Origin of the sequence: Cereibacter azotoformans (assembly GCF_021391315.1) — a bacterium.
Lineage (GTDB): Bacteria > Pseudomonadota > Alphaproteobacteria > Rhodobacterales > Rhodobacteraceae > Cereibacter_A > Cereibacter_A azotoformans.
The window spans coordinates 2,491,318-2,547,336 of record NZ_CP090021.1 but is presented as its reverse complement, the minus strand read 5'-3'; the positions used below and the strand labels follow the sequence as shown (position 1 = coordinate 2,547,336).

General features: G+C 69.1%; 51 protein-coding genes and 3 pseudogenes (2 of these 54 cut by a window edge). 19 read left to right on the top strand and 35 right to left on the bottom strand.

Annotated elements, in window-relative coordinates:
* Positions 1–1,869: the 3' portion of a circularly permuted type 2 ATP-grasp protein gene (locus LV780_RS12775; protein ID WP_108221352.1), read on the top strand. Its footprint begins 516 nt before the window's first position; 1,869 of the gene's 2,385 nt are visible here — the last part of the coding sequence; its start codon lies beyond the left edge, outside the window; the stop codon is at positions 1,867–1,869.
* A complete protein-coding gene (locus tag LV780_RS12770; protein WP_108221353.1) occupies positions 1,870–2,751 on the top strand; it encodes a transglutaminase family protein in 882 nt (293 codons plus the stop codon).
* A 126-nt stretch (positions 2,752–2,877) separates the two neighbouring features.
* Here the strand turns inward: LV780_RS12770 and LV780_RS12765 are convergent, their stop codons facing one another.
* The 10 genes from LV780_RS12765 to hemP form a co-directional block, all read right to left on the bottom strand.
* The gene (locus LV780_RS12765) at positions 2,878–3,972 is read right to left on the bottom strand and encodes a lipocalin-like domain-containing protein (RefSeq protein WP_108221354.1); all 1,095 of its coding nucleotides are present in this window, start codon (positions 3,970–3,972) and stop codon (positions 2,878–2,880) included.
* A complete protein-coding gene (locus tag LV780_RS12760) occupies positions 3,962–6,349 on the bottom strand; it encodes an ABC transporter permease (protein WP_108221355.1) in 2,388 nt (795 codons plus the stop codon). Before LV780_RS12760 ends, LV780_RS12765 begins: the two co-directional genes overlap by 11 nt.
* The gene (locus LV780_RS12755; RefSeq protein WP_108221356.1) at positions 6,346–7,035 is read right to left on the bottom strand and encodes an ABC transporter ATP-binding protein; all 690 of its coding nucleotides are present in this window, start codon (positions 7,033–7,035) and stop codon (positions 6,346–6,348) included. Before LV780_RS12755 ends, LV780_RS12760 begins: the two co-directional genes overlap by 4 nt.
* Before the next feature lie 101 nt (positions 7,036–7,136).
* Entirely contained in the window at positions 7,137–8,195 is a 1,059-nt protein-coding gene (locus tag LV780_RS12750; protein ID WP_108221357.1) for a DUF1513 domain-containing protein, read from the bottom strand.
* Position 8,196: 1 nt separating this feature from the next.
* Positions 8,197–9,195 (bottom strand): imelysin family protein, encoded by a 999-nt coding sequence (locus tag LV780_RS12745; protein WP_108221358.1) that lies wholly within the window; start codon positions 9,193–9,195, stop codon positions 8,197–8,199.
* Positions 9,195–10,703 (bottom strand): di-heme oxidoreductase family protein, encoded by a 1,509-nt coding sequence (locus tag LV780_RS12740; RefSeq protein ID WP_108221359.1) that lies wholly within the window; start codon positions 10,701–10,703, stop codon positions 9,195–9,197. The genes LV780_RS12745 and LV780_RS12740 overlap by 1 nt, the downstream gene beginning before the upstream one ends.
* 95 nt (positions 10,704–10,798) lie before the next feature.
* Positions 10,799–11,284, bottom strand: a complete 486-nt coding sequence (gene bfr / locus LV780_RS12735) for a bacterioferritin (RefSeq protein ID WP_011909969.1) — start codon at positions 11,282–11,284, stop codon at positions 10,799–10,801.
* Positions 11,274–11,528 carry a (2Fe-2S)-binding protein gene (locus tag LV780_RS12730; protein WP_011909970.1) on the bottom strand — a complete coding sequence of 85 codons (255 nt, stop codon included), beginning with the start codon at positions 11,526–11,528 and terminating at the stop codon, positions 11,274–11,276. Before LV780_RS12730 ends, bfr begins: the two co-directional genes overlap by 11 nt.
* Positions 11,529–11,606: 78 nt before the next feature.
* Entirely contained in the window at positions 11,607–12,875 is a 1,269-nt protein-coding gene (locus LV780_RS12725) for an imelysin family protein (RefSeq protein ID WP_108221360.1), read from the bottom strand.
* Positions 12,876–12,928: 53 nt separating this feature from the next.
* A complete protein-coding gene (hemP, locus tag LV780_RS12720) occupies positions 12,929–13,090 on the bottom strand; it encodes a hemin uptake protein HemP (RefSeq protein ID WP_011909972.1) in 162 nt (53 codons plus the stop codon).
* A gap of 353 nt (positions 13,091–13,443) precedes the next feature.
* Between hemP and LV780_RS12715 the strand changes: the two genes are divergently transcribed.
* On the top strand, positions 13,444–14,124 hold the full coding sequence (locus tag LV780_RS12715) for a DUF533 domain-containing protein (protein ID WP_108221361.1): 681 nt from the start codon (positions 13,444–13,446) through the stop codon (positions 14,122–14,124).
* A 13-nt stretch (positions 14,125–14,137) separates the two neighbouring features.
* Here the strand turns inward: LV780_RS12715 and bhcR are convergent, their stop codons facing one another.
* Positions 14,138–14,968 carry an HTH-type transcriptional regulator BhcR gene (gene bhcR, locus LV780_RS12710; RefSeq protein ID WP_101341404.1) on the bottom strand — a complete coding sequence of 277 codons (831 nt, stop codon included), beginning with the start codon at positions 14,966–14,968 and terminating at the stop codon, positions 14,138–14,140.
* A gap of 282 nt (positions 14,969–15,250) precedes the next feature.
* Between bhcR and LV780_RS12705 the strand changes: the two genes are divergently transcribed.
* On the top strand, positions 15,251–15,631 hold the full coding sequence (locus LV780_RS12705) for a VOC family protein (protein WP_011909975.1): 381 nt from the start codon (positions 15,251–15,253) through the stop codon (positions 15,629–15,631).
* A 117-nt stretch (positions 15,632–15,748) separates the two neighbouring features.
* Here LV780_RS12705 and LV780_RS12700 read toward each other — a convergent pair whose 3' ends face one another.
* The 3 genes from LV780_RS12700 to puuE all read right to left on the bottom strand — a co-directional run bounded on the left by LV780_RS12700 (position 15,749) and on the right by puuE (position 18,590).
* Positions 15,749–16,243 (bottom strand): ureidoglycolate lyase, encoded by a 495-nt coding sequence (locus LV780_RS12700; protein WP_011909976.1) that lies wholly within the window; start codon positions 16,241–16,243, stop codon positions 15,749–15,751.
* Positions 16,244–16,341: 98 nt separating this feature from the next.
* The gene (locus LV780_RS12695) at positions 16,342–17,178 is read right to left on the bottom strand and encodes a bifunctional allantoicase/(S)-ureidoglycine aminohydrolase (RefSeq protein ID WP_011909977.1); all 837 of its coding nucleotides are present in this window, start codon (positions 17,176–17,178) and stop codon (positions 16,342–16,344) included.
* A complete protein-coding gene (gene puuE / locus LV780_RS12690; RefSeq protein ID WP_108221362.1) occupies positions 17,175–18,590 on the bottom strand; it encodes an allantoinase PuuE in 1,416 nt (471 codons plus the stop codon). The genes LV780_RS12695 and puuE overlap by 4 nt, the downstream gene beginning before the upstream one ends.
* Before the next feature lie 178 nt (positions 18,591–18,768).
* On the opposite strand from puuE, the gene uraH reads away from it, so the two are divergent.
* The 4 genes from uraH (at position 18,769) to LV780_RS12670 (ending at position 21,683) form a co-directional block, all read left to right on the top strand.
* Positions 18,769–19,122, top strand: a complete 354-nt coding sequence (uraH, locus tag LV780_RS12685) for a hydroxyisourate hydrolase (RefSeq protein WP_108221363.1) — start codon at positions 18,769–18,771, stop codon at positions 19,120–19,122.
* 244 nt (positions 19,123–19,366) lie between these two features.
* Positions 19,367–19,522, top strand: coding sequence for a light-harvesting antenna LH1, beta subunit (pufB, locus tag LV780_RS12680; protein ID WP_011909980.1), 156 nt, complete (start codon positions 19,367–19,369; stop codon positions 19,520–19,522).
* A gap of 13 nt (positions 19,523–19,535) precedes the next feature.
* On the top strand, positions 19,536–20,297 hold the full coding sequence (locus tag LV780_RS12675; RefSeq protein WP_108221364.1) for a light-harvesting protein: 762 nt from the start codon (positions 19,536–19,538) through the stop codon (positions 20,295–20,297).
* Positions 20,298–20,468: 171 nt separating this feature from the next.
* Positions 20,469–21,683 carry an NADP-dependent isocitrate dehydrogenase gene (locus LV780_RS12670; RefSeq protein ID WP_108222811.1) on the top strand — a complete coding sequence of 405 codons (1,215 nt, stop codon included), beginning with the start codon at positions 20,469–20,471 and terminating at the stop codon, positions 21,681–21,683.
* Positions 21,684–21,860: 177 nt separating this feature from the next.
* Here LV780_RS12670 and LV780_RS12665 read toward each other — a convergent pair whose 3' ends face one another.
* The 6 genes from LV780_RS12665 to LV780_RS12640 form a co-directional block, all read right to left on the bottom strand.
* Positions 21,861–22,835: a 2-dehydropantoate 2-reductase gene (locus LV780_RS12665; RefSeq protein ID WP_180325197.1), complete on the bottom strand. Its 975-nt coding sequence runs from the start codon at positions 22,833–22,835 to the stop codon at positions 21,861–21,863.
* Positions 22,832–24,367 (bottom strand): acyl--CoA ligase, encoded by a 1,536-nt coding sequence (locus tag LV780_RS12660; RefSeq protein WP_108222622.1) that lies wholly within the window; start codon positions 24,365–24,367, stop codon positions 22,832–22,834. Before LV780_RS12660 ends, LV780_RS12665 begins: the two co-directional genes overlap by 4 nt.
* A gap of 165 nt (positions 24,368–24,532) precedes the next feature.
* Positions 24,533–25,219 carry a fumarylacetoacetate hydrolase family protein gene (locus tag LV780_RS12655; RefSeq protein ID WP_108222623.1) on the bottom strand — a complete coding sequence of 229 codons (687 nt, stop codon included), beginning with the start codon at positions 25,217–25,219 and terminating at the stop codon, positions 24,533–24,535.
* Between the two features lie 65 nt (positions 25,220–25,284).
* On the bottom strand, positions 25,285–26,268 hold the full coding sequence (locus tag LV780_RS12650; RefSeq protein WP_108222624.1) for an LLM class flavin-dependent oxidoreductase: 984 nt from the start codon (positions 26,266–26,268) through the stop codon (positions 25,285–25,287).
* Between the two features lie 100 nt (positions 26,269–26,368).
* Positions 26,369–27,565, bottom strand: a complete 1,197-nt coding sequence (locus LV780_RS12645) for an AI-2E family transporter (RefSeq protein WP_011909987.1) — start codon at positions 27,563–27,565, stop codon at positions 26,369–26,371.
* Between the two features lie 114 nt (positions 27,566–27,679).
* A complete protein-coding gene (locus LV780_RS12640; protein ID WP_101341605.1) occupies positions 27,680–29,026 on the bottom strand; it encodes a BLUF domain-containing protein in 1,347 nt (448 codons plus the stop codon).
* 465 nt (positions 29,027–29,491) lie between these two features.
* Between LV780_RS12640 and LV780_RS12635 the strand changes: the two genes are divergently transcribed.
* Positions 29,492–30,193: a CbiX/SirB N-terminal domain-containing protein gene (locus tag LV780_RS12635; protein WP_101341604.1), complete on the top strand. Its 702-nt coding sequence runs from the start codon at positions 29,492–29,494 to the stop codon at positions 30,191–30,193.
* Here LV780_RS12635 and LV780_RS12630 read toward each other — a convergent pair.
* From LV780_RS12630 to LV780_RS12605, 6 genes are all read right to left on the bottom strand, one after another.
* Complete coding sequence (locus tag LV780_RS12630) at positions 30,190–32,736, bottom strand: hybrid sensor histidine kinase/response regulator (protein WP_108222626.1); 2,547 nt, start codon at positions 32,734–32,736, stop codon at positions 30,190–30,192. The genes LV780_RS12635 and LV780_RS12630 overlap by 4 nt on opposite strands.
* Before the next feature lie 94 nt (positions 32,737–32,830).
* Positions 32,831–34,225, bottom strand: coding sequence for a glutamine synthetase family protein (locus LV780_RS12625; RefSeq protein WP_108222627.1), 1,395 nt, complete (start codon positions 34,223–34,225; stop codon positions 32,831–32,833).
* Positions 34,226–34,233: 8 nt separating this feature from the next.
* Positions 34,234–35,607: an aspartate aminotransferase family protein gene (locus LV780_RS12620; protein WP_108222628.1), complete on the bottom strand. Its 1,374-nt coding sequence runs from the start codon at positions 35,605–35,607 to the stop codon at positions 34,234–34,236.
* The gene (locus tag LV780_RS12615) at positions 35,604–36,686 is read right to left on the bottom strand and encodes a 5-(carboxyamino)imidazole ribonucleotide synthase (protein WP_011909994.1); all 1,083 of its coding nucleotides are present in this window, start codon (positions 36,684–36,686) and stop codon (positions 35,604–35,606) included. The genes LV780_RS12620 and LV780_RS12615 overlap by 4 nt, the downstream gene beginning before the upstream one ends.
* On the bottom strand, positions 36,679–37,164 hold the full coding sequence (gene purE / locus LV780_RS12610) for a 5-(carboxyamino)imidazole ribonucleotide mutase (RefSeq protein ID WP_011909995.1): 486 nt from the start codon (positions 37,162–37,164) through the stop codon (positions 36,679–36,681). Before purE ends, LV780_RS12615 begins: the two co-directional genes overlap by 8 nt.
* A gap of 228 nt (positions 37,165–37,392) precedes the next feature.
* On the bottom strand, positions 37,393–37,611 hold the full coding sequence (locus LV780_RS12605; RefSeq protein ID WP_011909996.1) for a YdcH family protein: 219 nt from the start codon (positions 37,609–37,611) through the stop codon (positions 37,393–37,395).
* Between the two features lie 301 nt (positions 37,612–37,912).
* Here LV780_RS12605 and LV780_RS12600 point away from each other — a divergent pair, with 301 nt between their 5' ends.
* Together LV780_RS12600 and LV780_RS12595 are read left to right on the top strand one after the other, a co-directional pair.
* Entirely contained in the window at positions 37,913–38,380 is a 468-nt protein-coding gene (locus LV780_RS12600) for an Hsp20 family protein (RefSeq protein WP_011909997.1), read from the top strand.
* Complete coding sequence (locus LV780_RS12595; protein ID WP_108222629.1) at positions 38,377–38,601, top strand: DUF1150 family protein; 225 nt, start codon at positions 38,377–38,379, stop codon at positions 38,599–38,601. Before LV780_RS12600 ends, LV780_RS12595 begins: the two co-directional genes overlap by 4 nt.
* Before the next feature lie 168 nt (positions 38,602–38,769).
* Here LV780_RS12595 and LV780_RS12590 read toward each other — a convergent pair whose 3' ends face one another.
* The 3 genes from LV780_RS12590 to LV780_RS12580 form a co-directional block, all read right to left on the bottom strand.
* Entirely contained in the window at positions 38,770–40,299 is a 1,530-nt protein-coding gene (locus tag LV780_RS12590) for a YifB family Mg chelatase-like AAA ATPase (protein WP_101341600.1), read from the bottom strand.
* Between the two features lie 108 nt (positions 40,300–40,407).
* Positions 40,408–40,905 carry a YciE/YciF ferroxidase family protein gene (locus tag LV780_RS12585; RefSeq protein ID WP_233863818.1) on the bottom strand — a complete coding sequence of 166 codons (498 nt, stop codon included), beginning with the start codon at positions 40,903–40,905 and terminating at the stop codon, positions 40,408–40,410.
* Positions 40,906–41,046: 141 nt separating this feature from the next.
* Positions 41,047–43,356 carry an FdhF/YdeP family oxidoreductase gene (locus tag LV780_RS12580; RefSeq protein WP_108222630.1) on the bottom strand — a complete coding sequence of 770 codons (2,310 nt, stop codon included), beginning with the start codon at positions 43,354–43,356 and terminating at the stop codon, positions 41,047–41,049.
* 209 nt (positions 43,357–43,565) lie between these two features.
* Here LV780_RS12580 and nadE point away from each other — a divergent pair, with 209 nt between their 5' ends.
* A complete protein-coding gene (nadE, locus tag LV780_RS12575) occupies positions 43,566–45,110 on the top strand; it encodes an NAD(+) synthase (protein ID WP_108222631.1) in 1,545 nt (514 codons plus the stop codon).
* Here nadE and mog read toward each other — a convergent pair whose 3' ends face one another.
* Entirely contained in the window at positions 45,111–45,659 is a 549-nt protein-coding gene (mog, locus tag LV780_RS12570) for a molybdopterin adenylyltransferase (protein WP_108222632.1), read from the bottom strand. It abuts the gene before it with no gap.
* 151 nt (positions 45,660–45,810) lie between these two features.
* Between mog and LV780_RS12565 the strand changes: the two genes are divergently transcribed.
* Together LV780_RS12565 and LV780_RS12560 are read left to right on the top strand one after the other, a co-directional pair.
* Positions 45,811–46,935 carry a zinc-binding dehydrogenase gene (locus LV780_RS12565; RefSeq protein ID WP_011910004.1) on the top strand — a complete coding sequence of 375 codons (1,125 nt, stop codon included), beginning with the start codon at positions 45,811–45,813 and terminating at the stop codon, positions 46,933–46,935.
* Between the two features lie 278 nt (positions 46,936–47,213).
* Positions 47,214–48,329: pseudogene (locus LV780_RS12560) on the top strand (transposase).
* A gap of 15 nt (positions 48,330–48,344) precedes the next feature.
* Here the strand turns inward: LV780_RS12560 and LV780_RS12555 are convergent.
* Both LV780_RS12555 and LV780_RS22000 read right to left on the bottom strand, forming a co-directional pair.
* A pseudogene (locus tag LV780_RS12555) lies at positions 48,345–48,533 on the bottom strand (hypothetical protein); the annotation flags it as partial.
* A gap of 3 nt (positions 48,534–48,536) precedes the next feature.
* Positions 48,537–48,629: pseudogene (locus LV780_RS22000) on the bottom strand (peptidoglycan-binding domain-containing protein); the annotation flags it as partial.
* A 229-nt stretch (positions 48,630–48,858) separates the two neighbouring features.
* Between LV780_RS22000 and LV780_RS12550 the strand changes: the two are divergent.
* The 5 genes from LV780_RS12550 (at position 48,859) to LV780_RS12535 (ending at position 52,837) form a co-directional block, all read left to right on the top strand.
* The gene (locus LV780_RS12550; RefSeq protein WP_108221521.1) at positions 48,859–49,041 is read left to right on the top strand and encodes a hypothetical protein; all 183 of its coding nucleotides are present in this window, start codon (positions 48,859–48,861) and stop codon (positions 49,039–49,041) included.
* 5 nt (positions 49,042–49,046) lie between these two features.
* Positions 49,047–49,568, top strand: coding sequence for a hypothetical protein (locus LV780_RS12545; protein WP_233863815.1), 522 nt, complete (start codon positions 49,047–49,049; stop codon positions 49,566–49,568).
* A gap of 430 nt (positions 49,569–49,998) precedes the next feature.
* Entirely contained in the window at positions 49,999–50,130 is a 132-nt protein-coding gene (locus tag LV780_RS21960) for a hypothetical protein (RefSeq protein ID WP_267964952.1), read from the top strand.
* A gap of 791 nt (positions 50,131–50,921) precedes the next feature.
* Positions 50,922–52,124: an IS256 family transposase gene (locus LV780_RS12540; RefSeq protein WP_117345032.1), complete on the top strand. Its 1,203-nt coding sequence runs from the start codon at positions 50,922–50,924 to the stop codon at positions 52,122–52,124.
* Between the two features lie 425 nt (positions 52,125–52,549).
* Entirely contained in the window at positions 52,550–52,837 is a 288-nt protein-coding gene (locus LV780_RS12535) for a hypothetical protein (protein WP_146172308.1), read from the top strand.
* A gap of 204 nt (positions 52,838–53,041) precedes the next feature.
* On the opposite strand, the gene LV780_RS12530 is transcribed toward LV780_RS12535, so the two are convergent.
* The 3 genes from LV780_RS12530 to LV780_RS12520 all read right to left on the bottom strand — a co-directional run.
* Entirely contained in the window at positions 53,042–54,712 is a 1,671-nt protein-coding gene (locus LV780_RS12530) for a reverse transcriptase domain-containing protein (RefSeq protein ID WP_181318521.1), read from the bottom strand.
* Positions 54,713–54,948: 236 nt separating this feature from the next.
* Positions 54,949–55,455 carry a hypothetical protein gene (locus tag LV780_RS12525; RefSeq protein ID WP_108221519.1) on the bottom strand — a complete coding sequence of 169 codons (507 nt, stop codon included), beginning with the start codon at positions 55,453–55,455 and terminating at the stop codon, positions 54,949–54,951.
* 12 nt (positions 55,456–55,467) lie between these two features.
* Positions 55,468–56,019 carry the 3' portion of a M15 family metallopeptidase gene (locus LV780_RS12520; RefSeq protein ID WP_108221517.1) on the bottom strand. It continues 258 nt past the right edge of the window, so 552 of the gene's 810 nt are visible here — the last part of the coding sequence; its start codon lies off the right edge, out of view — the gene reads right to left on this strand; its stop codon occupies positions 55,468–55,470.

Genomic DNA, 56,019 nt, shown 5'->3' with positions numbered 1-56,019 from the left:
TGGTGGGTGCTGGGCGACCGGGCGCAGGCGCCCTCGGGCGCGGGCTTCGCGCTCGAGAACCGGGTGGCCACCTCGCGCGCCTTCTCGGATTTCTATGCCGAGGCCCATGTCCACCGTCTCGCAGGCTTCTTCCGCACCTTCCGCGACGCGCTGCAGGACCTGCAGGCCGATCCGCAAGGCCGGGTGGGGATCCTGACGCCGGGGCCGCTGAACGAAACCTATTACGAGCACGCCTGGATCGCGCGCTACCTCGGCTTCATGCTGCTGCAGGGCGAGGATCTGACGGTTGACGGCGGTCAACTCAAGGTGCGCACGGTGGCGGGTCCGCAGCCTGTGTCGGTGCTCTGGCGCAGGCTCGACGGGGCCTACGCCGATCCGCTGGAACTCGAGGGTGGGTCGCAGCTTGGCACGCCGGGCCTCGTCTCGGCGCTGCGCCACGGCTCGACGACGCTGGTCAACAACCTCGGCTCGGGCGTGCTGGAAACCCGCGCCTTCCTCGCCTTCATGCCGCGCATCGCGCGGGCGCTGCTGGGAACGGATCTCGCGCTGCCGAACATCGCGACCTGGTGGTGCGGGCAGGCGGCGGAGCGCGCCCATGTGGCGGCCCATGCCGACCGGATGCTGATCTCGCCCGCCCTCTCGACCCGGCAGCCGATCGAGGACGATCTCGCCGCACTGGCCGGGACCCGGCTGGCCCCGCGCGACCCGGCGGAGTTCCTCGACCGCGAAGGGGCAGGGTTCGTCGGGCAGGAGTCGGTCGTACTTTCCACCACGCCGGCGCTGATCGGGGGCCAGCTCGTGCCCCGGCCGATGAGCCTGCGGGTCTTTCTCGCCCGCACGCCCTCGGGCTGGCAGGTGATGCCCGGCGGCTTCGCCCGCATCGGCCGGACGCCCGAGCCGCGGGCCATCGCCATGCAGCGCGGCGGCGCCGCGGCCGATGTCTGGATCGTGAGCGCGACGCCCGTCGAGGCCGCGAGCCTGATCCCCGCGCAGGGCCGGCAGCTTCAGGCCCATGAGGGGCCGCTGCCCGCGCGGGCGGCCGACAACCTCTTCTGGCTCGGCCGCTATGTCGAACGGACCGAAGGGATCATGCGCCTGCTGCGGGCGCGCAACGTCCGGCTGGCCGAAACGGGCGACGCCAACGCGCCGCTTCTCGCGGCACTGGCGCCGCTGTTCCGGGGGCAGGGGGTGGACCCCGAGGAGGGCATCCCCAAGGGGCTGATCGAGACCCTCCGCTCGGCCATCGCGAGCGCCGGGCAGGTGCGCGACCGTTTCTCGCCCGACGGCTGGTCCTCGCTGGCCGATCTCGACAAGACCATGCGGCGCATGGCCGACCGGGTCGAGGCGGGCGACGACGCGGCCCGCGCCCTGTCGGCGCTGCTGCGCAAGATCACGGGCTTTTCGGGCCTCGTGCACGAGAACATGTATCGCGTGACCGGCTGGCGCTTTCTCGAACTTGGGCGCCATGTCGAGCGCGGCGCCGCCATGGCCGCGGTGCTGGCGACGCTGGCCGATCCGTTCGCGCCCGACGGGGCGCTCGATCTCGCGGTCGAGGTGGGGGATTGCGTGATGACCCACCGCCGCCGCTTTGCCGTCACCACCTCGCGCGAGACGGTGGTGGACCTGCTGGCGCTCGATGCGATGAACCCGCGCTCGATCCTGTTCCAGCTCGACGGGATACACGAGCAGGTCAGCTACCTGCCCGGCGCCACGGCGAGCCCGATGCCGGACTTCCTCCGCCTCGTCCTGCGGACCCGCACCAACCTTGCGACCGAGCGGGCCGAGCAGCTCGACACCCGGGCGCTCTGGGCGCTGCGCGGCGCGATCTGGGACATTTCCGATCTGATCACAGACACCTGGCTCAGCTGAATGCTCTATCAGGTCCGACTTTCCGTCAGTTATCACTACGCCCGTCCCGCCTCGGGAGGGCGGCACCTGCTGAGGCTTCTGCCCGCCCATCTGCCGGGCGTGCAGGAGATCTCGCAGGAGGCGATCGCCATCAGCCCCCGCCCGACCGAGAGAAGCGAGCATACAGATTTCTTCGGCAACCGGACGGTGGAGGTCGCGGTGGCCTGCGACCATTCCGAGATCGTCTTCACCGCCAGTTGCCGGGTCGAGCGGCTGTTCGCGGGGCCGGGCGCGGACCGCTCGCCGCCGCTGACGGAGCTGCCGGGCGAGATCGCGGCGGTGCTCGATCTCGGTCCCGCCGCGCCCCATCATTTCCTGTCCGCCTCGCCGCGGATCCGGCCGGTGGCGGCCATCACCGACCATGCCCGGCTGGCGCTGGCCGACGCGCCGAGCGTGCGCGCAGCGGTCGAGGCGCTGGGGCGGGCGCTGCATCGTGACCTGCGGTTCGATGGCGGGGCGACGTCGGTGGACACGCCCCCCGAAGAGGCCTTCGCCCACCGCCATGGCGTCTGCCAGGACTTTGCCCAGATCATGATCGCGGGCCTTCGGGGTGTCGGAGTGCCGGCCGCCTATGTCTCGGGCTTCCTGAGGACGGTGCCCCCGCCCGGCCAGCCGCGGCTGGAGGGGGCGGATGCGATGCATGCCTGGGTGCGCGCCTGGTGCGGGCGGTCTGAAGGCTGGGTCGATTACGATCCGACGAACGGCTGCTTCGTGGGAGCGGATCATGTCGTGGCCGCCGTGGGCCGCGACTATGGCGACCTGGCGCCGGTCTCGGGCATCCTGCGCATCGCCGGCGGGCAGAGGACGAGCCATGCGGTGGATGTGATCCCGCTGCCGGGCTGAGATGGCGCGCGGGCTGAGGGCGCAGGGAGGGGGGCCTCTGCCCCCCTCGCCGCTGGCGCGGCTCACCCCCCGAGGATATTTGGGCAGAGTGAAAGCGGCAGGGGGCGGCGGGGTGAGCCGCGCCGGTCAGTAGCCGGTCATCTCGAGATAGCCGCGCCCGCTGTGGGAGCCGGAGATCGTGATTGGCCCCTCCCAGTAGGGGACCGAGGTTCCCATCCAGGCGGCGTCGTTCATAGCCTCGACCGTCACGTCGAGATCTCGGGCCGGCAGTTCCAGCCGCCAGTCCACCGGGATCTCGCGCCCGGCGACCTCTGCCACGCGCAGGGGCGTCACGCGGAGCGCGCCGGGCGGCATCGGCGTGGGGCGGCCGTCGGGCTCGATCCAGGTGGCGCTGGTGTAGCCCGCACCGCCGTCGCGCAGGCGGAACCCCATGAGCCGCGCGCCGTCGTCGAACATGAGCGAGAACCAGTCCCAGCCGGTCTGGTCGGCCGCCAGCGGCTGCGAGGACCATTCGCGGTCCAGCCAGGCCTGGCCGGTAACGGCGATGGTCTCTCCCTCGATCTCGAGCTGGCCCTCGACCTCGTAGAAGGGCTGCGAATAATACCAGCTGGCCTGTCCGGCCGCCGATTTCACCGAATAGCCCTGTTCGCCCTGCGGGACGAGCGGGCCCTGCGCGGCGAGCCGCAGCGCGTAGCCGAAGCCCTCGCCCGCGGCCGAAAGCTCCAGCGCCGAGAGCGGATCGGCGCCGGGGGGGGCGGTGCCGGTCATGCGCCAGTCGTCGATCCAGGCCTCGAACGGCTCGGCCACCACGCCGGCCTGTCCGATCCCGCCGCGCCCGTAGCGTTCGGCGGCGAAGTGCCGGTCGGGCGTGGTCAGGGCGGCGTGGCCCAGCCAGAGTTGCGGACTGTCCCAGCCCGCGCCCTCGCGGGGGGCCAGGGCCGAGCGGAAGAGCGTCCACTGGATGCCGTAGTCGCGCCCGTCCTCGCCCGTCAGGACCGAGGTCAGGTACCACCACTCGATCCGGTAGTCGGGGTGGGGGCCGTGATCGCGCGGGAAGGCAAGTCCCGCGCCCCGCTCCGGGACGGCAAAGCCCTCGGCCGTGGCGCCGAGCCCGGCGAAGCCCTGGGCCGCGGTCGGCGGGGCACCAGGGATCAGGAAGAGGCCCGCCAGCGCCGCGGCAAGGGCGAAGCGGCCGCGGGCGGCGTGGTGTCTAGCGTTCATTGGCAAAGACCCTCAGCAGGTCAGCGGGGCGGAGACGGGCGAGACGGCGCACCGGCACGGCGGCGGCCAGCGCCGCGGCGCCGAGGGCCAGCGCGCCGAGTGTCAGCCAGTCGAGCGGGAAGACATGCATCGGCAGCCGCCAGCCGAAGGCCTGCACATTGACCACCGCCAGCAGCACCCAGGCGAGGGCGAGGCCGAGCGGCAGGGCCGCAACCAGCGTGCCGGACGCCAGAAGCAGCGTGCGCAGCATCTCGAGCCGCGCGAGGCGCGCCTTGGTGAGGCCCATCGCCCAGACCGGGGCGAGCTGGGGCAACCGCATTCCCGAGAGCACCATGAGGCTTGCAAACATCGCAAGCCCCGCCACCCCCAGCGTGAGCACGTTGAGCGCGGCGGTCACGGCGAAGGTGCGCTCGAACACCTGGAGGGAAAAGCCCTTGAGGCTGGCCTGGTCGATGAGTGTCTCGTCGGGAAGGTCGAAGGCCGCGCGCAACTCCTCGGCCAGCGCCTCCGCCCGTGCGGGCGCCACGCGGATGCCGTAGCGCCGGCGCTCGGCCTCGGGGTGGAGCGCGAAGAACCGGTCGATCCCGAGGATCACCTGCGCCGAGGGGTTGCCGTAGTCGCTGTAGATGGCGGCGATCCGGCCCTCCCAGCCCGGCAGGCGGATCGGGTCGCCGGGGGCGAGCCGTTCGCGCCGCGCCAATTGCTCGTTGACCAGCGCCCAGTCGCCGCCGGCCAGCCGGTCCCAGACGCCCGGCTCCTCGGCCAGAAGCGGCCAGTTCTCGCGGTAGGTGGCGTGATCGGCCATGCCGTAGAGCTGGGCGGGTTGGCCCAGAACCTCGGTCTCCGCCCGGACGATGGGCAGGACGGCCTCGGCCCGCGGCTCGAGCCAGTCGGCGATCCTGTCCGCGGTCACCTGGTCGGGGGCGCTGAGGTAGAGCTCGAAGGCGAGGCGCTGGTCGAGCCAGCCGGTGAAGGTCAGCCGGAAGCTCGAGACCATCGTGCCCACGCCGATATTGGCCGCAAGCGCGAGCAGCAGCGCCATCAGCGCGAGCGAGAGCCCGGGAAGCTGCTGGCGGGTGTCGGCCCAGAACCATTGGGCGATGGGCCCGCGCGCCGCGCGTTGCGCCAGCCGCAGGACGCCCGCCAGCAGCACCGGCAGCAGGAGCGCCGCGCCCAGAAGGAGCGCCGCCAGCAGCACGAAGGCCGCGACGACACCCCGGCCCCAGAGCAGCAGCGCCCCGGCGAGGATCAGCAGCCCGGCCGCCGCGGCCGCCTGCCGCAGGAGCGCGCGCTCGGAGGCGACGGCCCAGGCGCGGGGCTGGGCGGGCGCCAGAAGCGGCAGATGCGCCACGCGCCAGAGGCTCTGGCTGGCCGAGACGAGCGTGCCAAGGAGCGCGATCCCGAGGCCCGCCGCGGCCCAGCCCGGCCGAAAGGCCAGCGTCCCCGGCACCTCGGCGCCGTAGAGGCCGCGCAGGGTGGCCGCCACGTCGGGCAGCAGCAGCGCCGCCACCAGATAGCCGAGCGCGAGCCCCGCCACTCCGGCCAGCAGCGCGAACAGGACCAGCTCGGCCAGGAGGAGCCCCGTCAGCGTCCGCGCCGTTACGCCGAGCGCGCGCAGGGTGCGGAACATCGGTCGGCGCTGCTCGAAGGCAAGGCCGATGGCGGAATGGACGATGAAGAGACCGACGGCGAAGGACAGCAGCCCGAAGGCGGTCAGGTTCAGGTGGAAGCTGTCCGTGAGCCGCGCCACGTCGCTTTCGCTGTCCGGGGGCACGAGGCGCAGGCCCTCGGGCAGCTCTCCGGGCCGGGGGGCATCGGGGTCGAGGAGGAGGTGCGAGACCAGCCCCTCCATCCGCAGGAGCCGCTGGGCCTGACCGATGTCGATGAGCCCGGTGCCGGGCGGGATGCCCTGGGCTTCGCGCAGCGGCGGGAGATCGGCCCCCTCCATCCGGGCCAGCGTCTCGGGGGCGGCGAAGATCAGGCCGGGCGCGGTGAGGAAGGGCAGAAGCGCATCGCCCTCGCCGAACTCGACCTGCTGGGCCGGGGCCGGAAGGGTCAGCGGCTCGATCCCGATGAGCCGGAGGCTGCGGCGCTCGTCGATGCGCACCCGCCCCTCGATCACCGGCGAGACGCGCCAGCCCGCCCGGCGCAGGTCCACATAGGTCTCCTGCGGGATCGGCCCTTGGGCCGTGATGCGGGCCAGCCGGTCCTGCCCGAGCGTGGCCGCGGCCTCGGCGTAGCTGGCCCGTGCCTCGGCATTGATGGCCTGAACCCCCGACCAGAGGGCGGTGGCGAGGGCGAGCCCGAGAAGCAGCATGGCCAGTTGAAGCGGACTGCGCCGCCAGTGCGAGAGCAGCGCCGCGAGCGCGACCCTCATGCCACCCGACCCGCCGAAAGCTGCAACCGGCCGTGGAGCCGCCCCGCGAGCCGGGTGGAATGGGTGACCATCAGAAGCCCCGCTCCGGTCTGGCTGACGAGGCGCAGGAAAAGCGCCATCACCGCGTCGCCGGTCGCCTCGTCGAGATTGCCCGTCGGCTCGTCGGCCAGCACGAGGCGCGGCCGGGCCGCCAGCGTGCGGCCGATGGCCACCCGCTGCTGCTGTCCGCCCGAAAGCTGTTCGGGATAGCGGTGGAGGCAGGCCGTCAGACCGAGCGCATCGGCCAGCTCGGCCTGCCACTCGGGATCGTGCCGCCCAGCGAGCCTCGCCTGAAAGGCCAGGTTCGCGGCCACGTCGAGCGAGGGGATCAGGTTGAACTGCTGGAAGACGAGCCCCACGGTGCCGCGCCGCAGCCGGGCGCGCTCAGTGTCGCCGGCCTGCGAAATGTCGTGGCCGGCCACGACGATCCGGCCCTCGTCCGCCGAATCGAGCCCGGCCGCGAGGTGAAGGAGCGTGCTCTTGCCACTGCCGGACTCTCCCGTCAGCGCGAGGCTTTCCCCCGGCGCAAGGTTCATGTCCACGCCCGCGAGGACCTGAACCGGCCCCTCGCCCGTGGCGTAGCTTTTCCGCACTCCCTCGAGCGAGAGCAGTCTTTCCGAAGGATCGCTCACCAGCACCGTCCGCACCTTGTCCTCCGGCAGGCACCGGAGGTTCGCCCAGAGCTAGCACGGTGCGCGCCGGGTGCCAGAGGGGGATCGTCACGAGATGGTGGCCCGCGCGCCGCAGATCAGATCCGCACGAGATGGTTGTCCCAGGCGGCCGCGGCCCGCGCGAGCGGGGCGAAGCCCTCGCGGGTCAGGCGGGTGACGGCGCCGCCGCCGTCGGTGACGACGAAGCCGCCCGCGACGGGTGCCACGCCACAGGCGTCGGGGCGGGCGTGGCCCGCAACCGGCGCGCCCTCGGCGGTGAAGAGCTGGACGACCCCGCCGCGCGGCGAGGTGAGGGCGATGAGCCCCCCGGACCGGGCGATCGAGCCGGCATATCCGCGCATCGCGAAGAGATCCTCCTCGCGCGGGGGGCAGAGGCGCAGCGCCTCGCCGCGCCGATGCAGGCCCAGCAGCGGCACGGGTTCGGCGGGATCGCCCTCCCATTGCATCGCGAACGCCACCGTTCCGTCCCCGGCCAGCGCCAGATGGCGGATCGAGTTCTGACGCAGCTCCTCGGGCAGTTCGGCCTGTTCGAGGAGTGCGCCGTCGGGCGAGAGGTAGGAGAGGTTCGACCGCATCGTCTCGAGGTTAAGCTGCGAGCGGTCCTGCGGGTCGGTTTGGATGCCGCCATTGGCCACGACCAGCACCTCCGAGCCGGGCAGGCGGCGCAGCTCGTGTGGGCCCACGCCGCCCGAGGAGAACTCGCCCAGCCGGTGCCAGCCTGCCGTGTCCCAGAGGCCCACGATCCCCGCGGAACTCTCAGCCACCACTTCCGAGGTGTAGAGGACCGCGCCATCGGCGGAATAGGCGCCGTGCCCGTTGAACTGCCGACCCTCGGGCGGCGTGAGGCGGGCGCGGAGCGTGCCGCTCGCGCAGGCGATGACCAGCGCATAGGTGCCGGGCCGTCGGGCAAAGGCCACGGCCTCGGCGCGGGTCGGATGGGCGGCGGCGGCATGGCCGCGCGCGGGAAGCGGGATGGTGAAGACCGTCGCGCCCGCCTCGGTCAGGCCGAAGAGCGCGAAGGCGCCCGAGGGGAGGCGGGCGGCGGACAGGAAGGCCGGGCTGCCCGCGTCGGCCCAGCTCGGGCGGGACATGGCCGAGGCGATGAGCCCGGCAAGGACATGGCGGCGGGTGGCCACGTCAGTCTCCATCCGCGGCGTTGAAGCCCACGCTGACCCCGAGCGCGCCGCCGACCTCGGCCGCAAGCTGGTCGCGCAGGGCATGAAGGCGCTGCTGGAGGATCTCGATCCGCAACCGGCGCGAGGGATCGGCGGCGCCCTCGAACCGCGGATCATCGAGGGCCGCGGCCTGGCTTCGGGCGCGCTCGAAGCCCTCGCGGGTGCGCGGGCTGTCGGGGGCCAGTGCCAGCGCCAGCCGTTCGAGGGCGGCCAGCGACAGTTCGACATTGCGCTGGCTGCGGCCCGAGAGGCGCGCCTCGGCCCGTTCCGGGCGTGGGCGATCAAAGGTGCCGAGCGGTCGGCCGAGCCGTTGGTCGGCCGTGAACTCGAGCCCCGTCATCAGTTGGGTGAAGAGCGCCTGCCGCGCTTCGGCCTCGGTCAGGAAGCGATCGTTGCCGGGCGCGCCGGCCGAGAGCATCAGGGGCGCGAAGCTCTCGCGCCAGTCGGTCTCCAGCTCGACCGCCATGCGGGCAAGATCGGCCGCCGTGGCGCGCGTGAGGGCGCAGGCGGGCTCGCTCGCAAGGGCCGGATCGTAGAGCAGCCGCTCGAGCGCGAAGAGCCCGCGCGCCGCGACCGAAACTTCGGCGAAGCGTTCGGGTTCGAGGAGGGCCGGGTCGGCCGCCTCCAGAAGCCGGGCCTGCGTGCGCGCGCCGCTGCCCTTGGGGTCGGGCCAGAAGGCGATTGCGAGCGCGCGTCCGTCGGTCTCGGCCGGGCCGAGCCGCAGATGCGAAATGCCCATCCAGGCGTCGAACGCCGCATTCCAGGACGGACGCAGGGTCTCGGGGCGGCAGTCCGCCCGCGCGGCTTCATTGAGCGCCGCGGTGGCGGCGGTGAAGGCCGCGTGGCCCGGAAGGACCGTCTCGGACAGCGCCTCGGGCAGACCGGCCCGCGCGCCCGAGCCGAGGAAGGGCAGGGCAAGGAGGGCCAGGGCCGCGATGGACGTCCGCCACGGGTGCCGCATCAGAGATCCTCCACGAAGGCGACGAGGGCCGCACGGTCGGGGGCGGGCAGGGCCATGACGCGCGCGCGGGCGGCCTCGGCTTCGCCGCCGTGCCAGAGGATTGCCTCGAGGATCGTCCGCGCGCGGCCATCGTGCAGGAAGTTGGCGTGGCCGCTCACCTGCTCGGTCAGGCCGATGCCCCAGAGCGGCGCGGTGCGCCACTCGCGCCCCGTGGCCCGGCCCTCGGGGCGGCCGTCCGCCAGCCCCTCGCCCATGTCGTGGAGCAGCAGATCGGTGTAGGGCCAGATCAGCTGGAAGCTCTGCTCGGGCTGGTCCTTCAGCCGGTGAGTCACGAACTTGGGCACATGGCAGGCGGGACAGCCCGCCTCGTGGAAGAGTTGCTTGCCGCGCAGCACCTGCGGATCGTCCACCCGGCGCCTCTCGGGCACGGCGAGGTTGCGGGCGTAGAACGTCGTCAGTTCGAGCCCCTGCCGGTCGATCTCGAGACCGTCGCGCTTGCCTGGCTCGATCCCGTGGACCGCGGCGCGGCAGTCGGTCTGCGCCTCGGTGCATTCGCCCCAGGGCTCGGGGAAGAGGGCGTTCGCGATCCCCATGTCACCGGCAAAGGCCGAGGCGGACTGCTGCAGCACCGTGGGCGTCCCCGCCTTGAGGCCGAACCGGCCGAGCATGGGCGCATCCGCTTCGGCGGACCAGGTGATGCTGGGCCGGCCCGAGATGCCGTCGCCGTCCCGATCCTCGGGGTCGGCGTGGGCCAGGATGTCGGCGGCCGGAATGGCCTCGAGCAGCCCCAGCCCGATCATCTGCGGCGTGACGCGGGGCGAGAGCATCACATCCCCTGCCATCGGGCCGTAATTCAGATCCTCGACCGAGTAGTCGGGCTTGCGCAGCGTCACCACCGTGCCGTCATCGAGCGTGACGGGCAGCTCCTGCCAGTCGATCCGCATCCGGCCCTCGGGTGCCAGACCGGGGGCGGCAAAGTCCTGAAGCTGCCCGCCATAGGTGGGTTCGGCGCTGGTGGCGATCCAGTCCTCGATGCCCTCGGGCGAGGGACCGCCGGGAACGGAAAGGCGCAGGAACATCGAGACCGCCTCATCCTCGGGCCCCTCGGGCACATGGCCGCGGCCGTCCTTCAGGTGGCAGTTCTGGCAACCGCGGGCGTTGTAGAGCGGGCCGAGCCCGTCCGAGGCCTGCGTCGAGGAGGGGGCCGCCACCCACAGCTTGCGGAACAGCCCGTTGCCGAGCTTGAAATCCATCTCGCGCTCGAACGGCATGTTGCCCGAGGATTGCGAGAAGGCGTCGGCCGTGTCGCGGGCGCGCACGCTGGCCGCGCCGCCGGGCAGCGCCTCGAAGGGCTCGGGCTTCGAGAAATCGACGGGCGGTGCGAGAACGGCCGCAATCCGGGCGGTCTCGGCGGCCGTGCGGGGCAGGATGGTCAGGTTCGGCGGATCCAGAGGCTCGGCCGCGGCGGGAAAGGCGATGATCACCAGCAGGGCAGGCAGACGGGACATGAGGCGGGTTCCTTTCCCCGCCTGTCTCGCGCCATTTCCTGAGTCTTTCAATCGAAAATGTGGGCCGCGCGCAGCGCCCGCGCCGCGCACCCGGCTCAGTCGGCCTTGTCGGCGGATTTCGCGTTCAGAAGCCCGTAGTTCTGTTCGCCGATCGTGCCCATCAGGTCGAGCTGGGTCTCGAGATAGTCGATATGGCCCTCTTCATCGGCCAGAAGTTCCTCGAACAGGTTCTTGGTGACGTAGTCGCCGACCTTCTCGCAATGATCGCGCGCCTCGCGGTAGAGGTTGCGGGCGTCATGCTCGGCCGCGAGGTCGGCGTCGAGCGTCTCGCGCAGGTTCTGGCCGATGCGCAGCGGGTCGAGCCGCTGGAGGTTCGGGTGCCCCTCGAGGAAGATGATCCGCTCGATCAGCTTGTCGGCGTGGTGCATCTCTTCGATGCTCTCGGACCGCGACTTCGAGGCGATGCCGCCAAAGCCCCAGTCTTCCTGCAGCCGGTAATGCAGCCAGTACTGGCTGACGGCGGTGAGTTCCGAGCGGAGGGCTGCGTTCAGATAATCAATGACTTTTGCGTCACCCTGCATTCCCGTTCATTCCTGCGTTTGTGGCGCGACGGAGGTCGCGCAGGTTCACTGGCACCTCAAAACTGTCGCACTTCCGCATCGTGTCAAGAAAATGGGGCATGCAGCCGCCGCAGTCGGCCCGCTTGCCGAGGGCGCGGTAGATCTTGCCGGGCGTGACGATGGTCTCGGGGTCCGAGGCCCGCATCCAGTCGATGGCCGAGCGGATATCCTTGTCGGTGATGCCCATGCAGTGGCAGACGATCATCATTCTCTCCCGGCAGGTCTGGGTGCCGATTTAGCCGGGGCGCTTGGCGGTGACGTTGCGCCCCGGCAAGGTCAGGGGTTACTGGAAGACGGCGTTCGGATCATCGAGGCTGTCCGAGCCCTCGAACTCGATCTTCGCGAGCCCGAGAGCGGTGGTGGCCCGTTCGATCGAGGCGGTCTGGGTGACCAGCGCATCGACGGCGCCCATGATCAGCTCTTCGCCCCGCTTGTTGCCGGGCGCGAGCATCTGGTCGTAGGCCATGCCCTCTGCGGCGGCCGTCCGCAGCGCGTCGAGCCGCTCGAGCGTGGTGTCGAGCTGGCCCCGGAGCACCTCGTCCAGTCCGGTATCGGCCTCGGCCACGAGGTCCGAGAGCGACGGGCCCTCGACCCGGCTTCCGTCCACGCGCTCGTAGCGGCCGAGATAGACGTTCCGAATGCCGAGCCCGTCGTAGTAGTGGCTGTTGTGGGTGTTGTCCGAGAAGCAGTCATGCTCTTCCTCGGGGTCGTTGAGCATCAGGCCCAGCTTCATCCGCTCGCCCGCCTGCTCGCCGTAGGAGAGGCTGCCCATCCCGGTCAGCATGGCCTGAAGCCCGGCCGCGGGATCGGCGCTTACCGCCTCGCGCGCAGCGCCGCCCTCGGACCATTGCGCCACCATATATTCGAGGTCGCTGACCAGAAGGTCCGTGGCGGCCAGCAGATAGGCGCCCCGCCGGTCACAGTTGCCCCCCGTGCAGGCCCCGCCCGAGGCGTAATCGGTGAAGGGCCGGTTGCCGGCGCCCGCCTCGGTCCCGTTCAGATCCTGCCCCCAGAGCAGGAACTCGATGGCGTGATAGCCCGAGGCCACGTTCGCCTCGATCCCGTCCGCCTCGTGCAGCGTCCCGGAGATCAGCGCGGGGGTGATCTCGGTCGCATCCACCTCGGTCCCCGACAGGGTGAAGGTCGGCGTCGCGATCACGTTCAGCGTGGCGAGGTCGTTCTCCTCGGTCGCGCCGCCGTGGGTCGGATCCACATAGTCGATCAGCCCCTCGTCGAGCGGCCAGGCGTTCACCTTGCCTTCCCAGTCGTCCACGATCGGGTTGCCGAAGCGGAAGGCCTCGGACTGCTGGTAGGGCACGCGCGCGGCGATCCAGGCCGTGCGCGCGGCGGCCAGCGTCTGCTCCGAGGGCTGGGCCACGAGCGCCTTCACGGCCATCTGCAGGTCCCGCGCGGTGGCAAGGCTGTCGCCGTAGGTGGCTTCGGCGATGTCCGCGTAGGTTTCCACCACCTCGGCCCGCTCCACTGCAAGCGCGGGAAGCGGCAGGAGCGCGCAGGGTGCGGTGGCGGCGAGGGCGAGAAGACGTGATTTCATGGCTGCTCTCTGGCTGGAGGGGGCGGGAGGCGGGGCCGTCCCGCGCCCGGACGTCACTTGGTCAGAATCAGTTTGCCGGCGCGGGTGATGCGGAGGCAGTAGATCTGCCCGTCGAGGAGGATGCGGGCCTGGGCTCCGCCGTCGGTCAGCGCGCGAGCGTCGTGGACCGGAATCCCGGCCTCGATCAGCTCCATCGGATCGGTCATCGCGTTCATGCCAGGCGCTCCATGCGGTCGAAAAGCGAGGTGAGGGTGGAGCCGGCGGGCAGGAACCCCTCCAGCGCCTGGCGAAGCAGTTCGTTGAAGCCCGGGTCGGGCAGCGGTCGCATCATGGAACCTCCGTATCTGGCTGAAGGACTCCGGGCTGACCCTCTTGGGCTGGCTTGGACATTGGGGAAAGGTGACTGAATTAGTGGGTCATGTAAAGGCTGATTCTTTCTCTCGGAATAACTCCGCCCGCGACATAGTGGACCCTGTTGGCTTGCCGCCACATCTCACCGTCCGGCGGATTGCGGCGCGGGGATGGCTTTCCCATATCGCCCTCAGAAGCCAGCAGGAGGGAGCCGGAGATGAAGGACGCCGGATTTCTGCAGAACCGTGAACGCGGGATGCCGATGGTGAGGGGCCGTGTCCCCGCCTTCCCCGAAGCCGCTTCCAAGGGCTGTTGCGGTGACGGCGGACTGGCCGATCTGATCGCGGGGTTCCTCCTGGGTGATCCTGCGCGCTGCGCTGTGGCCGGGGCGGCCGCGCGCAAGGGAATCGTATCCCTGTCCTGCATGCTGGCGGGCCATGCCTGGGCCGACTGGCAGGACGGTGGAGGGGCGCCTCCGGCGCGGTCCGACGGATCTGCGGGGCTGGAGGAGGACGGCGGCGGATCGGCCGACGGGCTGTGCGAGCGGCTGTTGCAGGCGATGGTGGCGGGTGCCAAGGCGGGGGGGCGCGTCAGCCGCGAGGAGCGCAGGTTCATCCACCGGCGGCTGCGCGAGCTGGATCTGGAATGCGAGGCGCAGGCGCTGATCGCGGCCGAACTCGAGGCGCCGCTCGATGCGCGGCGGATCGCCCGCCTTGCGCGCAGCACCGAAGAGGCGGCGAGCATCTACGCGGCCTCGCTGCTCGCGGCGGGCCGTGGCGGCGGCGAAGGCAACGTCTATCTGGCCGATCTGGCGGGGATGCTGCAGCTGGACGCGGTGCTGATCACCCACCTGCAGCGGCGGGTGGCCAGCGCCGGGTCATTCGCGCTTCGTGAATGACGGGCCGGGCCGTTCAGCCCGGCACGCCGCCCGTGGCCTCCGTCACCTCGTCGGCGGCATCCTTGACCAGCGCGCCGAAGCGGTTGCTGTCGGACAGGCTGACGCGGAAGGCGGGGCCCGCGAGCGAGATGGCGGCCACCGGCTCGCCCAGGCTGTTGAACACGGGCGCTGCGACGGCGCGGATGCCTTCGGCGCTTTCCTGATCGTCCACCGCATAGCCGCGGTCGCGCGTGCGCGACAGGTCACGCATCAGGGTCGAGGCCGAGGTGATGGTGAGCGAGGTGAACTTGCCCAGCCCCTCGCGCTCGAGGATCGCCTGGACACGCTCTTCGGGATACCAGGCCAGCAGCGCCTTGCCGACGGCGGTCGCGTGCATCGGCCCCGAAGATCCTTCGGGAAAGAAGGCGCGGATCGCCTGCCTGGTCTCGACCTGCGACAGGTGCATCACCCGGCCGTCGGCTTCGATACCCAGAGCCGCCGTCTCGCCCGTGGCCCGCATCAGGCGCTCCATCGGCAGGCGGGCCCGCTCGACGAACTTCGCGCGCCGCAGGAAGGCCGAGCCGATGCGGAAGGCGCCGCCGCCGATGTGCCAGATCTGGCCCTGCTCCTCCATCTCGATCATCTGGTGGGCCTGAAGCGTGACCAGGGCGCGATAGACGGTGGCCGCGGCCTCTCCGCTCTCGGCGGCGAGTTCCGACAGCGTCATGCCCTCGGACTGGCTGAGCAATCGCAGCATCGCCAGCGCCCGGTCGAGCGACTGGACGGTGTTCTGTTCGGTCTTGTCCTCGGCCGCCTTGGGCCGACCTCGGGCGCGGCGGGTGGTGGCGGGGCTCGTCTGGACCATGTTCGGCGCCTCCGTCTGCTGGGTCACGCAAAAAAGCGTTCCGTCCCATGAAAAATGCTGCAGCTGCACTTTGCAAGCGCGAATGCGGCCGGGACGGCATCCGGGGCACGTTCGCGCCGATCGGATCACGCACGGAGGCCGGCCTGCGCGATGCGTGGGCAGGAAAAATGTTCTTGGTGCATGATGAAGCCTTCCGAATTACACTTTTCGGGCGACTCCATGGAACTGGAACAGGAGTCGGAAGTTGTAGATGGCGAGTCATTGCATCTGGGGGGAGGCAAGATGATCGACCAGTGTTCCTTGCATGTAACCGATCTGGAGCGGTCCCGCTCCTTCTATGACGCGGCATTGGGCCGGCTCGGCATCCCGACCGGCCGTCCCGAGCGCAGCGGCGTCCACTGGGCCCGTGAGGGCGGGGAAGCCTTCTCGATCAACGCGGTGCGGCCCGGACACAACGGCCGACAGGTGCGCGAGGCGCATCTGGCCTTCGTGGCGCGATCCCGCCCGGCGGTGGATGCGTTCCACGCCGCGGCGCTGCGTGCGGGAGGTCGGAACGACCGGGAGCCGGGCCTCCGCCCCGAGTATCACCCGAACTATTATGCGGCTCTGGTGCTCGATCCCGATGGCCACAGGATCGAGGCGGTCTGCCACGTTCCCGACTGAAGCCGAGGCGCCTGGGGTCAGGCGCCTCCTTTCGTTCGCGGCGCAGGGAGATCCGCGCCGTGTCCTCTGCCCGAAACCCTTGCGGGGACGGGCGACCGCGGCGCGGCGGCCCGCCCGTCAGCGATCGGCGATCATCCAGGGCTCTTCGAACCAGTGTTCTTCCAGATTGTCGCCCGGACCGATGCGGTCGAGGACGGCAAAGAGACCCGGTTCGGCAAGCGGCGTAAGGACGCCGTGCCATGTCCCGCGGTGCAGGTTGATGCCCTGTCCGGGGGCGGTGAGGAAGGCCCGCGGCGTGCCGGGCGCCCCGTCCGCATCCGGAGCCACGATCACGAGAAACGGATGTTCGGTCATCGGCAGAAAGGCTTGCGAGCCCTCGGGGTGGCGCTCGACCATCTCGAGCCGGTAGGGCAGCCGGCGCGGCTCTGCGCGAAAGATCGAGAGGCCGGCGCGTCCCGAAGCGCCGAAGTCGAGGCGGGCACGGTCATGCCAGCGGCCACAGAGGCCCTGGTTGATGAGCCGGTCCGGGGCGCCCTCGGCGGCGAGGAGATCGCCGAAGGGGGCGAAGGCTTCGGCCGACAGGGGTTCGGGGCGGATCGGGTGGCGGGACATGGAAGCTCCGGTTGGAGGGGAAGGCGGGGGGCTGTCTGCCCCCCGGCCCGGCTGCGCCGGGCTCCCCCCGAGGATATTTGGGCCAGAATGAAGGAGGCTCAGCGCCCGAAGGCGCCGGGGCCACGCAGTTTCGCGTGGCGGTTCACGTCCTTGTAGAGAAGGTAGCGGAACGGGCCGGGGCCGGCCGCGTAGCAGGCCTGCGGGCAGTAGGCGCGCAGCCACATGAAGTCGCCCGCCTCGACCTCGACCCAGTCGCGGTTGAGCTTGTAGACCGCCTTGCCCTCAAGGACGTAGAGCCCGTGCTCCATCACATGGGTTTCCTCGAAGGGAATGAGGCCCCCCGGCTGGAAGGTGACGATGTTCACATGCATGTCGTGGGCCAAATCGGCGGGATCGACGAAGCGCGTGGTGGCCCAGCGGCCGCCGGTGTCGGGCATGGGGCGCGGGGCGATCTCGCGCTCGTTGGTGACGAAGGCGGCGGGCGGGGCCACGCCGGCGGCGGGTTCGTAGAGCTTGCGGATCCAGTGGAAGCGGGCCGGCTCGTGGCTGCCGTTGTGCAGCCGCCAGCGGCAGCCGGCGGGGATGTAGGCGTAGCCGCCCGGCCCCAGCTCGTGCTCCTGCCCGTCGAGCGAGAGCCAGATCTCGCCGTGGGTGACGAAGAGGACCGACTGGGCCCCGGCCTCGGGGTCGGGCGCGTCCGAGCCGCCGCCGGGGGCGACCTCCATCACATATTGCGAGAAGGTCTCGGAAAAGCCGGTCATGGGCCGGGCGATCAACCAGAGCTTCGTGTGGGTCCAGCCGGGCAGGGCGCTGGTGACGATGTCCGAGAAGACGCCGCGCGGGATGAAGGCGTAGGCGTCGGTGAAGACGGCCCGCCCGGTCATGAGCTGGGTCTGGGGCGGCAGGCCGCCGGTGGGAGCGTGGTAGGAGGTCATTTCAGCATGTCCTGGAGCCGGAGTTCGGCGATGCGTTCCACCTGCCGGCAGGCGGTGGAAAATTCGGTGGCGCTGTCGTTGGCGAGGCGGGTCTGGAAGGCGGCGAGGATGCCCGCCTTGTCGTGGTCGCGCACCGCGATGATGAAGGGGAAGCCGTGTCGGGCGACATAGTCTCCGTTGAGGGCGGTGAAGCAGGCCCGCTCGTCATCCGTCAGCGCGTCGAGGCCGGCGCTTTGCTGCTCGGCGGAGGAGGCGGCCGTCAGCCGCCGCGCCTGGGCGAGCTTGCCGGCGAGATCGGGGTGGGCCTTGAGCACGTCGAGCCTCTCGGCGGGGGCGGCCGTGCGGAAGGCGCGTGCGAGCGCGTTGGCAAGGCCCGCGGCGCTGTCATGGGCGGGTCCGAGTTCCAGCTCGAAGGCGCGCTCGGCCACCCAGGGGGAATGTTCGTAGATCCCGCCGAAGCGGGCGACGAAGCTCTCGCGGTCCATCCGCGAGGGGCGCGGGCGGCGGCGGTGAGGGTGGACCGCGCGCCAGTGGCGGGCGATGTCGCCGCGGCGCGGGAACCAGACGCCGTCATGCCCGCGCGCGTAGTCGAGGAACCGCTTCAGCCCCGCGATCTTGCCGGGCCGCCCGATCAGTCGGCAATGGAGGCCGATCGAGAACATCTTCGCCTGACCCGCGCAGCCCTCGGCGTAGAGCGTGTCGAAGCTGTCGCGCAGGTAGGTGAAGAACTGCTCGCCCTCGATGTAGCCGGGGGCGGTGGCGAAGCGCATGTCGTTGGCCTCGAGCGTGTAGGGGATCACGAGCTGGTCGCGTTCGCCCGCCTCGATCCAGTAGGGCAGATCATCGTCGTAGGTGTCCGAGATCCAGTCGAAGCCGCCCTCTTCTGCGGTGAGCCGCACCGTATGGATCGAGCAGCGCCCCGTGTACCAGCCGCGCGGGCGCTCGCCCACCACCTCGGTGTGCAGGCGGATCGCCTCGGCAATCTGGCGCCGCTCTTCCTCCTCGGGCATGTCGCGGTGCTCGACCCATTTCAGCCCGTGCGAGGCGATCTCCCAGTCCGCCGCCTTCATGGCCGCCACCTGCTCGGGTGAGCGGGCGAGGGCCGTGGCCACGCCATAGACCGTCACGGGGATGTTCAGGCCGGTGAAGAGCCGGTGCAGCCGCCAGAAGCCCGCGCGCGCGCCGTAGTCGTAGATCGATTCCATGTTCCAGTGGCGCTGGCCCGGCCAGGGCTGCGCGCCGGCGATGTCCGACAGGAAGGCTTCCGACTGCGCATCGCCGTGCAGGAGGCAGTTCTCGCCGCCCTCCTCGTAGTTCAGCACGATCGAGACGGCGATCCGGGCGCCGCCGGGCCAGGCCGCATCGGGCGGATTGGGACCATGACCGCGCATGTCTCGGGGGTATCGGTTCATCGGACGCTCCTTGTTCCCGCAGCGCGGGGCCTGCGCAGGAAAGCGGGAAGCGGAGGCGCCCGCAAGTGCTTGCGCAAGATCGTGCGCCCTTTCGCGTGCCGTCGCGCGGCGACGCCTCATCTGGCGATCGCATCCGGCGGCGAAAGGCGGCACTCTGCCCCGGACAATGGAGGATCCGATGGGACGACTGACGACACATGTGCTGGATACCGCGACGGGCCGCCCGGCCGCCGGTGTGAGGATCACGCTCTACCGGCTGTCCGGCGCGGGCCGGGACAGGATCGGCGATGCGACGACGAACGTGGATGGCCGCACCGACGGGCCGCTGCTCGAGGGCGCGTCCATGGCGGAGGGGAGCTACGAGCTGGTCTTCGCGGCCGGAGATTACCTGCGCGGCACGGGGCAGGCGGGATCCGGCGTGCTCTTCCTGGACGAGATCCCGATCCGCTTCGGCATTTCGGATGTCTCGGGGCATTACCACGTGCCTCTCCTGCTCGCGCCCTACGGCTATTCCACCTATCGCGGCAGTTGATCCTGGCCCATGCCGCTGCTCCTCCGGGGTTCTGTCCGGCAATAAGTCGCACCTTCCGAGGGGGGTGTCCGATCAGGTTGACATTGCGCATGTAAGGGAATCGTTACAGGGTCATGGTGTTGAGAATTCGGTAAGGGCACCGGGCGGCAAGTGGCGCACGCACAAGCCAGCGGGATCTGCCGTTTTCGAAAGCCAGCGTGCAGGCCCTACACGCATCGAGGAAGCATATTCGGGAGAGTACCAAGTGACCGATGATCCGAAAAAGGTCTGGCCGAGCGGCCTGACGGTTGCCGAAGCGGAAGAGGTGCACAAGCAGCTCATCCTTGGCACCCGCGTGTTCGGCGGCATGGCCCTGATCGCGCATTTCCTGGCGGCGGCGGCAACGCCGTGGCTCGGCTGAGGGAGAAGTAAAGATGAACAACTCGAAGATGTGGCTGACGGTCAATCCGAACCTCGGCATTCCGCTGCTGCTGGGTTCCGTGGCTCTCGGTTCGGTGGCCGTCCATGCGGCCGTCCTGACCACGACCCCGTGGATCGCCGACTACTACCAGGGCTCGGCACCGCGCGCTGTCGTGGCGGTTCCGGCGGAAGAGGCCGTCGCTGTCGAGGAAGTGGCCGCGGTCGAGGAAGCCGCTCCGGCAGCCGAGGAAGTGGCTCCGGTCGAGGAAGCGGCTGTCGAGGAGGCCGCTCCGGTCGAGGAAGCCGCCGCTCCGGTTGAGGAAGCCGCCGCTCCGGTCGAGGAAGCCGCCGCTCCGGCCGAAGAGGCCGCTCCGGTTGAGGAAGCCGCCGCTCCGGCCGAAGAGGCCGCTCCGGTCGAGGAAGCCGCCGCTCCGGCCGAAGAGGCCGCTCCGGTTGAGGAAGCCGCCGCTCCGGCGGAAGAGGCTGCTCCGGTTGAGGAAGCTGTCGTGGCGGAAGAGGCGGCTCCTGCCGCCGAGCCGGTTGCCGAAGCCGCGGCCGCCGAGGAAGCTGCTCCGGTGGCGGAAGTGGCCGCCGCTCCGGCAGCCATGTCGCTGGTGGACATCGCCGCCAAGCTGAACGCGCTGGGCTACTCGGTCGAGTCGGTCTCGAAGACCGAAGGCGGCTATGTCGTCAACATGACCGACGCCAACGGCATGCCGGTTGCGGCGACCCTGGACCCGGTCACCGGGCTGCCGGTCGTGCCGGTCGCGCAGTAAGCGCCTGCGAACGGACTGGAAGAGGCCGCCCGAGAGGGGCGGCCTTTTTCGTTTGCGCCGTATCGCTGTCCGCCCCCGCGGGCTGATCCGGTATACCTTGGCATACCGGGCTTTTCTCCAGCGGGCTTTTCCGCTATGCGGGGCGTGATCAATCATTCCGGGAGCCTCACCATGTCGAAGATCAAGGTAGCCAACCCCGTCGTCGAACTCGACGGCGACGAGATGACCCGCATCATCTGGGACTTCATCAAGCAGAAGCTGATCCTGCCCTACCTCGACATCGACCTGCATTACTACGATCTCGGCATCGAGGAGCGCGACCGCACCGAGGACCAGATCACCATCGACGCGGCCAACGCGATCAAGCAGTACGGCGTCGGCGTGAAATGCGCGACCATCACCCCCGACGAGGCGCGGGTCGAGGAGTTCGGCCTGAAGTCGATGTGGAAAAGCCCGAACGGCACCATCCGCAACATCCTCGGCGGGGTGATCTTCCGCCAGCCGATCATCTGCAAGAACGTGCCGCGCCTCGTGCCGGGCTGGACGAAGCCGATCGTCGTCGGCCGCCACGCCTTCGGCGACCAGTACCGCGCCACCGACTTCCGCTTCCCCGGCAAGGGCAAGCTCACGCTCAAGTTCGTGGGCGAGGACGGCACGGTGATCGAGCGCGAGGTCTTCGACGCGCCGGGCTCGGGCGTGACCATGGCGATGTACAACCTCGACGAGTCGATCCTCGACTTCGCGCGGGCCTCGATGAACTACGGGCTGAACCTCGGCTGGCCGGTCTATCTCTCGACCAAGAACACCATCCTCAAGGCCTATGACGGCCGCTTCAAGGACCTCTTCCAGAAGGTCTATGAGGAGGAATTTGCCGACAGGTTCAAGGCCGCGGGCATCACCTACGAGCACCGGCTGATCGACGACATGGTGGCCTCGGCGCTGAAATGGTCGGGCGGCTATGTCTGGGCCTGCAAGAACTACGATGGCGACGTGCAGTCGGACACGGTGGCGCAGGGCTTCGGCTCGCTCGGGCTGATGACGAGCGTGCTGATGACGCCGGACGGCAAGACGGTGGAGGCCGAGGCCGCGCATGGCACGGTGACGCGGCACTACCGCCAGCACCAGGCGGGCAAGGAGACCTCGACCAACTCGATCGCCTCGATCTTCGCCTGGACGGGCGGGCTCAAGCACCGGGCGAAGCTCGACGACAACGCGGAACTCATGCGCTTCGCCGAGACGCTGGAGCGGGTGACGGTGCAGGCGGTCGAGGACGGGTTCATGACCAAGGATCTCGCGCTTCTGGTGGGGCCGGACCAGAAGTGGCTGACGACGATGGGCTATCTGGAAAAGGTGGACGAATATCTCGACCGCGCCCTCGGCGCCTGAGATGCGCCGAAAGCCGGGGGGCTGTCTGCCCCCCGGACCCCCCGAGGATATTTTTCCAGAGTGAAAGTGCGAAGGGGCCGGCCTTCCGTGGGGCATCGCTTGTGCGGCCGTTCCGGCTGATGTTTGCGAGGGACGTGGCTGTTGGGGGGGCTTTGCAGACGGGGCGGGGCGCGTGGATCAATCCAGTCCTGCAACGTGCGCCCTGAGACGGACCAGCGCCAGCACCGTATCCACCGTGGGCGTCGGCAGCCCGAGAATGCGCCCCAGTTCGGCCACCGAGCCCACCAGCGCCTCGATCTCCATCGGGCGGCGGGCCTCGAGATCCTGAAGCATCGAGGTCCGGTGCGCACCCACCGCCGCGCCGCCGTCGATCCGGCGTTCGACGTCGATGGGAAACCGCACCCCGAGCCGCTCGGCGATCTCCTGCGCCTCGAGCATCATGTTCCGGGCGACGGATCGGGTTCCGGGATCGGTGCAGAGCCGGTCGAGGGTCGCGCCGGTCAGCGCCGAGATCGGGTTGAACGACAGGTTGCCCCAGAGCTTGAGCCAGATCTCGTCGCGCAGCCGGGGCCGGACGGGCGCCTTGAGCCCTGCGGCCGTCAGCGCCTCGGACAGCCGCAGGGCGCGTTCGGACCGTTCGCCCGAGGGCTCTCCGAGCGAGAAGCGGTGGCCTTCGAGGTGGCGGACCACGCCGGGTTCGACCACTTCGGCCGCGGGATAGACCACGCAGCCCAGCACGCGGTCCGGGCCGAACCCCTGCCACTGGAGGCCGCCCGGATCGACGCTGTCCAGTCGGCGACCTTCGAAGGGACCGCCGTGACGGTGGAAATACCACCAGGGCAGGCCGTTCACGCCCGAGACGAGCGTGCCGGAGGCGCCGAGCAGCGCGGCCACCTGCGGCACCACGGCCGGGACGGAATGGGCCTTGAGCGTGAGGATCACATAGTCCTGCGGGCCAAGCTCGGCGGGGTCGGTGGCGGCGCGCACCGGCAGGGTCCGTGTCGCGTCCCCCTCGATCAGCGTGAGGCCGCGGGCCTGCATCGCCTGAAGATGCGGCCCCCGCGCGACCAGCGAGACGTCGGCGCCCGCAGCCGCGAGCCTGGCGCCGAGATAGCCGCCGATCGCGCCGGCGCCGAAGATGCAGATCCTCATGCCGGGCTCACCAGCCCGAGCTTTTCGGCCAGACCGATCCGCTGCAGCTTGCCGGTCGCGCCCTTGGGGATCTCCTCGAGCAGCAGCACGCGGCGCGGCACCTTGAAGTCGGCGAGCCGGGCGGCGCAGAAGGCGCGGATCGAGGCTTCGTCGGCGGCCATGCCCTCACGCAGGACGACGGCCGCCGCCACCTCCTCGCCCAGCCTGGGGTGGGGCAGGGCGAAAGTCACGACCTGCTGGACGGCCGGGTGGTCCATCAGCACGCCATCCACCTCGAGCGGCGAGATCTTCTCGCCACCGCGGTTGATGATCTCCTTGAGCCGCCCCGTGATCGTGAGATAGCCCTCGGGGTCGAAGCGGCCCTGATCGCCGGTGCGGAACCAGCGCTGGCCTTCGGCTTCGAAGAAGCTTGCGGCATTGGCGGCCTCGTTGGCCTCGTAGCCAGGGGTCACGTTCGGGCCCGAGATCACCACCTCGCCCAAGCCGTCGATCAGCCGGTTCCCGGCCTCGTCCGCGATCCGCACCTGCGGGCCGGCCGGCAGGCCCACCGAGCCGGGCTTCTGCGCGCGCGGCGGCAGCGGGTTCGAGGTCATCTGGTGGGCGGCCTCGGTCATGCCATAGGCCTCGATCACCGGGGCGCCGAAGGTCGTCGCGAGCGCCTCCATCACCTGCGCGGGCAGCGAGGCCGAGGAGGAGCGGATGAATCGCAGGGGCGCGCGTTCGATCGCATCGGCGTTGCGGGCGGCGCGGGCGAGGATCGCCTGGTGCATCGTGGGGACGGCCGTGTACCAGGTCGGGCGGGCGGTCTCGAGCCAGCCGAAGAACTTCAGCGCGTCGAAGCCCGGGGCGCACCAGACGGAGGCACCGGCCGCGAGGCTGGCGGCCACGGAGGCCACGAGCCCGTGGATGTGGAACAGGGGCATCATGTTGAGGCCGCGATCGTGGGCCGTCAGCGCCAGCGAGGTCGCGACATGATGGGCCGAGGCCGCGAGGTTGCGGTGCAGGAGCGGCACGATCTTGGGCCGCGAGGTGGTGCCGGACGTGTGCAGGATCAGCGCCACGTCGCGCGGCCGGGCCGTGTCACGGTCGGGCTCGCCGGGGGCGACGCTTTCGGCCCGCAGCGAGAACCAGCCCGCCGGATCGGCCGCATCATGGCCAAGCCGCAGGACGGCAAGGCCCAGGCGGAGGGCCGCGGTGAGCGCGGGGCCGTCATATCCCTCGGGCAGGACGATGGCCCGGGCGCCGAGATCCGACAAGTGGAACTCGAACTCCTCGAGCCTGTAGCCGGGGTTCAGGGGGGCCGTCACCGCGCCTTGCGCGATGGCCACGAAGGCCGTGGCCATCTCGGGCCCGTTCGGCAGCACGATGGCCACGCGGTCGCCGCGGCCCACCCCCGCGGCGTGAAGCGCCGCCACGGAATGGCTCGCCAGATCGCGCAGGCCGCCGTAGGTCAGCCAGGGCCGGTCGGGGGCGCCCACGGCCAGGCCGTCGTTGCGGTGGAAGGCGAAGAGGTCCGACAGGCTTGCGGTCATGGGCTGTTCCTTTGACAGTCGCGGGGGCGTGGGTCGCCCTCTGGCGCGCCGCCATCGGGGCGCGGTCACGAACCATCTCGCGCCGCAATCGCGGCGCGGTCAAGGGAGCATCCTCGCTGCGCGGCAGCGACACCGGACCGCCTTGGCCCTGGCGAAGGCAGGGGATCAGACCACCTCGACCCGCAGCGCGCCGAGCCCGTCGATGTGGGCCTCCATCACGTCGCCGCGCACCACGGCACCCACCCCTGCGGGGGTGCCCGTCAGGATCACGTCGCCCGCCGCCAGCGCGAAATGGCGCGAGAGGACGGCGATCATCTCGGGCACCTTCCAGATCATCTGGTTGAGGTCGCCTTCCTGACGCAGTTCGCCATTGACCGTCAGCGCGATGCGCCCCGCCTGCGGGTGTCCGGTCGCCGAGGCCGGATGGACGGGGCCCACCGGCGCGGAATGTTCAAAGGCCTTTCCAACCTCCCAGGGCCGGCCGGCCTTCTTGGCTTCGGCCTGCCGGTCGCGCCGCGTCATGTCGAGGGCCACCGCATAGCCCCAGACATGGCGCATGGCCTCGTCCACCGGGATGTCCGTTCCGCCAGAGCCGAGCATCACCGCCAGTTCGACCTCGTGATGCACGTCCGAGCTTTCGGGCGGGTAGGGGAAGCGGCCGGACGGATCGAGGTTGTCGGGGTTCTTCTGGAAGAAGAAGGGCGGCTCGCGGTCGGGATCGCCGCCCATCTCGACGGCATGGGCGGCGTAGTTGCGGCCGATGCAGAAGACACGCCGCACCGGGAACATCGCGTCGGTGCCGACGACGGGCAGGCAGGGCACGGCGGGCGGGGCAAAGACATGGGCAGGCATCGGATCTCCTCGGTGGTCGCGCTTGGTGCAGGATGGGGCAGGGCCTGCGAGGGGCCCGGGGCGGGTCACAGGCTCGCCATGGCCTCGGCCGCAATGGTGAACGAGCGCCGGCGGGCCTCGGGGTCGTGGATCTGGCCGGTGAAGATCACCTCGTCGGGCCGGTGCCGTTCGATCAGTTCGGCGAGCTGGCGCCGCACCGTCTCGGGGCCTCCGGTGGCCGAAACCGCCAGCGCCTGATCGACAAGGCGCAGCATGGCGGGCTCGACATGGGCCGCGATGTCCTCGACCGGGCGGGGCAGCTTGCCCGGCCGGCCGCTGCGCAGATTGGCAAAGGCAAGCTGGGCCGAACTGCGGAGATAGCGGCCCTCGTCGTCATCGGCTCCGGCAAAGATGTTGATCGCGATCATGGACCGCGGCCGGTCGAGTTCGGGCGAGGGGCGGAAGGTCTGGCGATAGGCCGCCAGCGCCGTCTCGAGGGCGGGAGGGGCGAAATGCGAGGCGAAAGCGTAGGGCAGCCCGAAATGGGCGGCAAGCTGCGCCCCGTAGAGGCTCGAGCCCAGGATCCAGATCGGCACGCGCGTTCCTTCGCCCGGTACGGCCTGTATGGCGCCGGGCTCGGCCTCGCCGAAGTAGCGCTGCAACTCCAGCACATCGGCCGGGAAGTTGTCGGTCACGTCGAGATTGCGCCGCAGCGCCTGCGCGGTGCGGGCGTCGGTGCCCGGAGCGCGCCCGAGCCCGAGGTCGATTCGGTCGGGATGGAGCGTGGCCAGCGTTCCGAAGGCTTCAGCCACCATCAGCGGCGCGTGGTTCGGCAGCATGATCCCGCCCGAGCCCACGCGGATGCGCGAGGTGTGAGCGGCGACATGGCCGATCAGCACCGCCGTTGCGGCCGAGGCGATGCCCGGCATGGCATGGTGTTCGGCAAGCCAGAAGCGGCTGTAGCCGAGCGCCTCGGCGTGGCGCGCAAGCTCTGTGGTCTGGCCGAGCGCGGCGGCGATCGTGGCGCCCTCGGGCACCGGGGCAAGATCGAGGACGGAATAGGGGATCATGGCAGGTTCCTTTGCCCTTGTGCGGGCTCCGATGGCCCTCGCGCCGGGCGTGCGCCCCGGGGCGGGGCATGTGCTGCGGCCGGAACGACCGGACGGGACCTCAGCCCGGTTCGGATCTGAGGGGGCGGATTGCGGAGGGCAGAGGCTCGGGCGGTGGCCGGGGGATCGGATCGGCCTCCTCGGCCTCGGCGATGTCGATCTCGCGCTGCCACTCGCGCCACATCGAGACGAGCAGCGCCATCAGCACCGGGCCCACGAACAGGCCGACGATGCCCATGGTCTCGATCCCGCCGACAAGGCCGAAGAAGGTGGGCAGGAAGGGCAGCTTGACCGGCCCGCCGACGAGCACCGGACGGATGGTCTTGTCCACGATGAACAGCTCGATCGTGCCCCAGAGGAAGAGGCCGAGCCCCGCCCAGGGCGAGCCGCTGGCCGCGAGATAGGAGGAGGCGGCGACGACGCAGAACGGAGCGCCCCCCGGCACCAGCGCCATGAAACCCGTGATGACGCCCAGCGTCACCGGCGAGGGCATCCCGGCGATCCAGTAGGCGGTGCCGAGCACCACGCCCTCGCCCATCGCGATCAGCGTCATGCCGGTCACGGTCGAACTGATCGTGGCCGGCACCACGCGCGAGATCCTGTCCCACCGGTCGGGCAGGATGCGGCTGCCCACGCGGTCCACCTGCGCCGCGATCCGCTCGCCGTCGCGGTAGAAGATGAAGAGCGCGATCAGCATGAAGAGCAGCGTCAGCGCGAGGTGGAAGGCGAGCGTGCCCGCCGTCAGGATCCCGCGCGAGATCGTGCCGATGTTGGCGCCCGAGACGAGTTGGACCATCTCGCTGATCGCGCCCGGCTCGCCGATATAGGCGCGCCACTTCTCGCCGATCCAGGGCCCGACATGGGGCAGCGTCTCGAGCCAGACCGGCGGCGGTGCACCGAGGCTGTTGGTGTTGATCGCCCAGCCGATCCAGGACTGCAACTCACGGAAGGCATAGAGCAGCGCCATCATGACCGGGATCACAAGAAAGCCCACGATCATCATCAGCAGCAAGGCCCCAGCCCCGGCGCGGCCGATCGGCAGCGACCGCTCGAGCCTCTGCAGCAGCGGCCAGCTTGCGAAGGCGATGATGACAGCCGCCAGCACCGGCACGAGGAAGCCGTGGAAGAAATAGACCGACGCCGCCAGAATCAGCAGGAGCAGCCAGCGCGCCGCCGAAATGTCGGTGATGAGCGGCTTGCGTGCGCGTTTGAGCCGATCCTGTCGGTCACTCAGCGCTTCGGATTTCGTCTCGTTCATCGCGGTGCCGGCCGTGCCTCCCTGGTGGCGACTGGGCGCCGCCAGATCCTATTTAAGCAAAGATCGGCAGGATGCACCTCCGCAGGCGCGGTTCGAGACGAAAAAACAGGTGGCTCAGGCGGTGCGCCTGCGCTCCTGCCGCGCCGAGAGGCGGGTCATGACGCTGGGCATGACATTGGCCAGCAGGAAGTCGGGGTTGATCCGCTTGCCGCAGAACTGCGAGGCCGGCATGCGGCAGGCCCGCATCGAGCAGCATTCGGCGTTGTGCGGGCACGCCACGCCCGCCACCGAAGCCGTCAGTTGCGACAGATGCCGGAAGCCGGCATCGGCGCCGGCCTCCTTCAGCATCGACGGCGCCAGCTGCGCCAGCCCGCCGCCGATCAGGATCCGCTGCTCGGGCAGGTCCCGGCGGGCGCGCAGCGCCGCGATCAGCCGCAGCGTCTCGCGGTCATGGTCGGTCCCTTCGAGAAGGCTGGGCGCCACGACCAGCGTCGCGGTGCGCGTGGCCCTGAGCCGCCCGATCAGATCCTCGGCGCTTTCGGGGTGAAGGATCGAGGTGGACCAGCCCGCCGCGCGCAGCATCTCGCCGGCAAGCGCCGCCTCGAGGATCGGCGTCTGCCCCGGAACGGCGGTCACGGTCACCGCGCCCACGCTGTTCTGCGGGTCGGGGAGGTGGTGGATGCGCCGAAGCACCATCTGCAGGGCCGAGCAGGCAAGCGTCAGGCGCAGCCGCGTCGTGCGGTCCTCGGCCAGGTCGCGCAGCATCCGCTCGGCGCAGGTTTCGTAGAGGCGGGCAAAGTCGGCCGCCGTCGGCGCATGGGCGCGCAGCAGCGACTCGATCTCGGCGATGCGGCCGAGCGGGTCGGCCAGGAGCAGGTCACACAGCCGCGCGACCGCCTCGGCCCGGGCCGAGCGGCGGGCCGGTCCGTCGTGCAGCGGGTAGATGGTGGCGGTGCCCTCGTCCATCTCGGAGGCAAGGCTGCGGGCAGCGCAGACGTCGGAAAGGAAATGGCCCACGGTGGCGATCCTGTCGAAGGAGAGACTGTCGGTGCCCTCGGGCAGCAGGCTGCGGCCCACGGCGACGATCTGCCGGCCGTCGGTGATCCCGAGGCTGCGCAGGTCGCTTTCGGGGCAGGAGAGCTGCATGTGCCATCCGGCAAAGCGGCGCTCGGTGGCGGGTTCCTTCGCCAGCAGTTCGAACCCGGAATGGCGCCCGTCCCGCAGGATGCCGTCGAGAAGCCCGTTCACCGCATCGGCCGGCCCTTCGAGCCACTGCAGGAAGCGGCCGTCCGCATAGAAGAGCGCGCCGGTGATCTGCAGTTCGGCGTTTCGCCGGCGCGAGGCTTCGACGATGTCGATGAGATCGCCCATGGTGAGGCTGGGGGCCGCGAGGCTGCGGTAACAGCAAGAGATCAGATCCGAGCCCGCCATCGCGACCTTCGCCTCTCGTTCCTTGACCATCCCTCGCCCCTTAATGCCGTGGGGATTCAGAAACAACCTTGCCCTCGGCGCAGGCCACCGCCTGCGTCAATTCGCCTGATCCGTCTCTGTCCTGCTGCTCTCCGGGCGTTCCCGCGCCTCGGAGGATGTCGTCTTCCGGGACCTCCGGCGGCAGATGAACCTGCCCGGCGATCCGCTCGCCTCCGAACCCTGGTGTTCCAGGCGAGGGCAGGCGGTGCGGGCCATCGACGGCCGTTCCCAGCTGCATTCGCCTCACTCGCACGATGGCCGCAAGCATCGGTTCCGACAGGGATCGAGTCAAGGATCGGTCGGGGGGGTGCGTCAACATATACCTGAGATGGTCTTTTTACGCGCGGCGCGGCGCGCGCCCGCGCTGTCGCGGATGTGAGGGCCGCGACGCGTCAAACCCCTTGCGCAGCGCGGAAAACTCGGTGCCAATCAAGCCCTGCCTGAGGGAGGATGCGAATGGAGGATGCGGGGCCCGCCGCGGTGATCGTTGCCCATGGGCAGCCCTCGGACCCCGTGCCGGCGGCGGCCGAGATCGCCGCACTGGCGGCGGCCGTGGCAAGGCACCTGCCCGGCTGGCACGTGCGTGCGGCGACGCTGGCCGAGCCGGGGGCGCTGGCCCGCGCGGTGCAGGGGGCGCCGGGCGTCGTCTATCCGCTCTTCATGGCGGGGGGGTGGTTCACCCGCACCAACCTGCCACGCCAGCTGGCCGCCGCGGGCGGAGAGGGCTGGCGCCTCTCCGAGCCGTTCGGAACGGATCCGGCGGTCCGCGATCTGACGGTCGCCATCGCGCGTGAGGCCCTCGCCGTTGCTCGGGCGCCTGCGATCCTGCTGGCGGCGCATGGCTCCTTTCGCAGCAGCGCCCCGTCCGATGTCGCGCACGCCATGGCCGAACGGCTCGAGCAGGAGCTGGGCCTGCCCTGCAAGGCCGCCTTCATCGATCAGGAGCCGCGCATCGCGGAGGTCGCGCGGCGCATGCCGGAGGCGCTGTGCCTGCCCTTCTTCGCGGCCCGCGGAGGCCATGTGGTGAGCGACCTTCCCCAGGCTCTGGCCGAGGCGCGGTTCCGCGGCCCCGTGCTGGAGCCGGTGGGCCTCGATCCCCGTGCGCCCGCCCTGATCGCGCGGGCCATCGCCGCCCTTGGCACGGCAACGGGCGGCTAGGTCAGCGCATCCGTCCGCTCAGGCGGAGGCCGGATCTCGGCCTCTTCGAGTGCGGCGCGCATCCGCTGCCAGAGCGGGGGCAGGGCCTCGAGATGGGCGGTCACGGGCGCGCCGGTCCGCAACGCCTCCTGCAACTGGCGCAGGCAGCGGTGGAGCGGCCCGGTGCCGAAGGTCGAGACGGCGCCGGCCATCTGGTGAACGAGCCGCCGCGCGTCCTCGGGCGCGGGCTCCGGCCCGAGCGCGCCGAGCCGGTCGAGAATCGCCTCGCCGTCGAGGATCATCTGGCGGATGAGGGCCGACAGCGCCCCCTGGCCGATCTGCCGGGCAAGCTCGTCGAGGCGCTGGATGTCGAGCGCCTCCTCGGGCGGAGGGAGGAGCGGTTCGAGCGGCTGGCGCAGCAGGCGCAAGAGCGACTCGCGGCCGACCGGCTTTTCGAGGCAGCCGTCGATGCCGGCCCGGCGCAGCGCTTCGGGGGCCGCTGCGAGCGAATGGGCCGTGACGGCAAGGATGCGAGAGCCCGCGCTCGGACCGCCGCCGTCACGGATGCGACGGGCGACCTGCAATCCGTCGAGGCCCGGCATGCTGATATCGGTCAGGATGACATCGAAATGCCGCGCCTGCGCGGCCGTCAGCCCCTCGAGACCGCTGCGGGCCGTCAGCACCTGATGGCCGGCGCTCTCGAGGAAGTTCTGCGCGATGAAGCGGTTGATGTCGTTGTCCTCGATGAGCAGCACCGACAGCGTCTCGCCCCCTCCCCCGGCGCGCGCCGCCGCCTCGCCACGCGCGCGCTGGAGCGGCAGGCGCAGCGTGAAGCGGCTGCCGTTGCCCGGCGCGCTTTCGACGGTCAGATCGCCGCCCATGATTCGCGCCAGCCTGCGCGCGATGCCGAGGCCGAGGCCGGTGCCGCCCGACCGCCGCTCGTAACTGGCGTCGAGGGTCACGAAATCGTCGAAGATCTTTTCCTGGTTCTCGGGCGCGATGCCGATGCCGGTATCCAGCACCCGGATTTCCAGCGTCCCACCCATGACCTCGGTCTCGACGATGATCCGCCCGTTGCGGGTGAATTTCACCGCGTTGTTCAGCAGGTTGAGGATCACCTGCCGCAGCCGTGCCGGCTCGCCGTTCAGAAGGCCCACGGGGCCCGTGATCGCGCGAAGGTCGATCCGATTGCCCACGACCGCCGCGAATCCCGACTGGTTGGCGATGCACTCGGCCACCAGCCGGTCGAGGTCGTAATCCACCATCTCCGCCTCGGAGGGGCGGGCCTCCGAGCGGGCGATGTCCAGGACGGAATTGACGTGGTCGAGCAGGATCTGCGCCGAGGCGCGCAGCACCGAGACCAGCTCGCGCTGGCGCATGTCGAGGGGTGTCTGGTCGAGAAGCTCGACCGACCCCGCCAGACCGTTGAGCGGCGTGCGCATCTCGTGGCTCATGACGGCCAGAAAGTCCGCCCGCGCCTGTTCGCCCGCCAGCGCCTGATCGCGCGCCTCGGTCAGTTCGCGCTCGGCGCGGCGGCGGGCCGAGATGTCGCGCATGAGCGCCACGATGATGTCCTCGCCCTCGACACGCGCCGCGGCGAGCGACACTTCCACCGGAAACCGCAGCCCGTCGGCATGAACCGCCTCGAGTTCGAGCCGGAGTGGACCGTCGAGACGCGGATCCGAGGTGCGCAGGGCCTCGACCACGCGCGTGCGCTGTCGGCCCTGAAGTTCCGCCGGAAAGAGAAGCTCCATTGCGTCGGCGCCGCACAGCCTCTCGCGCTGATGGCCGAAGATGGCGAGGGTGGCGCGGTTGCAGTCGATGACCCGTCCGCTCCAGTCCGTGACGAGGATCGCATCGGCCGAGATGCGGAAGATCGCCTCCAGCCGGGCGCTGGCGCGCCGGGCCGCGTCCGCCTGCTCGCGCGAGCGGAGATAGAGCCGGAGAAGCTGAAGGGCGCCGGCCGACAGCACCAGCACCAGCGCGATGGTCAGCGCGACCAGCCTCATCAGCGAGTTGGCGATGATCTCTCGGTCCTCTGCCGCGCGCACCGCCTGGTCTTGGCTCGCCGAACTGGCGAGCCGGTCCAGCACCTCCTGCTGCTGTGGCAGGGTGCGGGCGAGGTCTGCCCGCCGCTGCGCGAGCGTCGCGTCCGGGGCAGGGATGAGCGCGGCGGCCTCGTCGGCGAAGGACTCCAGCCGGGCCATGTCGGCGGCGTAGCCGGGCTCCCACAGAAGGGCGCTCTGGGCCAGAGCCGCCCCAAGCTGCTGGATGGGCGCCTGCAGCGCCTCGATCGCGGCGCGCGTGTCGCCGGGCGACGCGTCGCCCTCGAGCAGCCCGGCCAGCCGCTTGAGACCCGCGTCCACAACCGCGATCTCGGCCTGCACGCCGCCCGAAGCCATGAGGTCGAGCTGCTCGAACCGCCGCCGGGCATCGAGCGCCAGCGCGAGGATGACGCTGGCGCCCGCCAGCACGACGAAGACCGCGGCCGGCAGGCGGAGCTTCTGCCAGAGTCTGGGGCCGGATTCGGCCCGCCGGACATCCGTTTCGCGTCGCGCAGCCATGACCTTACCCTAGATCAGGGCCCGAGGCCGATCCAGTCTGCAGGAGGCCGCGGCCGACGACCGGCCAAAGATGTGATCAGGGCAGGCCGCGCCGTCACACGGTATGGAGGTAGAGGTCGTAGTCCACGTCCGGGATCGTCCGCGCGACGCGGGCGTATTCCGCCTCCTTGATGGCGGTGAAGGTGCGGTGCATGTCCGGCCCCAGCGCCTCGCGCAGGAAGGCGGAATGGCGGGCCGCCGCGATCGCGCTGCGCCAGCAGGTCGGGATGGGCTGGGTGTCGCCCGGATCCTCGTAGCCGTTGCCGGTGGTCTCGGGGCCGGGGTCGATCTGCTGCTCGAGCCCGCGGCGGATGCCCGCAAGAACGGTGGCCGCCACCAGATAGGGGTTGGCGTCCACGCCGGCCGGACGGTGCTCGATCCGCCGGGCGCGGATGTCGCCCGCCGGGATCCGCAGCGCGACCGACCGGTTGTTCACGCCCCAGGTCGGCGAGACCGGCGCGTAGCTCTGGCTTGCGAAGCGGCGCCACGAGTTGGCGTGGGGGGCGAAGACCAGCATCGACTCGCCCATCGTCTCGCGCAGGCCGCCGAGCGCGTGCAGGATCGCGCGCGACCACTGGCCCTCGGTCTCCTCGACGAAGATGTTGCGTCCCTCGCGGTCGCAGAGCGAAACATGCAGGTGCATCCCCGAGCCCGCGTAGCTTTCCACGGGCTTGGCCATGAAACAGGCCGTGACGCCGTGCCGCCGCGCATGCGCCCGCACGATCCGTTTCAGCCGCATCAGATCGTCGGCCGCCTGAAGCACGTCGGTGCGGTAGTGCAGGGTCAGCTCGTACTGCCCCGGCGCATATTCCGAGATCATCGTCTCGGCCGTGATCCCGGCCTTTTCGGCGCCAGCATAGATGTCGGAGAAGAGCGGCATCATCCCGTGCAGGTGATCGACCGAATAGACCTCGGTCTTGCGGCTCATGCGGCCGTCGAGCACGTCGGCGGCCGGCTGCACCCGTTCGTCGGGCCCGCGCTCGTTGGCCAGCAGGAAGAACTCCAGCTCGAAGGCGGCGGAGGGGTAGAGGCCGAGGTCCGCCAGCGCCTCGACCTGCCGGGCGAGCGCGTGGCGCGGGTCCGAACTCATGGGCCGGCCGTCGAGGTCATACATGGACATGAAGACTTCGCCCCGCGACGGGGTGGTGCCGTGCAACGGCACCAGCGTCCCCGGGATCGGCCAGGCGCGCAGGTCGCCGTCGCCCTGATCCCAGATCAGGCCGGTCTCGTGTACATCCTCGCCGCAGATGTCGAGGCCGAGGATCGAGATCGGCAGGTGTCGCCCGCCCTTGTAGAAGGACAGAAGCTCGTGCCGCCGGATGATCTTGCCCCGCCCGATGCCGTTGGCGTCGTGCAGGATGATGTCGAAGGCCTCGATCTCGGGGTGCTGGGCCAGAAAGGCCTCGGCCTCGGCGAGGGTCGAACCGGAGGGGCTGGGTTGGTCGGTCATCGGTGCGGTCACGCGAAAAGCTCGGTCAGGATGGCGTCAAAGGCGGTGATCAGGCGGTCGATCTGGCGGTTCCGGGTGACGGGGCTCACCAGCATCATGTTGTGGAACGGTGCGATCAGCGAGCCGCGGTTCAAAAGCCCCAGATGCACCGCGGCCTCGAGGCGCGGGTGATGGGCCCGCGCGGCCTCACTCCCGTTGCGCAGCGGGCCCGGAGCGCAGATGAACTCGACCCGCGCGCCGACCCGGACGACATGCCAGGGCGCCTCGACGCGCGAGATCACGGCCGAGAGGCCCCTGGCCAGCCGGTCCGAGCCCTTCTCCATCCGGGCGTAGGCCTCGGGGGTCATCACCTCGCTCAGGGTGGCGCAGAGGCAGGCGAACTGCATCGGATTGGCCGCGAGGGTCGTGCCCATGCCGCTGTGCCCCTCGGGGCGCGCCGCGTCATAGGCGGCAAAGCGCGCGGCAAGATCCGGCGTCAGGCCCCAGACCGCGGCGGGCATCCCGCCCGCCACGCACTTGCCCACCACGAGGATGTCCGGCGACAGGCTGTGCACCCGTCCATAGCCGCCGAGGCCCGACGAAAGCGTGTGCGTCTCATCGAGGATCAGCACCGCCCCGTAGCGCCGCGAGAGCGTGCGGAGCGCGTCGTGAAAGCCCGCTTCGGGCAGCACCATGCAGGAGTTGGTCATCACCGGCTCGGTGAGGATCGCGGCGATCTCGCCCGTGGCCAGCGCCGCCTCGACGGCCCCGATGTCGTTGAACTCCACCGCGACGGCCTTCGAGGCGAGATCCGCCACCTGCCCCACGAGGCCCGGCCGCGGCCGGGTGCGCCCGCCCTCGAGCATCACCATCGTGTCGTCCACGGTCCCGTGGTAGCAGCCGTTGAAGACCAGCACCTTGCGCCGTCCGGTCACCGCCCGGGCCACGCGCAGCGCGAATCGGTTGGCGTCGCTGGCGCTGAGCGCCACCTGCCAGCGGAACTCGCCGAAGGTGCGCCTGAGAAGGCGGCCCGCCTCGAGAGCGGCGGCGGTGGGCAGCATGTAGGTCAGCCCGTGCCGCGCCTGCCGGCGGATCGCCTTCGCGACCGGCGGGGGCGAGTGGCCGAACATCGAGCCCGTGTCGCCAAGGCAGAAATCATCCAGCCTGTGACCGTCGAGGTCGATGAGATGCGAGCCCGAAGCCTCGGCCGCCACCAGCGGAAAGGGCGAGGGCCAGTCCTTCATCCAGTGCATCGGAACCCCGCCGAGCCAGCCCGAGGCGCCGCCCTGCAGCGCCGCGCGCGAACGCGGATGGGCCTGTTCGAAGGCGGCGGTCTCTCGGGCGAGGAAGGCCGCGATCCGCCCGTCGAGCACGCCGGCCGTCCGCGTCACCGCCTCGATCATGCCCCCGCCACCGGGCGGAGGATGCGGTTCACATGCCCCATCTTGCGGCCGGGCCGCGCCTCGGCCTTGCCGTAGAGGTGGATCGCGGTGTTCCGCTCCAGCGCAAGCGCGGGCACGCGCGCCACGTCATGGCCGATCAGGTTCTCCATCTCGACATCCGCAAAGCGCGAACCGTCGCCCAGCGGCCAGCCGGCCACCGCGCGGATATGCTGCTCGAACTGGTCCACCGCGCAGCCGTTCTGCGTCCAGTGGCCCGAGTTGTGGACCCGCGGCGCGATCTCGTTCACCAGAAGCGCCTCGGGCGTCACGAACAGTTCCACCCCCATGACGCCCACATAGTCGAGCGCGTTCAGGATCCGCCCGGCCAGCAGCACCGCGTCGGTGCGCTGCGAGGCGGTGAGGCGGGCGGGGACGGTGGTCGTGTGCAGGATGCCCGAGAGATGGACGTTCTCGCCCGGCTCATAGACCGCCACCGACCCGTCGCGCCCGCGCGCCGCGATGACCGAGACCTCGTGGGTGAAGCGGACGAAGCCTTCCAGCACGGCCGGCTGCCCACCCATCGCGGCAAAGGCCTCGGCCGCGTCGTCGGGCTCCATGATCCGGGCCTGCCCCTTGCCGTCATAGCCGAGCCGGGTGGTCTTGAGGATCGCGGGCGTGCCGATGCCGTGGATCGCCGCCTCGAGATCCTCGCGGGTGGCGACGGGCCGGAAGGGCGCGACCGAGAGGCCGAGGCCGGTCAGGAAGCCCTTCTCCTCCAGCCGGTCCTGACTGACGGCGAGGGCGCGACGGTTCGGATGGATCGGCTTCAGCGCCTCGAGCAGGTCGAGCGCCGAGGTCGGGATGTTCTCGAACTCGTAGGTGATGACATCGACCGCGGCCGCAAAGGCCCGCAGCGCGGCCTCATCCTCGTAGGGGGCCGTCGTGACCGCATGGGCCACGTCCGCGGCCGGCGGGTTCGCCCCCGGCTCGAACACATGGGTGCGGAAGCCCAGCCGCGAGGCCGCGACCGACAGCATCCGCCCGAGCTGGCCCCCGCCAAGGATGCCGATGGTGGCTCCGGGGTGCAGGCGGTCAGTCATCGGAAGGCTCCTCGGGGATGGAGGCGGAGAGGGCGGCGCGCCAGTCGTCGAGCCGCTGGCCGAGCGCCGGATCGGAGATCGCCAGGATGCCCGCCGCCATCAGGCCCGCGTTGGCCGCGCCCGCCGCGCCGATGGCCATGGTGGCCACCGGAAAGCCCTTGGGCATCTGGACGATGGAATAGAGGCTGTCCACGCCCGAGAGCGCCCGCGTCTGGACAGGCACGCCGATCACCGGCACCCGCGTCTTCGAGGCCATCATGCCGGGCAGATGGGCCGCGCCGCCCGCCCCCGCGATGATGACCTTGAGGCCGCGCTCGACGGCGGTCTTGCCGTAGGTCCATAGCCGATCGGGCGTGCGGTGCGCCGAGACGATCTTCGCCTCGTAGGCGATGCCAAGCTCGTCCAGGATCGCGGCGGCCTCCTTCATTGTGGCCCAGTCGGACTGGCTGCCCATGATGATCCCAACGTCCACCGCCATGCGCGACACCCCTGCACTGCCTTGAGCCGCGCACTATAGCCAGCGGCGGGCAAGGGGCAAGCGGGCGCTGCCTGAAGGGCGCGTGCGGCCGCGCGCCCGGAGAGGGGCCCTTCGCGCTTCGCGAAACGCAAGCCCTCGAACCCCGGCGGAGAGGCCAGACCGGCGGCAGACATTGCACGGGCGCAGGCCTGCGAAAGGGTCCGGCGCCGGCCCCGCGACCGCGATGTGTCAGGCGATGATGTCGGGGATGAGCTGATCCTCGATCTTCACGATCTGGTCCTTGAGGCACAGCTTCTGCTTCTTGAGCCGCCGCAGCGTCAACTGGTCGCCCCGGCCACCGGCCTCGAGCGCGGCGATTGCATCATCGAGATCACGATGCTCGCGGCGGAGCACCTCGAGCCGGATGCGCAGCATGTCTTCAAAACTCAGTTCAGGGGACGCATTCATGAATTTGACCTGTCGGGAAACTTCGCCCGTTGCGTTTTGGATGAGTCGCCGTAACACGAATATACAGATCGCGAGCGTCTGCGGGAAGAATAGTGCGCGGATCCAGATGTCGCGTTCTCTCGATTTCGAGCGGACCGTGCCGGAGGCGGGGCAGGCCCCGGCGGCAGCCGCGTTTCCAAGCCGCCAAGCCCGTGCCGACCTCGGCATCCGGGCGCGTCGCGCGGCGCCACCGGCCTTGCAAGGCGCCGGTCATCCGCCCATATCTGGGGAACGGAATGCCCGCGTGGGGTTCCGCAGAGAAATGTCGCTTGTGCAAGGACATGACGGAATGACCAAACTGACTTTCGGGGGCCATCCCTTCCTTCTCGGCTTCGAGCAGCTCGAGCGACTGGTCGAGCGGACGGCCAAGACGGCGAGCGAGGGCTATCCGCCCTTCAACATCGAGGCCGTGGCCGAGAACGCCTACCGGATCACGCTGGCCGTCGCGGGCTTCCGCGAGGATGACATCGCCATCACGGTCGAGGACCGGCAGCTTGTCGTGCGCGGCCGCCAGACCGAAGACGCGGCCGAGCGCGTGTTCCTGCATCGCGGCATCGCCTCGCGCGCGTTCCAGCGCAGCTTTGTGCTGGCCGACGGTGTCGAGGTGGCAGGGGCGAACATGGAGCACGGGTTGCTGCACATCGACCTGAGGCGGCTGGTGCCGCAGCCAATGGTGCAGACGATCCCGATCGGACGCAGCCGCGCGATCAAGGAAGGAGTCGAGCAATGAACACGCCGTTTGATTTCCCCGAAGGTATGGGCAGGCTGGTCTATGTCCGTCCGGTGCCCGTGGCCGAGCTTCCCGAGGAGGTTCAGCCGATGGCCCGGGGGCTGGACCACGTCTTCGCGGTTCATGCCGCGGACGGAGAGCGCCTCGCGCTGGTGCGAGACCGCCACCTCGCCTTCGTGCTCGCCCGCCAGAACGATCTTGCGCCGGTGAGCGTTCACTGATCCTGCGCAATCTTCGCGCCGCGCGGGTGCCGGATGACCGGGCGGCGCATGCGGCAATCCCGCGGGTTCTGCGTGCCTGTGACGGCCCGTTTTGTCGCGGCCGGCCTGATGATCGGGGTGCGCCAGGCGCGGGTCTTGTGGCGAGGGCGGGTCTTCGCGGGCCAACTCTCAGCCCGCGAGCTTTGGCCTCGTGCTCGCGGTCAGGCGGTAGCTGACCGCTTCGGCGAGATGCGGATGTCGCACGTCCTGCGCGCCGTCGAGGTCGGCGATGGTGCGGGCCACGCGCAGGATCCGATGATAGGCACGGGCCGAGAGGCCAAACCTTTCGGCCACGCGGCCGAGCAGGGCCCGTCCCTCGGCGTCGGGAGAGGCGATCTGTTCCAGCAGCGGGCCATCGGCGTCGGCGTTCACCCGGATCTGCGGCAGGCCGGCATAGCGGCGGCCCTGAATCGCGCGGGCCTCGGCCACGCGCGCGGCGACGGTGGCGGAATCCTCGGTCGCCGCCGGCAGGCTGCCGTCCACCCAATCGACCGGAGGCACCTCGATCCGCAGGTCGAACCGATCCATGAGCGGACCCGAGATCCGGCCCAGATACTCGTCCCCGCAGGACGGGGCGCGGCTGCAGGCCTTGGAGGCATCCGCGAGATGACCGCAGCGGCAGGGGTTGGCGGCGGCGATCAGCAGGAACCGGCAGGGGTAGCGGTAGCGCGCCTCGGCGCGGGGCACCATGATCTCACCCGTCTCGAGAGGCTGGCGCAGCGTGTCGAGCACCCGCGGCGGAAACTCGGGCAGCTCGTCGAGGAATAGGACGCCATTGTGGGCGATGCTCACCTCGCCGGGGCCCGCCCGGCGCCCGCCGCCCACGATGGAGGCGGGCGAGGCCGTGTGGTGGGGATCGCTGAAGGGCCGCGTCCGGCTGATCCCGCCGTCGCCGAGCTTGCCGGCAAGCGAATGGACCATCGAGGTCTCGAGCGCCTCGGCGGGGGTCATCGGCGGCAGGATGCCGGGCATGCAGCGGGCAAGCAGGGATTTGCCCGAACCGGGTGCGCCGATCATCAGCAGGTGATGGCGGCCCGCCGCCGAGATCTCGAGCGCGCGCTTGGCCCGTTCCTGCCCGTTCACCTGTGCAAGATCCACCGCCGTGGCGGGGCCGCCGGCCACCTCTCCGGCTTCGGCGGGCGTGATGGGCGACTGGCCGGAGAAATGCCGCACCACTTCGGCAAGGGTGGTTGCCGCGAGAACCTGCGTCGCGCCAACCCAGGCCGCTTCGGCCCCGCAGGCCTTCGGGCAGAGGAGCGAGCGGTCCTGCTCGGCGGCGGCGACCGCGGCGGGCAGCGCGCCCGCCACCGGCACGAGCCGCCCGTCGAGCGACAATTCACCGATCGCAAGCGTCTGCTCCACCTCGTCGGCCGGGATGATCTCGAGCGCGGCAAGAAGCGCAAGCGCGATGGCGAGGTCGAAGTGCGACCCCTCCTTGGGCAGGTCGGCGGGCGAGAGGTTCACGGTGATCCGGCGCGAGGGCAGCGCGATCGACATGGCGGCGAGAGCCGTCCGCACCCGTTCGCGCGCCTCGGAGACCGCCTTGTCGGCCAGACCGACGATGGCGAAGGCCGGCAGGCCGGGCGACACGGCGCATTGGACCTCGACGCTGCGCGGATCCACGCCTTCGAAGGCGACGGTGAAGGCTCGGGCGATCATGGACTTCCCCTCTCGTGCGAGCCTTAGCGGGAAATCCTTGATCATGCGTTAACCAGAACCGGGCAGAGGCCCGGCGGTGGAGGGGCGCGGCGCGCCCCTCCCCTTCGATCAGGCCGCCGCCACGGCGTTCTGGTTCACTTCCGAGCCCGCCAGATCGCTCAGCAGGCTGTCGGTCTTCTTCTCCTCCTCGAGCGTCTCGGCGAGGATCGTGGCGGCATCGTCCATCCCGAGGGTCTTGGCCCAGGCGACCAGCGTGCCGTAGCGGGCCATCTCGTAATGTTCGACCGCCTGCGCCGCGGCAAGAAGTGCTGCGTCGAGTGCCGGGCTGTCCTTGTATTCCTCCATCACCTCGGAGCCTTCCTCGATGATGCCGTCGATCGCCGGGCAGGTCTTGCCCTGGGCGCGCTTGCCCAGAAGCTCGAACACCTTCTCGAGCCGCTCCTTCTGGCCTTCGGTCTCCTCACGGTGGGTCTTGAAGGCGTCCTTGAGCTGCTCGGACTGGGCCGCCCGCGCCATCTTGGGCAGGGCCTTCAGGATCTGCCGCTCGGCGTAGTAGATGTCCTTCAGCGCGTCGAGAAAGGCCGCGTCGAGTTCCTTGGTCTTCATGTCCGTCTCCATGCAGATTGTGGCCTTGGAACGGCTGCGACGCGCGCTTGTTCCGCAGGTACGTCGGCATCGGCGCCGGCGGCGTGGAAATCCGCACGGCGGCCGGATCGCGCACGGGCGCGCGGCGGGCTCACGGCGGGCTCACGGCAGGCCGGCTTCGGCCGCCGCCGGATCGGTCAGGATCCGCACCGGCGTTCCCTTGTAGGCCGGCGTCCCCGACAGCTCGTCCCGCGCCGAGAGGGGGACGAGGGCATTCGCCTCGGGGTAATAGGCGCCGATGCAGGCATCGGGCAGGTCATAGGCCGTCACCCGCATGCCCGACACGCGCCGCCGGATGCCGTCGCCGACGGCGCATTCCAGCGTCACCCTCTGCCCTTCATGCAGCCCGCGCCGCGCGATCTCCTCGGGGTTCATCAGCACCACGTCGCGCGATCCTTCCAGCCCGCGCAGCCGGTCCGAGAAGCCGTAGATCGTCGTGTTGAACTGGTCGTTCGATCGCAGCGTGACGAGGGTCATGTCCTCGCCCGCGGGCGGCTCGCCGAGGGCGCAGAGCTGCTTGGGTGCGGTGAACTGGGCCTTGCCGCTCTCGGTCTTCCACTCGCGCTCGCGCGCCGCGTTGCCGCGGTAGAAGCCGCCGGGCGTGAAGAGGCGCGCGTTGAAGGCGGCGAACTGGTCGGGCCAGCAGGTCTCGATCAGGTCGCGGATGTGGCGGTAGTCGCCCACCCAATGCTCCCACCGCAGGCGGGGGTTCTCGTCCAGCGTCGCCCGCGCGAGGCCCGCCACGATGGCCGGCTCCGACCGCAGCCAGCCCGAGGCGGGCGGACGCTTGCCGACCGAGCCGTGGATGTGGCTGAGGCTGTCCTCCATCGAGACCGCCTGCGGGCCGCTCGACTGGCGGTCCTCCTCGGCCCGCACGAGGCAGGGCAGAAGCCAGCTGTCCCGGCTCACCAGCGTGTGCGACCGATTGAGCTTGGTGGCGATCTGCACGTTCAGCTCGAGCCCCGCCCAGGCCTTGTCCGTCCGGCTCTGGTCCGGGATCGCGCGGGCGAAGTTGCCCCCGAGCGAGAGGAACGCCTGCATCGTGCCATCCAGCAGCTTCTCTGCGGCCACGGCCGTGTTCCAGCCCTCGTCCCGCGGGATGTTCAGGTTGAACAGCTCCTCCAGCTTGTCGATCGGCACCAGCGAGGGCTTCTCGCTGATGCCCACCGTCCGCTGGCCCTGCACGTTGGAATGGCCGCGGACCGGCGAGATGCCCGCGCCCTTGCGCCCGATGTTGCCGCGCATCAGCAGCAGGTTCACCAGCATCGCGATGTTGAGCCAGCCGTGCACATGCTGCGTCAGACCCATGCCATAGATGCCGATCACGCGCTCGGATCGGGCATAGATCTCGGCCACCTGCTCGAGATCGGCGCGGCGCAGCATCGAGACGCGCTCGATCTCGTCCCACGAGGTGTCGCGGATGCGGGTCTCGAACGCGTCGAAGCCGGAGGTGTGTTCGGCCACGAAGGCGCGGTCGATGATGCCGCCGCGCGTCTCCTCGAGCGCGAAGAGGTGCTTGCAGATCCCCGCAAGCGCCGCGATGTCGCCGCCCGGCCGGACCTGCAGGTAGATGTCCGAGATCCGGGTGGGGCTGCCGAGCGTCATCTGCGAGGGGTTCTGCGGGTTCACGAACTCGACCAGCCCGCGCTCGCGCACCGGGTTCAGCGTGACGATCCGGCAGCCGCGCTGCACCGCCTTCTGCAACTCGTGCAGGAAGCGTGGGCTGCTGGTGCCGGTGTTCTGGCCGAGGAAGAGGATCATGTCGCAATGGTCGAAATCCTCGAGCACGCAGGTGCCGACCGACGAGCCCGTCACCTTCTTCAGCCCGACGCTTGTGGTCTCGTGGCACATGTTGGAGCTGTCGGGCAGGTTGTTGTGCCCGTAGGCGCGGGCGAAAAGCTGCCAGAGGAAGGCCGTCTCGAGGCTGGCCTTGCCCGAGGTGTAGAAGACCGTGCGGGCGGGCTCGAGCGTGCGGAGCCTCGATCCGATCTCGCGGAAGGCGTCCTCCCAGCTGACGGGCAGATAATGGTCCGTCGCCGCGTCGTAACGCATCGGATGGGTGAGACGCCCGGTCTTCTCGAGGTCGTGGTCCGACCAGTCGCGCAGTTCCGAGACGGAATGCCGTGCGAAGAACTCGGGGCCGCAGCGGTCCGTGGTCAGGTCCCAGATCGTGGCCTTGGCGCCGTTCTCGCAGAACTCGAACAGGTGCGGCTTGGCGGGCTTGGCCCAGGCGCAGGAGGTGCACATGTGCCCTCCGGGCTTGTTCTGGCGCATGAGCGTCTGGACCACGCCCGGCCCCGGCTTCTGGTCGAGCAGCACCTTGGCGATCCCGCGGACCGATCCCCAGCTGCCCGAGGCTCTTTCATAATGCGGCGTGTCCTGACGCTGCCGGTTCTCCTTGGGCTGGGTCATCGGATCCTCCTTGACTGGCGGAGGTGCAACCGGCGCGAACGCCCGCTGTTCCGTCACTTCGCCAAGAGGCGAACGGATGGCCGCCGAAGCACGCGACCGTGGGATGCGGCTTCCGCTGGCGCGGGACCGATCCCGCCGGACGTGCCAGTCGCTGGAACATATGTCTCGCGGCCCCTGTTCCGCGGCAGGACAGCAGCAGGAGGGACATCATGAACAAGGCCGATGCCGGCGGCGTGACGGAAACGCTGGTCGAGGAGATCCTCGATCTGTCGCGTCAGCGGCTGACCGGAGAGCTCTCTCCCTGGTTCGCCGAGCGCCTGGCCGAGCAGGTGGAGCGAGGCCTGTTCCTTCCGCCCCGCGATCTCGATCTCGTCGGTGCACGGCTGGTGCAGGATCTGGCCGAATACCGGATGCAGGGCTCGATCTCGACCGCGGTTCTCGGCATGTCGGGCGGTGTCGATTCGGCGCTGACGGCGGCGCTGTTCAAGGCGGCGGGCTGGCGTGTCGTGGGCCTGACGCTGCCCATCGAGCAGAACCCCGAAGAGACCGAGCGCGGCATCGAGGCCTGCGAGGCACTGAGGATCGAGCATCTCCATCTCGATCTCTCGCAAGCCTACCGGGCCGCGGTCGCGCAGCTTGGCGATCTCGATGGCGATCTCGTCGCGTCGGACGAGGGGCCCGCCCGGACGCGGCGGGGAAACCTCCGGGCGCGGCTTCGGATGATGACGCTGTATGATCAGGCGCATCGGCTGGGGGGCCTCGTGGCCAGCACCGACAATCTCTCGGAGCTCAGCGCCGGGTTCTGGACGCTGCATGGCGACGTGGGCGATCTGGCGCCCGTCCAGTCGCTGCTGAAGTCCTGGGAGGTGCCGTGGCTGGCGCGTGCCCATGGCGTGCCCGAGCGGACCTGGCGTGCCATGCCGACGGACGGGCTGGGGATCGGCGGCGGCGACGAGGCCCAGATCGGCGCCACCTATCTGGAATGGGACATCGTGCAGTTCGCGCTGGCCTCCGCCCTGCGCGACGATCCGGGGCTGACCACCCAGCATCTCGCCTTTGCGCTGCGGATGGATGAGGACCGGCATGCGCAGGAGGTGCTCGGCACGGTTCTGGCACGGATGAAGGCCACCTGGCACAAGAGGGTCAATCCGATCCGGTTCGACCATCCCAAGGCCGACCGCTACGATCCGCTCGACCGTCTCGATGAACGGCTGTTCCGCCCGGCGGTGCTGCGCGCGGACCAGTCGCTCCTTGGCTTCTCCGGAGAGATGCAGGATCTTGCGGCCCGGCTGGTGCGGGCGCTGAAGGCTGCCGACTGTCGGCTGGTGACGGCCGAATCCTGCACCGCCGGCATGATCGCCGCCTGCGTTTCGGGCGTTCCCGGTTGCTCGGGCGTGCTCGAGGGCAGCTTCGTCGTCTATCGTCCGTCCATGAAGTTTGCGGCTCTCGGAGTGCCCGAGGCTCTGATTGCCGAAAAGACCGTCTATCATCCGCAGGTCGCGCGACGCATGGCCGAGGGGGCGCTGGCCGCAGCCCCCGAAGCCGATCTCGCGCTGGCCGTGACGGGGGTGGCGGGGCCCGGCGAGGACGAGGGCCATCCGCCGGGATATGTCTGTCTCGCCGTCGCCCTGCGCGGGCGCGAGACCCGGATAAGCGAGCATTACCTGCCCGGCAGCCCCCGGCAGGTGCTGGCGGCCACCGTTCGCCGCGCGCTCGGGGAGGGGCTCGGCGTGCTGCAGGAAGCCAAGGGCTGATCAGGAGGGCCGCAGGTAGTCGGGCAGGCGCGGCGCGGCGGTCCCGTCCGCGCCCCAGCTCTCCGAGACGGTCATCGTTCCGGCCCCGATCAGCTCGAGGCACTTCGGAATGGCTGCGAACACAGCCTGCAGCGAGAGGGCGATGGCCGCCGGCTGCCCCGGCAGGTTCACGATCAGCGTCCGGCCCCGCACGCCGGCCGTCTGGCGCGACAGGATCGCGGTCGGGGTCTGCTGCAGGCCGATCATCCGCAGAAGCTCGCCGAAGCCCGGCAGTTCCTTCTCGATCACGCCCACCATCGCCTCGGGCGTGAGGTCGCGTGGCGAGGGGCCGGTGCCCCCCGTCGTGAAGACGAGGGCGGCCCCCTCGCGGTCGCAGAGGTCGATCAGCGTCTCACGCACCGACTCGATCCCGTCCGGCACGATCCGGCGCAGGATCTCGTGCTCGGATGTCACGGCGGTGGCCAGCCAGCCGGCGATGGCGGGACCGCTGAGGTCCTCGTATTCGCCGCGGCTGGCGCGGTCCGAGGCGGTCACGATGGCGATCTTCACGTCTGTCGCTCCTTCCGGTCGTCCGGCCCACTCTGGCCCGGCTTGCCCGGAAGGAGAAGCCCCGGCTTTGGCGGACGGCGTGCGCCCCGCCGCTTTTCACCTGACGGGCGGGCCAATGCACCCTACTCTGGCCCAAAAGGGAGGATGAGGCATGAAGATCACCGCAGCGGTGCTGGAGCGTGACGGGATCGCGGGGAACTACGCCGAGGAGCGGCCGCTCGTGGTGCGCGAACTCGATCTCGCGGCGCCGGGACCGGGCGAGGTGCTGATCCGGGTGGCCGCGGCCGGCGTCTGCCATTCGGATCTGTCCGTGATCAACGGCACGAGGCGTCGGCCGCTGCCGATGGTGCTCGGCCACGAGGCGTCCGGCTATGTCGAGGCGCTGGGCGCCGGTGTCGAGGATCTCGAGCCCGGCGATCATGTCGTCTGCATCTTCGCCCCCGGTTGCGGCCGCTGCACCCCCTGCGCCGAGGGGCGGCCCGCGCTCTGCGAGCGGGCGGCGCGGCATCACGGGGTGGGCGAGCTGATGACCGGGCACCGGCGCCTGTCGCACGAGGGCCGGCCGGTCCATCACCACCTGGGCATTTCGGGCTTTGCCACCCATGCGGTGGTGGCCCGGCCCTCGCTCGTCCGGGTGCCGCGGGATGTGCCGCCCCATGTCTCGGCGCTGTTTTCCTGCGCTATGCTGACCGGGGCGGGGGCGGTCTTCAACACGGCGCAGATCCGGCCCGGCGCCCGTGTGGCCGTGGTGGGGCTGGGAGGCGTGGGACTGTCGGCGATCCTCGGCGCGGCCGCGGCGGGGGCGGGCGAGATCGTGGCCATCGACCCGTTCCCGGCCAAGACCGAGGTGGCGCGCGCCATGGGGGCAACCCTCGCCGTGCCCGCCGACGGGGACACGGTCTCGGCCGTGCGCGACCTGACCGGCGGCGGCGTGGATTATGCGTTCGAGTTCGCAGGCTCGATCCGCGCGCTCGAGACCGCCTTCGAGGTGACGCGCCGGGGCGGGATGACCATCACCGGCGGGCTTCCCGCTCCGCACGAGCGGATGCCGCTCGACGCGCTGAAGCTGGTGGCCGAGGAGCGCACGCTGAAGGGCAGCTACATCGGCTCCTGCGTGCCGCAGCGCGACCTGCCGCGGATGCTGGCCCTGCACCGGCGCGGTCTGCTGCCGGTCGAAAAGATGCTCACCCACCGGCTGAAGCTTGACGAGATCAACCTCGCGATGGACCGCCTGGCCGACGGGAGCGCCATCCGGCAGGTGGTGGAGATCGGATGAGCGCGCGGCGCCGGCCTCCGCTCCCGGGTCCACGGCCCGGCTCCGGTGCGCGAAACGGCTGATGGCCGGAGCTTCCCTTTCGGGCTGTAGCGAAAACAGGTCCCGCTGACGCCAAATGCCCAAATCATTTACGAAAATAGCGGTCGGGCAGGTCCGGAGGAACATGAAAGGTGCATGTATTCAGGTGCTTGGGTTGCTTGGCAGGTTGCTGAAAAACCCGGCCTCGACGCGGGTTCAGAACGTGATTCACCCTTCCGGGAAGCACGTGGGGTCTCTTGATGCGCGGGACGGACGAGACGAGCGGGTCGCTCTTCAGCTACGTCGACCTTGAGGAGCGCATTCCGGCCCGTCACCCGCTTCGCAAGATACGCCGGGTCGTGAACGACGCGCTGGTCAGCATGAACGCCGAGTTCGACCGGCTCTACGCCGCCGATGGCCGCCCCTCGATCGCTCCCGAACGGCTGCTGCGTGCCAGCCTGATCCAGATCCTGTTTTTCGTCCGGTCCGAGCGGCAGCTGATGGAGCAGATGCAGTGCAACCTGCTGTTCCGCTGGTTCGTCGGGCTGGGCATCGACGATCCGGTCTGGGTGGCCACGGTGTTCAGCAAGAACCGCGACCGGCTGCTGACGACGGATATCGCGCAGAAGTTCCTGGCGGCGATCCTCTCCCATTGCGAGATTGCGCCGCTCCTCTCCGACGAGCACTTCTCGGTGGATGGGACGCTCATCAAGGCCTGGGCGTCGATGAAGAGCTTCCAGCCAAAGCCGGAGCAGGAAGCGGCAGAGCCCGGCGGCGGTCCCGACGATCCGCCAGCCCCTCCGCCCTCTGCCGAAGCTGAACCCACCGAGACGAAGCCCGAGCCCGCCCCGATGACCCCGCCGAAACCCAGAACCCGAAATGCCGAGGTCGACTTCCGGGGCCAGAAGCGCTCGAACGCCACTCACGCTTCGGTCACCGATCCGGAGGCCCGGCTTTACAAGAAATCTCCCGGCGCCGGCGCGGTCCTGTGTTTCATGGGAGGAGGATAAGGAGACCGTCCAGTGGACCGTTTTCCCGACGCAAGCCCGATGGAGAACCGGCACGGTTTCGTGGTGCAGGCCGAGGTCACGCAGGCGGACGGTCATGCCGAGCGGAAGGCCGCGCTCGACATGGTCCACCGCCACTCGCGCGGCTCGACGAAACGGCTGACGCTCGGCGCCGACAAGGCCTATGACGCCGAGGAGTTCGTCCAGGACCTGCGGCAGGCCTGCGTCACGCCTCATGTCGCGCAAAAGGCGCGCTTCTCGGCGATCAACGGCCGGACCACCCGGCACGAGGGCTACGCCCTCTCGCAGCGCTGCCGGAAGAAGATCGACTTGCGTCGGGGCACCCAAGTTCATCAGCAAAGTCGCTAAGCATTTTGACATCGTTCAGGCCGATTGGCCGAAAATGTGACAACACGAGCGGTGTCGGGCCGGTTTTGGCAGGCTCGGGGCGTGAAAGAGGTCGAGTTGCTCCGGGGCGGTTTTGCTCAGGCCGTGGAAGCTGCGCTTGCCGGCGTGGGCGGTGTGCTTCTGGATGCGGGCAAGGAGATCGAGTGCGGTGCGGGGGCTGACGGCGACAGCCGCCATGGTGAACGGGCCCGGGTCGCCGTCGATCGCGCCCTTGTAGAGCCCTGCGGCCGCAAGCAGCCGCTGGATGTCTCGCACGTCCACATCATTCTCCCATGAAAAAGCCCCGCACGATGGCGGGGCGGTGTCAGACGGTTGTTAGACGGGGTGGATCCCCGCATCCGGAGGTGGCGGTGATCGTGCGCGGGCACGGCTACCAAGGGGTCCCTGGCAAAGAGTTCCGCCACTGCACGTGCGGGCTATGCGAGGCGGAGTTCACGCGGGGCATGGTCAAGGATGCCGCCGCGCCGCGCAAAGGGGATGGGGTCTGAGCATGCCGGCAGCAACCGTCACGAAGTCCGCCATCAGCCGCGCCATCGCGGCATGGAAGGAGAGCGGGCTGAAGGTCGGCGAGATGGAGATCACGAAGGACGGGACGATCCGCATCACCGCGGCGGTGGACGGATCGGCGCCCGCGCCGCAGCGTGCTGGGCCCAAGCAGTGGCCAAGCAGGTGACACCGGTGAAGATCCACCATCCCGGACTGTGGGCTGAGAAGCTGCCGTCCGGATCGACCCGCTACAGGGTGCGCGCCGAAGGTCGGAAGACCAAGGTGACGGTGATCCCTGTCGCGCCCGACCATCCCGACTTCTGGGATCACTACCGCGCCGCACGCGCGGGCGAGAAGTGGACAGGCCCCGCCACCAAGACGACGGCAGTCGCGCACTCGATCGAATGGCTGGTAGAGAAGTATCTCGCACACCTGGCGCGCGTGGTCGAGGCCGGGCAGGCCTCCCCGCTCACGCTCAGGCAGCGCAAGTCGCAGCTCCGCCGCATGTGCGCGATGCCCACCGACGACGGCGGCACCTATGGCGAATACGACATGCAGGCCCCGCGCAGCGCAATCATCGCGGCGCGCGACCAGTGGCGACACAAGCCCGCGAAGCCGACAACCTCATCAAGTCGATCTCGGCCATGTATCGGTGGGCGATCGACGAGGCGGAGATCGCAACCGGGAACCCGGCCGCCGGCATCGGGAAGCTGAACAGGGGCGGTGGAGGCGCGGCACCCTGGACGGCCGAGGATTTGAAGAAGTTCCGTGCCAAGCATCCGTTGGGCACCACCGCGCACCTGTGGCTGACGCTCCAGATGTTCACCGCCTGCCGGATCGACGACGCGCGCAAGCTCGGCCGCGGCAACGAGGTGGAGCGGGCAGGGGCTCTCTGGATTGAGTTTCAGCCCGGGAAGAAGGGTAGCGCTCCGGTCTCTGTCCCGCTGCTGCCGCAGCTGCTGAAGGCCACGCGCGCGCAGAAGGTGCAGGGGGCGACCTATCTCCTGACGGACTACGGCAGGCCCTTCAGCACGGCCGAGAGCCTCCGCAACCGCGTGCGGAAATGGTGCGCCGCCGCCGGCATCGAGGGCAAGTCCTCGCACGGCATCCGAAAGGCGATGGGAGAGCTGCTCGCGGAGGCCGGATGCCCCAGCACCAGATCATGGCGATCATGGCGCACACGCAGGCCAAGACGTCCGAGATCTACACGAAAGGGGTGGAGCGCCGCACCCTGGCAGCCGCCGCTTTTGCGGCCTTGGCGGGCATGGATTGGTGAAGGTGCTCCACGGCCACAAAATGTGGAGCACATGCCTTTGAATTCAAAGCGAAAAAAGGCAGAATGGCAGGCCCGGAGGGCGCCTCAATAGATGCCTGAGGCCCAGCAATATCAGGCACTCAGTGTCCCACGCCCGGCGGGATCGGCTTTAGAAGGATCAAGGGGTTAGGAGGCGGGTGTCCCACGCAGTCTTGACCCGTCGCCGCTCGGGGAAACTTGGGATCTTGCACTGCGCGCAGCATGGCGCGTGTCACTCCGCGTTTGCTCAGTTAGCGGCCCTGCTCGACCATTGTGTCTGACTTGCAATGCATGGAGCGTCCGCAGCCAGCCCTGACCGGACGCTCAGGGTCCATCAGGGTCCATTTGATCCTACGATGCTGCTTTGTCGAACCGGCCCTTCGACATCAAGGAAAGTAACTCAGGCATCAGGTCAGCCGTCACAAGATGTGCTGGACGCTTCCGTTCTTCTTGGCATAGATCGCTGCAGAGAATTGTCCCCCGCCGGACTGGGATCGCGTCAGGCCACCCGATGCTGCGCTCAACGGGACCGGCTATCGGAAGATCTGAGAAGTCCTTTCCGGTGAGGTCTAAGGCACTAGGAGTACCGATTTGCGCCGGACTAGGTTTTACGCCGGTGACGTCCCTTCAAATGGTGTAGCTCGCCGGTAGCGCCGCCGCCCGCTCGCGCGCTCACATCAAGCGCCGTAGCGGGCGGGCGGCGGTGCGGTGGTCATCGGGTTTTTCGGTAGGGTCGGGTTGCTGAGCCAACCTTGAACCGAGGAATGCCCCCGATGACCAAACCCATGATGGACCTCCGTGCGCTGGTGGAGAAGAGCGCTGATGCCGACCTGCTGCGCGAGATGATCGGCTTCGCCGCCGAGCGGCTGATGGAGCTCGAGGTGGGCGCCAGGACTGGCGCCGACTACGGCGAGAAGAGCAGCGAGCGGCTGGCGCAGCGCAACGGCTATCGCGACCGGGACTGGCAGACCCGGGCCGGAAGTGTCGAACTGCGCATCCCCCGCCTGCGCACCGGCTCTTATTTCCCCTCCTTCCTCGAGCCGCGGCGCTCGGTCGAGAAGGCGCTGACGGCCGTGATCCAGGAAGCCTATGTCCAGGGCGTCTCGACCCGCGCGATGGATGATCTCGTGCAGGCCATGGGCGGGACCGGGATCTCCAGGAGCCAGGTCAGCCGGCTCTGCGAAGAGATCGACGAGCGGGTCGACGCCTTCCTCACGCGGCCGATCGAGGGCGAATGGCCCTATCTGTGGATCGACGCCACCTACCTCAAGGTCCGCCAGGGCGGGCGCATCGTGTCGGTGGCCGTCACCATCGCCGTCGGCGTGAACACGGATGGGCGACGCGAAGTCCTGGGCATGGCCATTGGGGCCTCGGAAGCCGAGCCGTTCTGGACCGAGTTCCTGCGCGACCTCGTGCGCCGCGGGCTCTCCGGCGTGAAGCTGGTGATCAGCGACGCGCACGAGGGCATCAAGGCTGCCACGGCCCGGGTGCTGTCCACCAGCTGGCAGCGCTGCCGGGTCCATTTCCAGCGCAATGCCCTGGCGCATGCCGGCAAGAACAGCCGACGGGTGGTTTCCGCCTTCATCGCCACCGCCTTCGCCCAGCCGGACCACGCGGCGGCCAAGGCGCAATGGCGGCTCGTGGCCGACCAGATGCGGCCCAAGCTGCCGAAGCTCGCCACGCTCATGGACACGGCTGAGGAGGATGTGCTGGCCTACATGACCTTTCCCGCCCAGCACCGCGCCAAGTTACATTCCACGAATCCGATCGAGCGTCTCAACGGCGAAATCAAGCGGCGCACCGACGTGGTCGGGATCTTTCCGAACGAAGCATCCATCCGCCGCTTGGTCGGCGCGATCCTGATGGAGCAGACCGAGGAATGGACCGTCCAGCGCGGCCGATACCTGACGCTGGAAACCCTCGCTCCGGTCTGCGATGATCTCACCGTCAGCCTGCCTGCCGCGCAGCGCGACTGACCAGCTCGACCCGCTTCCGAGCACGAGGCCCGCGGTCAGCTACACCACAAGATGGGACACGATCTTTACGCCCGTTCCCTTAGTCGCTCCCGCTGTGCGACGTTGGCTTGGAACAGTCTCTTTTTTTCTCGCAGCGAACGGCAGCTATCGCTCGTGCTTCCTCGGCGCTCGGTCGAGAAGGCGCTGACGGCCGTGAACGCCAACATGCCACCCCTTGCGGGACCACGGGGAGGATCTTCGAATCCAGCACGCAGCAAGATCAGCTCTTGACCAACGTGATTACAGAACGACATGCGATACGGACCACCTGACGATCCGGGACGCACTCTCAGACGGCTTGAAGTGTGCCTGGTTTCCCAATCATTGTATTATTTGATTCCGTTCTGAGCCTGTCCTTTGGGGCTGGCAGAGCAACAGGAGCCATCGTGACAAAAATATACGTTGAACTAAACGGCGTCGTACTGGAGCCGCACTGGTATGACCCCAACAACAAGGCAACGAAGCCAGATCGCTTCGGAAAGAGGGGTGGCTACCGTGTGCATCCGGCCGGAGACGGTCACAACGAGTCAGCAAACGCCGTGTTTTACCGTTCTCTGGAGGACGTTGCAGAACACCTAAAAGCGTGTCCGGACTGGGGACTCCGCTTCAAGACGCCCGCAGGTCCAGCCAACATCTTCTATGAAGATATTATCATCGATGGAAAGCCTCGCTGAATACGTCAAGACTGACCACCGGCCCTTTACCGCCGATGACCCTCTGTCAAGGGCTACCGTGCAGCCTCCACAGATGGTCTCTCATAAACAGTCTTGCGGATCGACTCAAATCGACAGTCAGCAGAGTATGGCGGGCAGACTTCGGTGGTCGCGATGCCGATCTGACTGAGCCGGAAATAAAAGCAAAAAGCACCAAGCGGCGCGCTACAGCGAGGCTTCCTCATGAAGACTAAGGACGGCGTTCAGAGTGACAGCATAGTCGCGTAGCTCCAACGGCCCGCCCTTATGAACAACCCCGACAACCCTCTCCATTCTATCCATAATTGGGCCTCCGGACATACCTTGGCCAATTTTAAACGAGAGGTTCAAGAGTTTGACGCCCGATCTCGTTGCCACATGAGAGACTTCCCCTCTTGATGTAGTAACGGCATCTCCCACCTGATAATCCGTAAAGCCGAACGCTCTGACAACATCACCGCCTCGAGCAGGAACTCGGCAAGGTTTCAATCCTTCGAACTTATTTTCTGGGACATCATGTTTGAGTATGCAGATGTCTCTCACTTTGCATCGTTTGGCGACTTTGACTTCGAATTTCAAATTGGGAGCTGATGGATGAAATACGCGGAAGAATTCCAAATCAATTTCCTCCGGCGGCGCGCAGTGCTCGGCACTTACGAGTCCGACACCGTCCAAGAAGAAAGCTGTTCCCTGAGCCCCCTCAGTTACACTCATAATTCCCTGCCCATTGGCCTCCGCTTCGCCATATAGTTTATCTATTTTTCTGTCATTATATTGCCACTCTATAATCCATATTCCCGAGCTCTGCCTCTCCCGGGGAGTCGGCTCCGTCGCGAGGGACGGCAAAAACTCTTTATTGAACTTGTCTGCCAGTGATCTATAAATCGGGTCACCTTTGCCTCGGACATTGGCAAGGTGATTGAGCTTCCCGCGCAAATACTGCTCCAGTGATCGCTTCGCCGACGGGCGCTTCTGTCGGAACTTTGCCTCTGCGACGGCGTATCCGTCTTTCATAATGCTGAAAAGGATTGCGCGAATGTTACTTATGTATGTCCTCGGAACATTCGGAAACTCATTAACAATTAATCCGGTCACAATTTTCCTGTGCGATCCGGATGAAAAGCGAATCTTTTCCTCGTTCAGAAAGAACCCATTCTTCACGACCACGTCAATCAAATCGACTGAAAGGGCGCTGATATCTAATTTCCCCGGAGAAGGAACGGTAGCTGAAAATAGACCCGCGGGCGTTCCATTCGTGGAGATACTAATATCATCAGCATATCTAGTAAAAACCAAATTCTGCTTCTTTGCGAAACTGTGCAAGTCTCGATCTAGCGAGAAGCAGATCAAATTTGATATAATGGGGCTCGTCGGCGCCCCTTGCGGAAGGTACCCTGCGTGGCAGCATATTGTTGTGATCGCGTCACATACGTCGGTGGCAAATCCGAGATTTCGGAACAGCCCTCGTACCCGGTTCTCTGTGATCGACGGAAAGAAGGCTTTCAGATCTAAACTTAGGACATGCCTCTTTCTGGCGTGAATGGCGGCATTCGTAATGATTGATCGCCCCGAAACGAATCCGTGGGTGGAAAGCCGCGGACGGTAAAATTTCTCGAAAGAGCTTTTTAGGCGTCCCTGGAGGAACTTTAGCCTTGCATCGGGCGCAGATATCAGCCTCGCCTTTTTCGGAGACGGTATCGTGAATTCGCTATACATGAAAGATCGCGAAAGCCTGATCTTTAGAAGCTCCTTATCGGAAATGCCCAGGTAGTCTAGCATCTTACTCAGAGTCGTGAGCTCATCAGGTATACCGATCCTCGGCTTTCCTGAGCCGAAGATATAGCTTCCGGAAGGCACGAGGTGCTCCCCTCCATTCATGCATAGGATATCAGATTATGCAGGCCACAGACTTGTGCTGTTCATTGCGTCTTGCGTTTCAGTTCCGACAACGCGAGTGCGAGGGAGCACCTCGTATGGCATCGCTACGATAGATCGTGAAAGGCTGCAAGCGATCTCCTTGACGTCTGGCCGCTCTCTGCGCATTGCAGTCATACGAGCGCGGCCGATTGCCACTCCCCGGGCAGGCTAGGTGCTCAGAGCTCGGCCGCTTGGGCAAGCCTGGACAGGACTAGCGCATCGAGCGTGTCCGCCGAAGGTGCCAACTGCTTCAGCGCGTCCGGCACCGAGTTCCGGACATAGCTCGAGGCAAACTCCGTCGCCGCGTCGGGGGTAAGCTTGCGGGCCACGGCCAGGCGCGCAGCGGTCATGATCGCCGAATGCAGCGCCTCGCGATGCCGGGCCTCGATCTGGATCCCGGTCCAGCGCTGGAAACGGACGGTCGCGAGCCCGATCAGCGCGGTGAGCACCACGCCTGCGAGATCGAGGAGGCTCGGCGCTAGGGCGGTCAGCAGGCCGCTGCCGGTCGAGGCGGCGGCAGGGAGGGCGAGCGTGGCGAGGATGATGGCCGAGATCACCGAAGCGGTCCCCTGGGCAAGGGCGGCGACCAGCGGCCAGCCGACGAGCAGGATGAAGGTCAGCGCACAGAGGGCGAGCATGAGCACGAGGGGCGCCAGAGGCGCGAGGACGATGATCGGGGACATGGGGTCTCTCCTTCAGAGGCGGGCGAACTGGAAGTGCATCCAGTCGCGGTTGCAGGCGCGGCCGAGGCTCGTGGCGCCGGCGGCTTCGACGATGGTCCAGAAGGGCTCGTAGGCGGGCGCGGCGAAGCTCGCCCGGTCACGGCCCCAGCGGAGCGGGTTGCGCTCGGGATCGAGATCGACGGCGATCCCCCAGGAGTGCATCGAGAGCGCCGAGCCGCCGCGCATGGGCCGGTGGTTGAAGCAGCCGCCGAAGAGGTTCAGCCGCAGGCTCTCGAACTGGTCCGCGCCGTAGTGCGACACCGCCTCGCGGAAGATCCGCGTCATCGGCGCGGCGACGAGCTTGTGGCAGCGGAAGCTCGTGATGCTCGTGTTGAGATCCCAGGCGAGCCGGAACGGGATCGGCAGCTCGACGATCCCGCCGGTGCAGTCGGGCCCGCCTGCCACGCCATAGAAGGTCGCGACGGACTCCTGCCGCGGATAGGCGCCCTGGGCATCGGCCACGGCATGGCCGGGCAGCGTCACCCGGTCGACGGCGGCGCGCAAGGGCCCCGAAGCCCAGGCGGT

Bases quoted from the DNA above. Each gene is read 5' to 3' on its own strand.
- LV780_RS12585 (WP_233863818.1), bottom strand. From the start codon at position 40,905: ATGAAGACCAAGGAACTCGACGCGGCCTTTCTCGACGCGCTGAAGGAC.
- LV780_RS12625 (WP_108222627.1), bottom strand. From the start codon at position 34,225: ATGACCGACCAACCCAGCCCCTCCGGTTCGACCCTCGCCGAGGCCGAG.
- LV780_RS12715 (WP_108221361.1), top strand. From the start codon at position 13,444: ATGAAGGACGCCGGATTTCTGCAGAACCGTGAACGCGGGATGCCGATG.
- LV780_RS12590 (WP_101341600.1), bottom strand. From the start codon at position 40,299: ATGATCGCCCGAGCCTTCACCGTCGCCTTCGAAGGCGTGGATCCGCGC.
- LV780_RS12705 (WP_011909975.1), top strand. From the start codon at position 15,251: ATGATCGACCAGTGTTCCTTGCATGTAACCGATCTGGAGCGGTCCCGC.
- bhcR (WP_101341404.1), bottom strand. From the start codon at position 14,968: ATGGTCCAGACGAGCCCCGCCACCACCCGCCGCGCCCGAGGTCGGCCC.
- LV780_RS12655 (WP_108222623.1), bottom strand. From the start codon at position 25,219: ATGCCTGCCCATGTCTTTGCCCCGCCCGCCGTGCCCTGCCTGCCCGTC.
- LV780_RS12580 (WP_108222630.1), bottom strand. From the start codon at position 43,356: ATGACCCAGCCCAAGGAGAACCGGCAGCGTCAGGACACGCCGCATTAT.
- hemP (WP_011909972.1), bottom strand. From the start codon at position 13,090: ATGAACGCGATGACCGATCCGATGGAGCTGATCGAGGCCGGGATTCCG.
- LV780_RS12525 (WP_108221519.1), bottom strand. From the start codon at position 55,455: ATGTCCCCGATCATCGTCCTCGCGCCTCTGGCGCCCCTCGTGCTCATG.
- LV780_RS12540 (WP_117345032.1), top strand. From the start codon at position 50,922: ATGACCAAACCCATGATGGACCTCCGTGCGCTGGTGGAGAAGAGCGCT.
- LV780_RS12770 (WP_108221353.1), top strand. From the start codon at position 1,870: ATGCTCTATCAGGTCCGACTTTCCGTCAGTTATCACTACGCCCGTCCC.
- LV780_RS12695 (WP_011909977.1), bottom strand. From the start codon at position 17,178: ATGACCTCCTACCACGCTCCCACCGGCGGCCTGCCGCCCCAGACCCAG.
- LV780_RS12635 (WP_101341604.1), top strand. From the start codon at position 29,492: ATGGAGGATGCGGGGCCCGCCGCGGTGATCGTTGCCCATGGGCAGCCC.
- LV780_RS12745 (WP_108221358.1), bottom strand. From the start codon at position 9,195: ATGCGGCACCCGTGGCGGACGTCCATCGCGGCCCTGGCCCTCCTTGCC.
- LV780_RS12740 (WP_108221359.1), bottom strand. From the start codon at position 10,703: ATGTCCCGTCTGCCTGCCCTGCTGGTGATCATCGCCTTTCCCGCCGCG.
- LV780_RS12630 (WP_108222626.1), bottom strand. From the start codon at position 32,736: ATGGCTGCGCGACGCGAAACGGATGTCCGGCGGGCCGAATCCGGCCCC.
- LV780_RS12665 (WP_180325197.1), bottom strand. From the start codon at position 22,835: ATGAGGATCTGCATCTTCGGCGCCGGCGCGATCGGCGGCTATCTCGGC.
- LV780_RS12640 (WP_101341605.1), bottom strand. From the start codon at position 29,026: ATGGTCAAGGAACGAGAGGCGAAGGTCGCGATGGCGGGCTCGGATCTG.
- LV780_RS12650 (WP_108222624.1), bottom strand. From the start codon at position 26,268: ATGATCCCCTATTCCGTCCTCGATCTTGCCCCGGTGCCCGAGGGCGCC.
- LV780_RS12620 (WP_108222628.1), bottom strand. From the start codon at position 35,607: ATGATCGAGGCGGTGACGCGGACGGCCGGCGTGCTCGACGGGCGGATC.
- LV780_RS21960 (WP_267964952.1), top strand. From the start codon at position 49,999: ATGCCCCAGCACCAGATCATGGCGATCATGGCGCACACGCAGGCCAAG.
- LV780_RS12675 (WP_108221364.1), top strand. From the start codon at position 19,536: ATGAACAACTCGAAGATGTGGCTGACGGTCAATCCGAACCTCGGCATT.
- purE (WP_011909995.1), bottom strand. From the start codon at position 37,164: ATGGCGGTGGACGTTGGGATCATCATGGGCAGCCAGTCCGACTGGGCC.
- LV780_RS12760 (WP_108221355.1), bottom strand. From the start codon at position 6,349: ATGAGGGTCGCGCTCGCGGCGCTGCTCTCGCACTGGCGGCGCAGTCCG.
- puuE (WP_108221362.1), bottom strand. From the start codon at position 18,590: ATGAACCGATACCCCCGAGACATGCGCGGTCATGGTCCCAATCCGCCC.
- LV780_RS12615 (WP_011909994.1), bottom strand. From the start codon at position 36,686: ATGACTGACCGCCTGCACCCCGGAGCCACCATCGGCATCCTTGGCGGG.
- LV780_RS12660 (WP_108222622.1), bottom strand. From the start codon at position 24,367: ATGACCGCAAGCCTGTCGGACCTCTTCGCCTTCCACCGCAACGACGGC.
- LV780_RS12725 (WP_108221360.1), bottom strand. From the start codon at position 12,875: ATGAAATCACGTCTTCTCGCCCTCGCCGCCACCGCACCCTGCGCGCTC.
- LV780_RS12605 (WP_011909996.1), bottom strand. From the start codon at position 37,611: ATGAATGCGTCCCCTGAACTGAGTTTTGAAGACATGCTGCGCATCCGG.
- LV780_RS12765 (WP_108221354.1), bottom strand. From the start codon at position 3,972: ATGAACGCTAGACACCACGCCGCCCGCGGCCGCTTCGCCCTTGCCGCG.
- LV780_RS12670 (WP_108222811.1), top strand. From the start codon at position 20,469: ATGTCGAAGATCAAGGTAGCCAACCCCGTCGTCGAACTCGACGGCGAC.
- LV780_RS12595 (WP_108222629.1), top strand. From the start codon at position 38,377: ATGAACACGCCGTTTGATTTCCCCGAAGGTATGGGCAGGCTGGTCTAT.
- LV780_RS12730 (WP_011909970.1), bottom strand. From the start codon at position 11,528: ATGATCGTCTGCCACTGCATGGGCATCACCGACAAGGATATCCGCTCG.
- LV780_RS12700 (WP_011909976.1), bottom strand. From the start codon at position 16,243: ATGTCCCGCCACCCGATCCGCCCCGAACCCCTGTCGGCCGAAGCCTTC.
- uraH (WP_108221363.1), top strand. From the start codon at position 18,769: ATGGGACGACTGACGACACATGTGCTGGATACCGCGACGGGCCGCCCG.
- LV780_RS12645 (WP_011909987.1), bottom strand. From the start codon at position 27,565: ATGAACGAGACGAAATCCGAAGCGCTGAGTGACCGACAGGATCGGCTC.
- nadE (WP_108222631.1), top strand. From the start codon at position 43,566: ATGAACAAGGCCGATGCCGGCGGCGTGACGGAAACGCTGGTCGAGGAG.
- LV780_RS12550 (WP_108221521.1), top strand. From the start codon at position 48,859: ATGCCGGCAGCAACCGTCACGAAGTCCGCCATCAGCCGCGCCATCGCG.
- LV780_RS12600 (WP_011909997.1), top strand. From the start codon at position 37,913: ATGTCGCTTGTGCAAGGACATGACGGAATGACCAAACTGACTTTCGGG.
- bfr (WP_011909969.1), bottom strand. From the start codon at position 11,284: ATGCAGGGTGACGCAAAAGTCATTGATTATCTGAACGCAGCCCTCCGC.
- LV780_RS12565 (WP_011910004.1), top strand. From the start codon at position 45,811: ATGAAGATCACCGCAGCGGTGCTGGAGCGTGACGGGATCGCGGGGAAC.